Origin of the sequence: Kitasatospora sp. NPDC058162, from assembly GCF_042884005.1 — a bacterium.
GTDB lineage: Bacteria > Actinomycetota > Actinomycetes > Streptomycetales > Streptomycetaceae > Kitasatospora.
The window spans coordinates 229,213-286,883 of sequence record NZ_JBHVUS010000004.1 but is presented as its reverse complement, the minus strand read 5'-3'; the positions used below and the strand labels follow the sequence as shown (position 1 = coordinate 286,883).

Annotated in this window: 47 protein-coding genes and 2 tRNA genes; 30 read left to right on the top strand and 19 right to left on the bottom strand. The window is 71.8% G+C overall.

Annotated features, from left to right (window positions below; translation table 11 throughout):
• Window positions 1–95: 95 nt before the first annotated feature.
• A complete protein-coding gene (locus ACFVXG_RS10415) occupies window positions 96–743 on the bottom strand; it encodes an FMN-dependent NADH-azoreductase (protein WP_387926171.1) in 648 nt (215 codons plus the stop codon).
• 106 nt (window positions 744–849) lie between these two features.
• On the opposite strand from ACFVXG_RS10415, the gene ACFVXG_RS10410 reads away from it, so the two are divergent.
• Entirely contained in the window at window positions 850–1,260 is a 411-nt protein-coding gene (locus ACFVXG_RS10410) for a winged helix-turn-helix transcriptional regulator (protein ID WP_387926169.1), read from the top strand.
• 118 nt (window positions 1,261–1,378) lie between these two features.
• Here the strand turns inward: ACFVXG_RS10410 and ACFVXG_RS10405 are convergent, their stop codons facing one another.
• On the bottom strand, window positions 1,379–2,146 hold the full coding sequence (locus tag ACFVXG_RS10405; protein ID WP_387926167.1) for a polyprenol monophosphomannose synthase: 768 nt from the start codon (window positions 2,144–2,146) through the stop codon (window positions 1,379–1,381).
• 341 nt (window positions 2,147–2,487) lie between these two features.
• On the opposite strand from ACFVXG_RS10405, the gene manA reads away from it, so the two are divergent.
• Complete coding sequence (gene manA, locus ACFVXG_RS10400; RefSeq protein ID WP_387926165.1) at window positions 2,488–3,696, top strand: mannose-6-phosphate isomerase, class I; 1,209 nt, start codon at window positions 2,488–2,490, stop codon at window positions 3,694–3,696.
• Between the two features lie 154 nt (window positions 3,697–3,850).
• The gene (locus ACFVXG_RS10395; RefSeq protein WP_387926163.1) at window positions 3,851–5,059 is read left to right on the top strand and encodes a GNAT family N-acetyltransferase; all 1,209 of its coding nucleotides are present in this window, start codon (window positions 3,851–3,853) and stop codon (window positions 5,057–5,059) included.
• A gap of 55 nt (window positions 5,060–5,114) precedes the next feature.
• Here ACFVXG_RS10395 and dnaB read toward each other — a convergent pair whose 3' ends face one another.
• The gene (dnaB, locus tag ACFVXG_RS10390; protein WP_387926501.1) at window positions 5,115–6,614 is read right to left on the bottom strand and encodes a replicative DNA helicase; all 1,500 of its coding nucleotides are present in this window, start codon (window positions 6,612–6,614) and stop codon (window positions 5,115–5,117) included.
• Between the two features lie 579 nt (window positions 6,615–7,193).
• On the opposite strand from dnaB, the gene ACFVXG_RS10385 reads away from it, so the two are divergent.
• Complete coding sequence (locus ACFVXG_RS10385) at window positions 7,194–8,573, top strand: MATE family efflux transporter (RefSeq protein WP_387926161.1); 1,380 nt, start codon at window positions 7,194–7,196, stop codon at window positions 8,571–8,573.
• A gap of 70 nt (window positions 8,574–8,643) precedes the next feature.
• On the opposite strand, the gene rplI is transcribed toward ACFVXG_RS10385, so the two are convergent.
• The 4 genes from rplI to rpsF form a co-directional block, all read right to left on the bottom strand.
• Window positions 8,644–9,090 carry a 50S ribosomal protein L9 gene (gene rplI / locus ACFVXG_RS10380; protein WP_350506558.1) on the bottom strand — a complete coding sequence of 149 codons (447 nt, stop codon included), beginning with the start codon at window positions 9,088–9,090 and terminating at the stop codon, window positions 8,644–8,646.
• Between the two features lie 17 nt (window positions 9,091–9,107).
• On the bottom strand, window positions 9,108–9,344 hold the full coding sequence (gene rpsR, locus ACFVXG_RS10375) for a 30S ribosomal protein S18 (protein ID WP_030059640.1): 237 nt from the start codon (window positions 9,342–9,344) through the stop codon (window positions 9,108–9,110).
• Window positions 9,345–9,423: 79 nt separating this feature from the next.
• Window positions 9,424–10,032, bottom strand: coding sequence for a single-stranded DNA-binding protein (locus ACFVXG_RS10370; protein ID WP_387926159.1), 609 nt, complete (start codon window positions 10,030–10,032; stop codon window positions 9,424–9,426).
• A 96-nt stretch (window positions 10,033–10,128) separates the two neighbouring features.
• Window positions 10,129–10,419, bottom strand: coding sequence for a 30S ribosomal protein S6 (gene rpsF, locus ACFVXG_RS10365; RefSeq protein WP_350506556.1), 291 nt, complete (start codon window positions 10,417–10,419; stop codon window positions 10,129–10,131).
• 301 nt (window positions 10,420–10,720) lie between these two features.
• On the opposite strand from rpsF, the gene ACFVXG_RS10360 reads away from it, so the two are divergent.
• From ACFVXG_RS10360 to ACFVXG_RS10350, 3 genes are all read left to right on the top strand, one after another.
• Complete coding sequence (locus tag ACFVXG_RS10360) at window positions 10,721–11,020, top strand: hypothetical protein (protein ID WP_030059643.1); 300 nt, start codon at window positions 10,721–10,723, stop codon at window positions 11,018–11,020.
• A 169-nt stretch (window positions 11,021–11,189) separates the two neighbouring features.
• Window positions 11,190–12,308 carry a peptidoglycan bridge formation glycyltransferase FemA/FemB family protein gene (locus tag ACFVXG_RS10355; RefSeq protein WP_350506554.1) on the top strand — a complete coding sequence of 373 codons (1,119 nt, stop codon included), beginning with the start codon at window positions 11,190–11,192 and terminating at the stop codon, window positions 12,306–12,308.
• 13 nt (window positions 12,309–12,321) lie between these two features.
• Window positions 12,322–13,356 carry an alanine racemase gene (locus tag ACFVXG_RS10350; RefSeq protein WP_387926156.1) on the top strand — a complete coding sequence of 345 codons (1,035 nt, stop codon included), beginning with the start codon at window positions 12,322–12,324 and terminating at the stop codon, window positions 13,354–13,356.
• A gap of 43 nt (window positions 13,357–13,399) precedes the next feature.
• On the opposite strand, the gene ACFVXG_RS10345 is transcribed toward ACFVXG_RS10350, so the two are convergent.
• Together ACFVXG_RS10345 and ACFVXG_RS10340 are read right to left on the bottom strand one after the other, a co-directional pair.
• Window positions 13,400–14,983 carry a glycosyltransferase family 87 protein gene (locus ACFVXG_RS10345; protein WP_387926155.1) on the bottom strand — a complete coding sequence of 528 codons (1,584 nt, stop codon included), beginning with the start codon at window positions 14,981–14,983 and terminating at the stop codon, window positions 13,400–13,402.
• Between the two features lie 185 nt (window positions 14,984–15,168).
• A complete protein-coding gene (locus tag ACFVXG_RS10340; RefSeq protein ID WP_387926153.1) occupies window positions 15,169–17,832 on the bottom strand; it encodes a transglycosylase domain-containing protein in 2,664 nt (887 codons plus the stop codon).
• A gap of 353 nt (window positions 17,833–18,185) precedes the next feature.
• Between ACFVXG_RS10340 and ACFVXG_RS10335 the strand changes: the two genes are divergently transcribed.
• From ACFVXG_RS10335 to ACFVXG_RS10315, 5 genes are all read left to right on the top strand, one after another.
• Window positions 18,186–18,887: a PadR family transcriptional regulator gene (locus ACFVXG_RS10335; RefSeq protein WP_387926151.1), complete on the top strand. Its 702-nt coding sequence runs from the start codon at window positions 18,186–18,188 to the stop codon at window positions 18,885–18,887.
• Between the two features lie 127 nt (window positions 18,888–19,014).
• Window positions 19,015–20,097 carry an inositol-3-phosphate synthase gene (locus tag ACFVXG_RS10330; protein ID WP_360227589.1) on the top strand — a complete coding sequence of 361 codons (1,083 nt, stop codon included), beginning with the start codon at window positions 19,015–19,017 and terminating at the stop codon, window positions 20,095–20,097.
• 138 nt (window positions 20,098–20,235) lie between these two features.
• Entirely contained in the window at window positions 20,236–21,570 is a 1,335-nt protein-coding gene (locus ACFVXG_RS10325; protein ID WP_387926149.1) for an MFS transporter, read from the top strand.
• Between the two features lie 135 nt (window positions 21,571–21,705).
• Window positions 21,706–22,356, top strand: a complete 651-nt coding sequence (locus tag ACFVXG_RS10320) for a hypothetical protein (RefSeq protein WP_387926147.1) — start codon at window positions 21,706–21,708, stop codon at window positions 22,354–22,356.
• Between the two features lie 34 nt (window positions 22,357–22,390).
• Window positions 22,391–23,404, top strand: a complete 1,014-nt coding sequence (locus tag ACFVXG_RS10315; RefSeq protein ID WP_387926145.1) for a hypothetical protein — start codon at window positions 22,391–22,393, stop codon at window positions 23,402–23,404.
• A 76-nt stretch (window positions 23,405–23,480) separates the two neighbouring features.
• On the opposite strand, the gene ACFVXG_RS10310 is transcribed toward ACFVXG_RS10315, so the two are convergent.
• The gene (locus ACFVXG_RS10310) at window positions 23,481–24,887 is read right to left on the bottom strand and encodes a CCA tRNA nucleotidyltransferase (protein ID WP_387926499.1); all 1,407 of its coding nucleotides are present in this window, start codon (window positions 24,885–24,887) and stop codon (window positions 23,481–23,483) included.
• Window positions 24,888–25,267: 380 nt separating this feature from the next.
• Here ACFVXG_RS10310 and ACFVXG_RS10305 point away from each other — a divergent pair, with 380 nt between their 5' ends.
• From ACFVXG_RS10305 to trxA, 7 genes are all read left to right on the top strand, one after another.
• The gene (locus ACFVXG_RS10305) at window positions 25,268–27,742 is read left to right on the top strand and encodes a DUF6049 family protein (protein WP_387926143.1); all 2,475 of its coding nucleotides are present in this window, start codon (window positions 25,268–25,270) and stop codon (window positions 27,740–27,742) included.
• A gap of 58 nt (window positions 27,743–27,800) precedes the next feature.
• Window positions 27,801–30,266, top strand: a complete 2,466-nt coding sequence (murJ, locus tag ACFVXG_RS10300) for a murein biosynthesis integral membrane protein MurJ (protein ID WP_387926141.1) — start codon at window positions 27,801–27,803, stop codon at window positions 30,264–30,266.
• A gap of 306 nt (window positions 30,267–30,572) precedes the next feature.
• Window positions 30,573–32,591 carry a serine/threonine protein kinase gene (locus ACFVXG_RS10295; protein ID WP_387926139.1) on the top strand — a complete coding sequence of 673 codons (2,019 nt, stop codon included), beginning with the start codon at window positions 30,573–30,575 and terminating at the stop codon, window positions 32,589–32,591.
• Window positions 32,592–32,634: 43 nt separating this feature from the next.
• The gene (gene sigM / locus ACFVXG_RS10290) at window positions 32,635–33,420 is read left to right on the top strand and encodes an RNA polymerase sigma factor SigM (RefSeq protein WP_387926137.1); all 786 of its coding nucleotides are present in this window, start codon (window positions 32,635–32,637) and stop codon (window positions 33,418–33,420) included.
• Complete coding sequence (locus tag ACFVXG_RS10285; RefSeq protein WP_387926135.1) at window positions 33,417–34,343, top strand: anti-sigma factor family protein; 927 nt, start codon at window positions 33,417–33,419, stop codon at window positions 34,341–34,343. Before sigM ends, ACFVXG_RS10285 begins: the two co-directional genes overlap by 4 nt.
• 194 nt (window positions 34,344–34,537) lie before the next feature.
• Window positions 34,538–35,500: a thioredoxin-disulfide reductase gene (trxB, locus tag ACFVXG_RS10280; protein WP_387926133.1), complete on the top strand. Its 963-nt coding sequence runs from the start codon at window positions 34,538–34,540 to the stop codon at window positions 35,498–35,500.
• A 158-nt stretch (window positions 35,501–35,658) separates the two neighbouring features.
• The gene (gene trxA, locus ACFVXG_RS10275) at window positions 35,659–35,985 is read left to right on the top strand and encodes a thioredoxin (protein ID WP_387926131.1); all 327 of its coding nucleotides are present in this window, start codon (window positions 35,659–35,661) and stop codon (window positions 35,983–35,985) included.
• A 78-nt stretch (window positions 35,986–36,063) separates the two neighbouring features.
• On the opposite strand, the gene ACFVXG_RS10270 is transcribed toward trxA, so the two are convergent.
• The 9 genes from ACFVXG_RS10270 to rpmH all read right to left on the bottom strand — a co-directional run bounded on the left by ACFVXG_RS10270 (window position 36,064) and on the right by rpmH (window position 42,756).
• Window positions 36,064–36,681: a GNAT family N-acetyltransferase gene (locus ACFVXG_RS10270; RefSeq protein WP_387926129.1), complete on the bottom strand. Its 618-nt coding sequence runs from the start codon at window positions 36,679–36,681 to the stop codon at window positions 36,064–36,066.
• 133 nt (window positions 36,682–36,814) lie between these two features.
• The gene (locus ACFVXG_RS10265; protein WP_387926127.1) at window positions 36,815–37,885 is read right to left on the bottom strand and encodes a ParB/RepB/Spo0J family partition protein; all 1,071 of its coding nucleotides are present in this window, start codon (window positions 37,883–37,885) and stop codon (window positions 36,815–36,817) included.
• A complete protein-coding gene (locus ACFVXG_RS10260) occupies window positions 37,882–38,829 on the bottom strand; it encodes a ParA family protein (protein WP_350506640.1) in 948 nt (315 codons plus the stop codon). The genes ACFVXG_RS10265 and ACFVXG_RS10260 overlap by 4 nt, the downstream gene beginning before the upstream one ends.
• Before the next feature lie 289 nt (window positions 38,830–39,118).
• Window positions 39,119–39,946, bottom strand: coding sequence for a 16S rRNA (guanine(527)-N(7))-methyltransferase RsmG (gene rsmG / locus ACFVXG_RS10255; protein ID WP_387926125.1), 828 nt, complete (start codon window positions 39,944–39,946; stop codon window positions 39,119–39,121).
• Between the two features lie 159 nt (window positions 39,947–40,105).
• Window positions 40,106–40,636, bottom strand: a complete 531-nt coding sequence (locus ACFVXG_RS10250; protein ID WP_387926123.1) for a protein jag — start codon at window positions 40,634–40,636, stop codon at window positions 40,106–40,108.
• A 66-nt stretch (window positions 40,637–40,702) separates the two neighbouring features.
• Window positions 40,703–41,857, bottom strand: coding sequence for a membrane protein insertase YidC (gene yidC, locus ACFVXG_RS10245; RefSeq protein ID WP_387926121.1), 1,155 nt, complete (start codon window positions 41,855–41,857; stop codon window positions 40,703–40,705).
• Between the two features lie 3 nt (window positions 41,858–41,860).
• Window positions 41,861–42,175 carry a membrane protein insertion efficiency factor YidD gene (gene yidD / locus ACFVXG_RS10240; RefSeq protein WP_375891840.1) on the bottom strand — a complete coding sequence of 105 codons (315 nt, stop codon included), beginning with the start codon at window positions 42,173–42,175 and terminating at the stop codon, window positions 41,861–41,863.
• On the bottom strand, window positions 42,172–42,600 hold the full coding sequence (gene rnpA, locus ACFVXG_RS10235) for a ribonuclease P protein component (protein ID WP_387926119.1): 429 nt from the start codon (window positions 42,598–42,600) through the stop codon (window positions 42,172–42,174). The genes yidD and rnpA overlap by 4 nt, the downstream gene beginning before the upstream one ends.
• A gap of 18 nt (window positions 42,601–42,618) precedes the next feature.
• Window positions 42,619–42,756 carry a 50S ribosomal protein L34 gene (gene rpmH / locus ACFVXG_RS10230; RefSeq protein WP_030059672.1) on the bottom strand — a complete coding sequence of 46 codons (138 nt, stop codon included), beginning with the start codon at window positions 42,754–42,756 and terminating at the stop codon, window positions 42,619–42,621.
• Window positions 42,757–43,111: 355 nt separating this feature from the next.
• Here rpmH and dnaA point away from each other — a divergent pair, with 355 nt between their 5' ends.
• From dnaA to ACFVXG_RS10175, 11 genes are all read left to right on the top strand, one after another.
• Window positions 43,112–44,905, top strand: a complete 1,794-nt coding sequence (gene dnaA, locus ACFVXG_RS10225; protein ID WP_387926117.1) for a chromosomal replication initiator protein DnaA — start codon at window positions 43,112–43,114, stop codon at window positions 44,903–44,905.
• A gap of 953 nt (window positions 44,906–45,858) precedes the next feature.
• Window positions 45,859–46,989, top strand: coding sequence for a DNA polymerase III subunit beta (dnaN, locus tag ACFVXG_RS10220; RefSeq protein ID WP_350515684.1), 1,131 nt, complete (start codon window positions 45,859–45,861; stop codon window positions 46,987–46,989).
• Between the two features lie 200 nt (window positions 46,990–47,189).
• Window positions 47,190–48,065: a phosphogluconate dehydrogenase (NAD(+)-dependent, decarboxylating) gene (gene gnd / locus ACFVXG_RS10215; RefSeq protein ID WP_387926114.1), complete on the top strand. Its 876-nt coding sequence runs from the start codon at window positions 47,190–47,192 to the stop codon at window positions 48,063–48,065.
• Window positions 48,066–48,140: 75 nt separating this feature from the next.
• Window positions 48,141–49,274, top strand: a complete 1,134-nt coding sequence (gene recF, locus ACFVXG_RS10210; protein WP_387926112.1) for a DNA replication/repair protein RecF — start codon at window positions 48,141–48,143, stop codon at window positions 49,272–49,274.
• A 122-nt stretch (window positions 49,275–49,396) separates the two neighbouring features.
• A complete protein-coding gene (locus ACFVXG_RS10205) occupies window positions 49,397–49,936 on the top strand; it encodes a DUF721 domain-containing protein (RefSeq protein ID WP_387926110.1) in 540 nt (179 codons plus the stop codon).
• Window positions 49,937–50,195: 259 nt separating this feature from the next.
• Window positions 50,196–52,220 carry a DNA topoisomerase (ATP-hydrolyzing) subunit B gene (gyrB, locus tag ACFVXG_RS10200; protein WP_387926108.1) on the top strand — a complete coding sequence of 675 codons (2,025 nt, stop codon included), beginning with the start codon at window positions 50,196–50,198 and terminating at the stop codon, window positions 52,218–52,220.
• Window positions 52,221–52,357: 137 nt separating this feature from the next.
• A complete protein-coding gene (gene gyrA, locus ACFVXG_RS10195; protein ID WP_387926497.1) occupies window positions 52,358–54,895 on the top strand; it encodes a DNA gyrase subunit A in 2,538 nt (845 codons plus the stop codon).
• Between the two features lie 148 nt (window positions 54,896–55,043).
• On the top strand, window positions 55,044–55,751 hold the full coding sequence (locus ACFVXG_RS10190; protein WP_387926106.1) for a DUF3566 domain-containing protein: 708 nt from the start codon (window positions 55,044–55,046) through the stop codon (window positions 55,749–55,751).
• 258 nt (window positions 55,752–56,009) lie between these two features.
• The gene (locus ACFVXG_RS10185) at window positions 56,010–57,383 is read left to right on the top strand and encodes a class I SAM-dependent methyltransferase (RefSeq protein WP_387926104.1); all 1,374 of its coding nucleotides are present in this window, start codon (window positions 56,010–56,012) and stop codon (window positions 57,381–57,383) included.
• A 16-nt stretch (window positions 57,384–57,399) separates the two neighbouring features.
• Window positions 57,400–57,476, top strand: a tRNA-Ile gene (locus tag ACFVXG_RS10180).
• A gap of 101 nt (window positions 57,477–57,577) precedes the next feature.
• A tRNA-Ile gene (locus ACFVXG_RS10175) sits at window positions 57,578–57,654 on the top strand.
• The last annotated feature ends 17 nt before the right edge of the window (window positions 57,655–57,671 follow it).

Genomic DNA, 57,671 nt, shown 5'->3' with positions numbered 1-57,671 from the left:
GTCGGCGGTCGGACTTCCTGCGCCCTACAGCATGGGAGCACCGGCCGCCGATTGCGCGGAAGGCGCGCCCGGCGGGGCGCGCCTTCAGACGCACGTCACACCGCGGCCCGGGCGGCGAGCTCCTTGCCCCGGGCGGCGGCCAGCTCCAGGGCCTTGGCCTTGGACTCGGCGGCGACCGGGACGAACTCGGCCAGCGCCGGGACGGCGGCCGCGAGGGTGAACTCCGGGACGATGAAGTCGACCTCCAGCCCGAGTCCGCCGGCCAGCACCTTCTCCAGGTAGGTGGTGACGAACTCGAACGGCTCGCGCGGGGCGCCGGGCGCGTAGGAGCCGCCGCGGGAGGCGACCACGGTGACCGGGGTGCCCTTGGCGGAGGGGTTCTCGCCGGCCGTGCGGCCCATCAGGATCACGTGGTCCAGCCAGGCCTTGAGGGTGGACGGGATCGTGAAGTTGTACATCGGGGCGCCGATCACCACCGCGTCGGCGGTCTCCAGCTCCACCATCAGCTTCTCGCGCAGCGCGAAGGCGGCGGCCTGCTCGGCGGTGCGCGCCTCGGCCGGGACGAATCCGGCGGTGTGGCCCGTGGCGTCCAGGTGCGGGATCGGGTCGACGGCGAGGTCGTGGTGGATCACCGTGCCACCGGGGTGCTCGGCCTCCCAGGCGGCCCGGAAGGCGGCCGTGACCTCACGGGAGACGGAGCCCTCGGTGAAGGCCGAGGAGTCGATGTGCAGGAGCGTGGGCATGGCTGACCTCCAGAGTATTAGTAGCTGCCGTTTCCTCCGCAGCTGCAAGTACGGTAGCAGCTTACTTTTCTGCAGTCACTAGTGCCGAGTCGAGTACGCTGGATCCATGGCCGAGCACGAGGTAGTGACCGACGCAGTCCCGACCGAGGTCGACGCGTGCACCGCCCCTGCGGTCCGCGGCGGCTGCCGCAGCGTCGACCTGGCCCTCAACCGGGTGTTCACCCTGCTCGGCAAGCGCTGGACCGGCATGCTGCTGGGCGTGCTCAACAACGGCGGCCCGGCCTACTTCTCCGAGCTGCGCCGTGCCGTCCCGGGCATCAGCGAGCGGATGCTCTCCGACCGGCTGACCGAACTGACCGAGGCCGGGCTGGTCGTCCGCGAGGTCGACCCGGGCCCCCCGCTGCGGGTCAGCTACCGGCTCACCGAGGGCGGCGTCGCCCTGAAGCCGGCCCTCACCGAACTGGCCGTCTGGGCCGACCGCTACCTGCCGGAGAGCGCCCTCAAGGGCGGCTGCTGACCGGCCGCACCCCGGCCCGCCCCCGGGTACGGACCCGCCCCCGGGTACGACGAAGGGCCCGTCCGCCGTTCCCCGGCGGACGGGCCCTCCTCACGATCAGCGGCGGATCAGCTGCGGATCAGCGCTTGGCGGCGCCGCCGCGCGCCCGGGCCACCCGGTCGGCGAGGCCCCAGGAGGTCACCCGCCAGAGCGCCTCGACCACGATGCTGCGGCTCATCTTGGAGGCGCCGAGCTCGCGCTCGACGAAGGTGATCGGCACCTCGGCGACCTTGAAGCCGGCCTTCACCGTGCGCCAGGCCAGGTCGACCTGGAAGCAGTACCCGGCCGAGGCCACCTCGTCCATGCCCAGGCCCAGCAGGGTCTCCTTGCGGAAGGCCCGGTAGCCGCCGGTGACGTCCCGGATCGGCACGCCCAGCATCAGCCGCGAGTAGGTCGAGCCGCCGCGCGAGAGCAGCAGGCGCGACTTCGGCCAGTTCACCACCCGGCCGCCCGGCACCCAGCGCGAGCCGAGCACCAGGTCGGCGCCGCGCAGCGCGCTCAGCAGCCGGTCCAGTTCCTCGGGCTGGTGCGAGCCGTCCGCGTCCATCTCGACCAGGACGTCGTAGCCGTTGTCGATGCCCCAGCGGAAGCCCGCGAGGTAGGCGGCCCCCAGGCCCTCCTTGCCCTTGCGGTGCATGACGTGGACGTTCCCGTCCTCGGCGGCCAGCTTGTCGGCCAGCTCGCCGGTGCCGTCGGGGCTGTTGTCGTCGGCGACCAGCACGTGGGCCTCGGGCACCGCAGCACGGACCCGGCCGACGATCCGCTCGACGTTCTCCGCCTCGTTGTAGGTCGGGATGATCACCAGGACCCTGCCGAGATCAGCAAAACTCTGCTGGTTCACGGTCACGTACAAACCTCTCGGCCGATGGCGGGGAGTGTCAGAACACCGTCGCCCGCACTCTGGAACGCGGCCCCGCCGACAGCCCGCCGACGGGATGACCACGGTGGGGAATGCTGCGGGGGGCGGAGACTACTGCGTCCTGGCATCCTACTACCGCGCCCGGGAACCGCCGGTCGGACCACTGCACTCCCACCGGATGCCCACCGTTTCCCCGCGGGCGACCACCGTCGGCTAGGGTCGATGCCCTTGCCCGTGCCCGGACCGCCCGCACCGGCGGGCCCGCACCGGCGATCCGGACTCGGGACGTCCGGGGGCCGCCCCGTCAGCGAAGGAGTAGGACCGCGCGCATGGACAGGCTCGTCAACACCGTCCGCCCGTACGCCTGGGGGTCGCTCACGGCCCTGCCCGAGCTGCTGGGCCAGGAACCGACCGGCGAACCGCAGGCCGAGCTGTGGATGGGCGCCCACCCCGGCGACCCGTCCCGCGCCGACCGCGGCGACGGTCCGCGGCGACTCGACGAGCTGATCGCGGCCGACCCCGAGGGCGAGCTCGGCGCGGCGAGCGTGGCCCGGTTCGGCCCCGGCCTGCCGTTCCTGTTCAAGGTGCTCACCGCGGGCCTCCCGCTGTCCATCCAGGCCCACCCCACGCTGGACCAGGCCCGGGCCGGCTTCGCCGCCGAGAACGCCCTCGGCATCCCGCTGGACGCCCCCGGGCGGAGCTATCGCGACGACAATCACAAGCCCGAAATGGTGTGCGCGCTGGGCGAGTTCGAGGGCCTGTGCGGCTTCCGCCGGCCCGCCGAGGCGGCCGCGCTGATGACCGCCCTCAAGGTGCCCGGGCTGGACCCGCTGATCGCGCTGCTGACGGTCGAGGAGACCGCCGGCGCCGAGGCGGAGGCCGGGGCGCTGCGCGCCGCGCTGGCCGCCCTGCTCACCATGGACGACGCGACCGCCGAGCGGACCGTCCGGGAGACCGTCGCCGCGCTGGCCGGGACGGACCGGGACGGCGAGCACGCCCCGTACGCCCGGATCGCCGAGGACTTCCCGGACGACCGCGGCGTGATCGCGGGCATGCTGCTCAACCACTTCCGGCTGCGGGCCGGCGAGGCGCTCTACCTGGGCGCCGGGGTGCCGCACGCCTACCTGTCCGGCGTCTGCGTGGAGCTGCAGGCCAACTCGGACAACGTGCTGCGGGCCGGCCTCACCCCCAAGCACATCGACGTCCCGGAGCTGCTGAAGGTCGTGCTCTTCGAGCCCGGCGCCCCCGAGCTGGTGCACCCCGTCCGGGTCGACTCCACCCCCGGCGAGCAGCTCTACCCCGTCCCGATCGACGAGTTCCGGCTGTCCCGCTTCGCACTGGACGGCACGGAGCGGGAGATCGACGGCCGCACCCCGCAGATCCTGCTCTGCACCGAGGGTGCCGTGCGGCTCACCGCCGCCGACGGCGAGGTGCTGGACCTGGCCCGCGGCCAGTCCGCCTTCCTCCCGGCCACCGGCGCCCCGACCCGGCTCTCCGGCACGGCCGGCACGCTCTTCCGCGCCACCGTCACGGTCTGATCCGCGCCTGAGTCGCGCCTGTTCCGCCCCCGCACCGGCCCGGTGCGGTGCGGCGGGCCGGTCGGAAACTCGCTTGCCCCGACCGCCGGTCACCGCTGGACTGTCGCGGGCGCCACGAACCGTGGGGCCGCACCCAGGGGAGGGCACAACAGCGATGGAAATCCGTTCCACCACCGAGAAGGACCTCGACGTCTTCGTCGACACCGTCCACACCGCGTTCGGCCGCTTCCCGGAGACCCCGGCCGAGGACGGCAGCGGGGTCTGGTGGTCGGCGGTCGAGCCGGAGCGCGGCCTGCTCGCGGTGGCGCCCGACGGGCGTCCGGTCGGCACCGCCGCCGCGTACTCCTTCGAGCTCACCCTGCCCGGCGGGGCCGTCACCCCGGTCTCCGGGGTGAGCTGCGTCGGCGTCCTGCCCACCCACCGCCGCCAGGGCGTGCTGACCGCGATGATGCGGCGCCAGCTCGCCGACCTGCGGGCCCGCGGCGAGTTCCTCTCCGTACTGCTGGCCTCCGAGCCCGTGATCTACGGCCGGTTCGGCTACGGCCCGGCGACGTACACCGGGCGGCTGACGGTGCCGCGCCGCCGGGCCGCCCTCGCCGCCCCGCGGGCCGGCGGCGCGGACTCCGGGTCGGTCGAGGTGCTGCGGAGCGCCGACTGCCGGGACCTCCTGGAGGAGCTCTACGACCGGTACCGCCGCGCCCTGCCCGGCGCGCTGTCCCGGCCGCACCGCTGGTGGGCCCGGGCCGCGGGCCAGCCCCCGCTCACCCCCGCACCGCGCTACATCGCCCTCCACCGGGACGCCGACGGCGCCCCGGACGGCTACGCCAGCTACTCGCTGGACGGGAACACCCTGATGGTCGACGAGACCATCGCCGTGGACGACGCCGTCACCTCGGCCCTGGCGCGCTTCCTGCTCGGACACGACCTGATCAACGAGGTCGTGTTCAAGCACTTCACCGCCGAGCACCCGCTGCGCTGGCAGCTCGAGGACTTCAGCGCCGCCGAGGTGGGCAGGAGCACCGAGTGGCTCTGGGTCCGGCTGCTGGACGTCCCCCGGGCGCTGACCGCGCGCGGCTGGCTCACCGACGGCGAGCTGGTCCTCGACGTCGAGGACCCGTTCCTCGGCGAGCGCGCCCGCCACCTGCTGACCGTCCGGGACGGCAGGGCCGAGTGCGTCCCGACCGACCGGGAGCCCGACCTCTCGCTGGACGTCCGGGACCTCGGCGCCGTCTACCTCGGCGGCACCCCGGTGAGCACGCTGGTGCGGGCCGGGCACGTCCGGGCCCACCGCCCGGAGGCGGCCGCCCTGGCCGACGCCCTGTTCCGCGCCGAGCGCACCCCGCACTGCCTGAACTGGTTCTGAGCCTCCTCCCCCGCCCGGTCCCGGTCAGTGCCGGGGCTGGGCGGGGGCCCGGAGGTCAGTCCCGGGTCATGTCGACGAAGCGCGAGTAGTGGCCCTGGAAGGCCACCGTGATGGTCGCGGTCGGACCGTTACGGTGCTTGGCGACGATCAGGTCGGCCTCGCCCGCGCGCGGGGACTCCTTCTCGTAGGCGTCCTCGCGGTGCAGCAGGATGACCATGTCGGCGTCCTGCTCGATCGAGCCGGATTCACGCAGGTCGGAGACCATCGGCCGCTTGTCGGTGCGCTGCTCGGGACCACGGTTCAGCTGGGACAGCGCGATGACCGGGACTTCCAGCTCCTTGGCCAGCAGCTTGAGGTTTCGGGACATGTCCGAGACCTCCTGCTGGCGGTTCTCGGCCCGGCGGGAGCCGCCGGACTGCATCAGCTGGAGGTAGTCGATGACGATCAGCTTGATGTCGTTGCGCTGCTTGAGCCGGCGGCACTTGGCCCGGATCTCCATCATCGACAGGTTCGGCGAGTCGTCGATGAACAGCGGCGCCTCGCTGACGTCCGGCATCCGGCGGGCGACCCGCGTCCAGTCGTCGTCCGTCATGTTCCCGGAGCGCATGTGGTGCAGCGCGACCCGGGCCTCGGCGGAGAGCAGGCGCATGGCGATCTCGTTGCGGCCCATTTCGAGCGAGAAGATCACGCTCGGCAGCTTGTGGTGGATCGAGCAGGCCCGGGCGAAGTCCAGCGCCAGGGTGGACTTTCCCATCGCGGGGCGGGCCGCGATGACGATCATCTGGCCGGGGTGCAGCCCGTTGGTGAGCGCGTCGAAGTCGGCGAAGCCGGTCGGCACGCCGGACATCTGGCCGTTGCGGGAGCCGATCGCCTCGATCTCGTCGAGGGCGCCCTCCATGATGTCGGCGAGCGGTGCGTAGTCCTCGTTGGTGCGCTGCTCGGTGACGGCGTAGATCTCCGCCTGGGCGGCGTTGACGATCTCGTCCACGTCGCCCTCGGCGGCGTAGCCCATGCCGGCGATCCGGGTGCCGGCCTCGACCAGCCGGCGCAGCACCCCGCGCTCGGCGACGATCTGGGCGTAGTACTCGGCGTTGGCCGCGGTCGGGACGGAGTTGACCAGGGTGTGCAGGTAGGCGGCGCCGCCGACGCGCTGCAGCTCGCCGCGCTTGGTGAGCTCGCCGGCCACGGTGATCGGGTCGGCCGGCTCGCCGCGGGCGTACAGGTCGAGGATCGCGCCGTGCACCATCTCGTGCGCGGGCCGGTAGTAGTCGGCCGGCTTGAGCACCTCGACCACGTCGGCGATGGCGTCCTTGGACAGCAGCATGCCGCCCAGGACGGACTGCTCGGCGGCGAGGTCCTGCGGGGGGACGCGCTCGAAGCCGTCGACGCCGCCCTGGCCCTCGTCGTCCCGGCGGTCGTCCCGGCCGCCGCCCTTGCCGTTCTTGCCGCCCCTGAAGTCGCCGCCGCCCTTGCGGAAGCCCTCGCCCTTGCCGCCGCCCTGGCCACCGCCCTGACCGCCGCCGCCCTGGCCACCGCGGTTGCGGGTGACCGGCAGCCGGTCGCCGGGACCGTCCGGGAAGGGGGCGTCGTCGAAGGCGCCGGCCGGGAAGGGGTCCTCGGCGTTCTGCCAGTCCTCCTCCGGCGGCGGGGCGTCGTGGTCGTCGTACTGGGGGCCGGTCACGCGTGTTCCCCGATCAGCGAGTGGTGCGAAGTTGGAGCGGGCCTTGCCGGTGGCTGGGTGGAGCGGAGTCGCTCCTCTTTGTACGCCACGGCTCCGACAAATCGGACGCCGGGAGCGGTGGGAGTGTCGGGTGGAGGGCCCACGCTAAGGCGCCGGACGCCCTGGCGCCAAGGCGGTTATCCACAGGGGGTGTGGACGAGCGGCCCTCTGCTGTGGAGAACTGCCGCAAAGCTGTGGACACCCCTGTGGAAGCTCCTGTGGATAACCGGACGATCGCTCCACCGTCAACCTGTTGACCTGCGATTACCTCTTCCGGGGCCTGTGCATGAGAAATTCTTCACACACCGCCGAACGGCTGTGGGCGCGGACCGGGCGGAGCTCGCCGCCCATAGGTTCGAGTAATGACTGAATAGGCCATTGGCCTCTTACCTGTGGATGAGTACCCTGGAGCGCATGAGCACCGCCCCCGCCGAGCCCTCCAGACGCAGCCCCGACGAGCCCGACCCCGACCGCCCCGGCCGCAACCGACGCAGCCACGACCGCGAGATCCTCGCCCTGGCGGTGCCCGCCTTCGGCGCGCTGGTCGCCGAGCCGCTGTTCCTGATGGCCGACTCCGCGATCGTCGGCCACCTCGGCACCCCCCAGCTCGCCGGGGTGGGCGTCGCCTCCGCCGCCCTCACCACCGCGACCGGGGTGTTCGTCTTCCTCGCCTACGCCACCACCGCCGCGGTCGCCCGCCGGATCGGCGCCGGGGACCGCCGGGGCGCCGTCCAGCAGGGCGTCGACGGCCTCTGGCTCGCCCTCGGCCTGGCCGTCCCGGTGGTCCTGCTCACCCTGCTGCTGGCCCCCTGGGCCGCCGAGGTGCTGGGCGCCTCGCCCACCGCGGCGCCGTACGCCGTGACGTACCTGCGGATCAGCTCCCTGGGCATCCCGGCGATGCTGCTGGTGCTGGCCGCCACCGGGGTGCTGCGCGGCCTCCAGGACACCCGTACGCCACTGCTGGTGGCCGTCGCGGGCTTCACCGCCAACATCGGCCTGAACGCCGGCCTGGTGTACGGCGCCGGGCTCGGGGTGGCCGGCTCGGCCTGGGGCACCGTGCTGACCCAGACCGGGATGGCCGTGGTCTACCTGGTCGTGGTGGTCCGCGGCGCCCGCCGGGAGCGGGCCTCGCTGCGGCCGGACCCAGCGGGCATCCGGGCCGGGGCCAGGGCGGGCGGCCCGCTACTGGTGCGCACGGTCAGCCTGCGCGCGGTGCTGATGATCGCCACCGCGGTGGCCGCCCGGCTCGGCGACGACCAGGTGGCCGCGCACCAGATCGCCATGACGCTGTTCAGCTTCCTGGCCTTCGCACTGGACGCCATCGCGATCGCCGGCCAGGCCATCATCGGCCGCTACCTGGGCGCCTCGGACGTCCCGGGCGCCCGCGCGGCCACCCGGCGGATGGTCGAGTGGGGCCTGGGCTCCGGGGTGCTGCTGGGCCTGCTGGTGGTGCTCGCCCGCCCGCTGTACGTCCCCCTGTTCACCCCCGATCCGGTGGTCCAGGGGCAGCTGCACACGGCCCTGCTGCTGCTCGCGCTCTGCCAGCCGGTGGCCGGCCTGGTCTTCGTGCTGGACGGCGTGCTGATGGGCGCCGGGGACGGCCCGTACCTGGCCCGGGCGGCGCTCGCCACCCTGGCGGTGTTCGTCCCGGCGGCCCTGCTGGTGCCGGCCACCGGCACCGGGCTGGCCGGGCTGTGGTGGGCGATGAACCTGTTCATGCTGGTCCGGGCGGTCTTCCTGGTCGCCCGCGCCCGCGGCGGCCGCTGGCTGGTCACCGGGGCCGTGCGCGGCTGACGGAGCCCGGGAACGACCGAGGGCCGGACCCCCCGTGGGGAGTCCGGCCCTCAGGCCAGTGCTACGGAACTCAGGCAGCCACGACGGCGACGTCGAGGTTGGCCACGACGTCCGAGTGCAGCTTGACCGAGACCTTGTGGGTGCCCACGGTCTTGATCGGCGAGGCGATCGCGACGGCGCGCTTGTCCACAGCCGGGCCGCCGGCGGCCTTGATGGCCTCGACGACGTCGGCCTGGGTCACCGAGCCGAACAGACGGCCGGCGTCGCCCGAGCGAACGGCCAGCTTGACCTGGACGCCCTCGAGCTTGCCCTTGACGTCGTTGGCGGCGTCGAGGGTCTGGATCGCGTGGATCTTGCGGGCGCGACGGATCGCGTCGACGTCCTTCTGGCCACCCTTGGTCCAGCGGATGGCGAAGCCACGCGGGACCAGGAAGTTGCGGGCGTAGCCGTCCTTGACCTCGACGACCTCGCCGGCGGAGCCGAGACCCGGAACCTCGTGCGTGAGGATGATCTTCATTACTCGGTCACCCTCTCTTAGCGCGCGGTGCTGGTGTAGGGCAGCAGCGCCATCTCACGGCTGTTCTTCACGGCCGTGGCGACGTCACGCTGGTGCTGGGTGCAGTTGCCGGTGACACGGCGGGCACGGATCTTTCCGCGGTCGGAGATGTACTTCCGCAGCAGGTTCGTGTCCTTGTAGTCAACGTAGTTGACCTTGTCCTTGCAGAAGACGCAAACCTTCTTCTTCGGCTTGCGAGCAGGCGGCTTCGCCATGGTGTGCTCCATTTGGGGTTCACGGCCCGACCGGCGTCCGGGGACGCCTGCGGCCGGGCCGCACGAAATCTGTCAGCTCTTAGAACGGGGGCTCTTCCGAGTAGCCGCCGCCGGACGGGGCGCCGCCCCAGCCGCCGCCGCCCTGGTTTCCACCGGAGGACGGAGCGCTGGACGCCCACGGGTCGTCGGAGGGGCCGGACTGGCCGCCGCCGGAGTTTCCACCCCAGCTGCCGCCGCCCTGCTGGCCGCCACCGCCGCCGCCGTTCCAACCGCCCTGGCCGCCACCCTGCTGGCCGCCGAAGCCGCCACCGGGGGCGCCGGACCGGTTGGCCCGGGTGACCTTCGCGGTCGCCGAGCGCAGGCTCGGGCCCACCTCGTCGACCTCGACCTCGAAGACCGTCCGCTTCTCGCCTTCCTTGGTCTCGTAAGACCGCTGGCGCAGTCGGCCCTGCACGATGACGCGCATGCCGCGCTGCAGCGACTCGGCCACGTTCTCCGCCGGCTGCCGCCAGACGTTGCACGTGAGGAAGAGGCTCTCGCCGTCCTTCCACTCGTTCGTCTGACGGTCGAAGGTGCGGGGGGTGGACGCGATGCGGAACTTCGCGACCGCCGCACCCGACGGGGTGAAGCGCAGCTCGGGGTCGTCGACGAGATTGCCGACGAGGGTGATGACGGTCTCGCCTGCCATGGTGGTGATGACCTCTCGGGAAGATGTCCGTTCACCGCTGTTTCACGTGAAACAGCGGACGCGAGCTACCCGAGACCCGAAGGCCTCAGAGGTGGCTCAGTGGGTGTCCGGGCGCAGGACCTTGGTCCGCAGAACCGACTCGCTCAGGCCCATCTGGCGGTCGAGCTCCTTGACGACCTCAGGCGTGGCCTTGAGGTCGATGACCGAGTAGATGCCCTCGGACTGCTTGTTGATCTCGTAAGCCAGACGGCGACGACCCCAGGTGTCGACCTTCTCCACCTTGCCGCCGGCGTTGCGGACGACGGTGAGGAAGTTCTCGATCAGGGGGGAGACAGCGCGCTCCTCGACCGAGGGGTCGAGGATGACCATCAGCTCGTAGTGACGCATGAGTAACCCACCTCCTTTGGACTCAGCGGCCACGGTCTCTCCGTGGCAGGAGGGTTGTGCGTAGCGTCGGCACCGGCGCGGTGACGACTCCGGCCACCGTAGCGGCCGGGTCGGACAGTCGGGCCCCGCCGACCCGGAAGAGGGCGCAAGGGGGCACAACTACACCAGTGCAGACGGCACAGCCTACCTGCACCCGGACGGCCGAACAAAACGCATAGGGGTTGTGAGACGGACCCAACCGCCGCAATCTGGACGGAACGGGATTCCTGCCCGTTCGTCTCCACGCCAGGAGGTGGGACACATGGCCCAGTCCGTCCACCGCATGCCCGCCCTCACGCTGAACACCGACGGCCACCCGCACCCCCGCGAGAACACCCTGGTGGCCCTGACGGCCGTCCTGGGCGTGATCGCCTTCACCACCTCGTTCTTCTACAACCTGCACCTGCTGACCTCGTGGACCGGCCTGGCCGGGATCGTCACCGGCCTGTGGGGCATGTTCGTCTCGGTCACCACCGCCGAACGCTTCGTCCTGATGATCACGCTCGGCGCCTCCGCGATCGGCTTCTACCTCGGCATCGCCCGCGGCGGCCTCTGGGGCTGAGCACCCGGCCCCAGGAACCCCCGGCGCCCCCGTCGCGTATCTGCAAGGAGACAGGTACCCGACGGGGGCGCCGTCGTGCCCGCACCGGCGGGCGCCCGGGCCCCGGACGATAAGGTCAGCCCGAGAACCTGGGGCCGACCGCAGCCCGACCGACGAGGAGCACCGAGCAATGAGCCTGCGCCTGAGGACGATCACCCGCGAGGAGCACCTCGCCTTCATCAGGAGCCGCGCCTCGGCCAGCCACATGCAGGTGCCGTCCTGGGGCGACGTGAAGGCCGAGTGGCGCTCGGAGTCGATCGGCTGGTTCGACGACGCCAACCAGCTGGTCGGCGCGGGCCTGGTGCTCTACCGGCAGCTGCCGAAGGTCAAGCGCTACCTGGCCTACCTGCCCGAGGGCCCGGTGATCGACTGGTTCGACCGCGACCTGGACCGCTGGCTCTCCCCGATGCTCGCCCACCTCAAGTCCCAGGGCGCGTTCTCGGTGAAGATGGGCCCGCCGATCGTCATCCGCCGCTGGAACGCCCCCACCATCAAGGAGGCCATCGCCGCCAAGCAGGCCAAGCGCCTGCGCGACGTCGAGGCCGACTGGTACGAGGCGCGCGCCTTCGAGGTGGCCGACCGGCTGCGCAAGGCCGGCTGGCTGCAGGGCGAGGACGGCGGCGCCGGCTTCGGCGACGTCCAGCCGCGCTACGTCTTCCAGGTGCCGCTGGCCAACCGCTCGCTGGACGACATCCACAAGAACTTCAACCAGCTCTGGCGCCGCAACATCAAGAAGGCCGAGAAGAGCGGCGTCGAGGTCTACCAGGGCGGCTACGACGAGCTGCCGATCTTCCACCAGCTCTACCTGGTGACCGCCGAGCGCGACAAGTTCACCCCGCGCCCGCTGTCCTACTTCCAGCGCATGTGGCAGGCCCTCACCGCCGAGGACCAGAACCGGATGCGGCTCTACATCGCCTACCACGAGGGCGAGCCGCTGGCCGCGACCACGATGCTGGTGGTCGGCGAGCACGTCTGGTACTCCTACGGCGCCTCGGCCAACCACAAGCGCGAGGTCAAGCCGTCCAACGCCATCCAGTGGCGGATGATGCGCGACGCCTACGCCCTCGGCGGCGGCGTGTACGACCTGCGCGGCATCAGCGACACCCTGGACGAGAACGACCACCTGTTCGGCCTGATCCAGTTCAAGGTCGGCACCGGCGGCCAGGCGGCCGAGTACCTCGGCGAGTGGGACTTCCCGCTGAACAAGCTGCTGCACAAGGCCCTCGACCTCTACATGTCCCGCCGCTGAGGAGGCTGCCCCGATGACGCTGTCGCTCTACCTCGACACCGAACGCTGGCGGACCCACCAGCGCACCGTCCTGGCCGAGTTCCCCGGCCTGGTGCCCGTCGCCAAGGGGAACGGCTACGGCCTGGGCAACCACCGGCTGGCCGAGGAGGCGACGCTGCTCGGCACCGGTGTGCTGGCCGTCGGCACCGCGTACGAGGCGGCCGACGCCGCCGAGTGGTACGGCGGCGAGCTGCTGGTGCTCACCCCCTACCGGGTCGGCGAGGAGGTGCTCCCGCTGCCGCACGCCCGGGTGATCCGGACGGTGGCCAGCGTGGACGCGCTGCGCGCGCTGCACGGCGCCCGGGTGGTGCTGGAGTGCATGACCACCATGCGCCGGCACGGCGTCAGCGCGGCCGACCTGCACACCGTCGCCGCCGAGTTGGACGGCGTCTCCTTCGAGGGCCTCGCCCTGCACCTGCCGATGGACCGGCCGGACGGCTCCAGCCCGGTCGAGGAGGTCGTGTACTGGGTGGACACCGCGAAGGCGGCCGGCATCCCGGTGCACACCGTCTTCGTCAGCCACCTGGGCGCGGCCGGCATGGACCAGCTGTCCCAGCGCTACCCGGACACCGTCTTCCGGGCCCGGATCGGCACCCGGCTCTGGCTGGGCGACCACGGCGCGCTGGAGGTCCGGGCCACGGTGCTGGACGTCACCCCGCTGAAGAAGGGCGAGCGCTACGGCTACCGCCAGCACCCGGCGCCCTCCGACGGCCACATCCTGGTGGTCGCCGGCGGCACCGCGCACGGCATCGGCCTGGAGGCCCCCAAGTACGTGGCCAGCATGGGCGCGCGTGCCAAGGGCATCGCCCGGGCCGGTCTGGCGACCGTCAACAAGACCAAGTCGCCGTTCCACTGGGCAGGCAAGCAGCTCTGGTTCGCCGAGCCGCCGCACATGCAGGTCTCGCTGCTGTTCCTGGACGCGGAGACCGCACCCCCCGCGATCGGCGAGGAGCTGGGCCTCCAGGTCCGCCACACCACCACGCACTTCGACCGCGTGGTGGACCGCTAGTCCGGCACGCCGTAGGGCCCGTCCTCGGAGACGGGCCCTCGGGCTACAACCGCTTCTCGGCCGGCTCCGACAGCCGTGGCTCGTCCAGCCACTGCTCGAAGGAGCCGGCCGGCGCGTATCCGGCGTAGCTCTCCTCCTCGTGCAGCCGCCGGGCGGTGCCCAGCGAGAAGGCGTCCGGAGCGCCGTCGAGCACCCCGCCGGAGGGGTCGTCGGTGCCGTCCCAGCGGACCGGGTCGCGGTCCGGGTACAGGGCGTCCCGGACCACCAGCACGACCAGGTAGAGCGTGCCGAGCAGGTGCAGCACGATCGCGAAGTGGTACCAGGACTCGCCGATCCCGTGCTGCTTGGGCCCGGTGACGAAGCCCAGGTGGGACCAGATGCCCAGGGTGTAGAGCACCTCGCAGGCCTGCCAGATCAGCAGGTCGCGCCAGCGCGGCCGGGCCAGCGCCGCGAGCGGCAGCAGCCAGAGCGCGTACTGCGGCGAGTAGACCTTGTTGACCAGCACGAACAGCGCGACCACCAGGAAGGCCAGCTGCGCGAACCGCGGCCGGCGGGGCGCCGAGAGGCCGAGCCACGCTATGGCCGCGCAGCCCACCACCATCAGCACGCCGATGTAGAGGTCGAGGTCGGCCAGCCCCACGCCGCGGCTCTGCATCAGGATCAGCCAGAACGAGCCGTAGTCCTCGCCGCGGTGCTCGCTGAACACGTAGAACGTCGACCAGCCCTGCCAGTTGGCCAGCATGATCGGCAGGTTGACCAGCAGCCAGGCGCCCACCGCGCCGCCCAGCACCACCCGGAACTCGCGCCACTTCCCGGCCCGCCAGCAGAGCACCAGCAACGGGCCGAGCAGCAGCAGCGGGTAGAGCTTGGCGGCGGTGGCCAGGCCGATGAAGACGCCGGCCCAGCCCGGCCGGGAGCCGGACCACCAGGCCATCGCCACGGCGGCCAGGGCGACCGCGAGCAGGTCCCAGTTGACCGTGCCGTTGAGCAGCAGGACCGGCGAGAGCGCGAACAGCATCGCGTCCCAGGGACGACGGCGGTGGGTGCGCGAGAGCGCGACCGCGGCCACCACGGCGCAGGCCATCAGCAGTCCGGCGTTGATCGCCCAGAACCACTGCTCCTGGGCCTGCTCGGTGCCGCCGCCGGGCGTCAGCCAGGCCGCGACCTGCATGAACAGGCCGGTCAGCACCGGGTACTCCAGGTACTGGAGGTCCCCCGTGGTGCCGGGGATCCGGTCCACGTACGGGTGCAGCCCGGCGGCGAAGCCGCGGCCGGAGAACAGGTGCGGGATGTCGCTGTAGCAGGCGTGGATGTACTGCGGCGAGCCCGGCTGGAACCAGGCCTGGTCGTAGCAGGGCAGGTTGTGCGCCATGCCGAGCGCCGAGACCACGATCACCGCCAGCGCCAGCACCCGCACCGGGATCCACCAGGAGACGCCGAGCAGCGCCCGCCGGCCGGGCGGGCCGCCGAACACCTCGCTGCCGGCCGCCGCCACCCGGTCCTCGTCGGCCGGGACGACCACGGTGTTGGCCGGTGGCGCGGCGGTGGCGACGGCTGCGGGGGTGGGCCCTGCGGCGGCGCCGGGCCCGTCCGGGCCGCCGGTTTCGTCACGATCGCTCGACGTCATGCCGGACATCCTGCCGCACCGGATGCGGCGGGACGAGGAGGACCCCGCGGTGGTCCGGTGGTACGGACGGGGCGGGCGCGGCGAATCGTGACGAAACGGCGGTGGCGGCCCTCCGAGGAGGACCGCCACCGCCGTTTCAGCGTTTCACCGGCTCACCGTTTCACCGGCTCACCGGCCGGACCTGGCTACTGCCCGGCCGCTCCGCCGCCTTGGAGGCCGCCGGTGCTGCTCGGGGTCGGCTTGCCGCCGGTACCGCCGGTGCCACCGCCGTTGCCGCCGCCGGGGCCACCGGTCCCGCCGCCGGGGCCGCCGGGCGGCGGCGTCGACGGGCAACCGAAGATGAGGCCGCAACTGGTATCGGTCGGCTTCGGCTTGTGGGTCGGGCTCGGCGGCGGGGTCGGCGGGCAGTCGACGGTCGGCACGCAGCCCGTGCCCTGGGTGGGCTGCTGCGTCGGCGGCTGGTTGGGCTGCTGCGTCGGCGGCTGGGTCTCCGCCGTGGTCGGCGGGGCGGTGGTCGCGGTCTGGGTGGCCGTCGCGGTGGCCGTGGACGGCGCGCCGGAGGAGTCCACCTCGGTGCCGACCTGCTGCGGGGTCGGGAAGTCCATCTTCTTCTCGTTGGCCAGTGCGGCCTTCATGTACCGGGTGAAGATGTCGGTGGGGATGTCACCACCGTGGATGGACTCCTTGCCGCCGGTGCCGTTGAGCGACTCCCGGTCGTGCTTGGTCGGGTCCTCGCGCCACATCGCGACGCTGGTCACCAGCTGCGGGGTGTAGCCGACCCACCAGGCCGACTTGTTCTGGTCGGTGGTACCGGTCTTGCCGGCCACCGGGCGACCCAGGCTGTTGGTCTTCGTACCGGTACCGTTCTTGGCCACGTTCACCAGCACGTCGGTGACGTTGTCGGCCACGGCCGGCTCCAGCGCCACCTTGGGGTCCTTCTTGCCGAAGCCCGGGCGCTCCTTGCCGTCCACCTCGACCTTGGTGACCGAGTAGGGCTCGGCCTCCTTGCCGCTGGCGGCCAGGGTGCCGTAGCCGGTGGCCATCCGGATCGGGCTGATGGTGGAGGTGCCGAGCGGGAAGGTCGCGGTCTTCGGGTCGGCCAGGCTCTCCCGCTTGATGCCCATCTGCACGGCCATGTCGGCCACGGCGGGGCCGCCGACGTCCTGGTTGAGCTGGACGAAGGGCACGTTGTACGACCACTGCATGGCCTGCCGCAGTGAGACGTAGCCGCGCTTGCCGGCGTCCTCGTTCTTCTGCCGGTAGGGCTTGCCGTCGTCGCCGATCACCAGCGAGCCGTCCGGCTTGCGGATCTCGGACATGTCGTCGGCGAGGTAGCGGCTGTCGGCGTTGATCCGCTTCGGCTTGCCGTCGGCGTCCTTCGCGGTCTGCACGCCGGTCTGCATCGCGGTGGCCAGCACGAAGGGCTTGAAGGTCGAGCCGACCTGGACGCCGCCCGCGTTGGCGTTGTTGTCGAAGTGGTTGTTCTCCACGCCGTCGCCGCCGTAGATGGCGACCATCGCACCGTCACCGGGGCGGATGCTGGCGGCGCCGAACTGGACGAAGGTGTCGTTGTTGGGCCGCTTCTGCGGGTCGAGGTTCTCGGCCTTGACGTCGTCGACGGCCTTCTTCAGGGCGTCGACCTTGTCCTTCTCGAAGGTGGTGTAGATCTTCAGGCCACCCTTGTCGATCATCTGCTGGGTGATCGACTTGTCGGTGGACATCACGTACTGGTTGGCGGTGTCGACCAGGTAGCTGATCTCACCGTTCATGTTGGAGCTGGGCTTCAGTGCGATCGGCTCGGGGAAGGTGGTGCACTTCGCCCGCTCCTCCGGAGTGGCGTTGTGGGTGATCACCATCCGGTCGAGGATCCACTTCCACCGCTCCACCGCGCGGTCGTGGTTGGCCGGCTTGGAGGGGTCGTAGTAGTTCGCGCCCTTCAACAGCCCGGCCAGCATGGCGCTCTGGCAGAGGTTCAGGTCCTTGGCGTTGACCCCGTAGTACGCCTGGGCGGCGGCCTGGGCGCCGTTGGCGTTGCGGCCGAACCAGCTGGTGTTGAGGTACCCCTTGAGGATGTCCTCCTTGCGCATCTGCTGGTTGATCTTCAGCGTGATGAAGAATTCCTTCATCTTGCGGGTGAGGGTCTGTTCCTGGCTGAGGTAGGCGTTCTTGACGTACTGCTGGGTGATCGTCGAGGCGCCCTGGGTCTCGCCGCCCTTCGCCATGTTGTAGACGGCGCGCAGCATGCCCTTGGGGTCGATGCCGCTGTCGGTGCGGAAGGTCTCGTTCTCGGCCGAGATGACGGCGTTCTGCAGGGTGGGGTTGATGTCCTGGAGCTCGACGATCTGACGGTTGGTTTCGCCCTTGCGGGTCATCTCCGTGTTGTCGGCCCAGTAGTAGATGGTGTTCTGGTTGTTCACCAGGTCCTTGAGCTGCGGCACCTGGGTGGTCTGGTAGAGGTAGAACACCCCGCCCACGCCCATGGCGAAGAACACCAGGAAGACGCTGAACACCAGCTTCCAGGACGGCAGCCAGCGCCGGACGCCGGTCTTGCCGAAGCGCGGGTAGTCGATGAAGCGCTTCTTGCCGGGGCCCGCGGCGGCCGCGGCGGAAGCGGCGGCGGGACCGCGGCGGCCACCACCGCCCTTACCCTTCTTCTGGGCGGCCTTGCGCATCTCGGCGCGGCCCATCCGGGGTTGTTGGGCGGTCTCCCGGACACCGGGCGGGCGTCGGCGGCCGATCCCTTCCGAGCCCAGTTCGTCGGGGCCGGGGCCACCCCGACGGCCTCCGCCACCCGGCGGCTGCTGCCCGTCACCGCCCGGGTTGGGCGTCCTTCGCCGTCGCTCGCTCATGTTTCCAGCCACTCCTCGCCAGGCCTGGTCGGCCTGAAGGCAGGGTTCCTGTCCGATGCTCGGACCGCCCTAACCCCGGAGGTTGGTCCTCGTGCACACGCGACAGCGTACGCAGCGGGAAAACGCACCTAATCGGGCATCAGCCGCCAATACCCGCAAAACGGCGTCAGATCATTACACGCCCGTTGCCAACCCCACCCGCGCGTCGGCTTGTGATCACATTCACGCGTGCCCCCCTTGCCCGTTCCGGGGGTCGGGTTTACTGTTCTCGATATATCGAGCCGATACATCGAAGCGGTATACCGCCGATGCAGCGGCCGGAGCGAGGGTCGACAGGGAGGAGGACACCGGCAGTGGGCAGGCGCTCAGGAGTGCTGGAGTTCGCCGTTCTCGGTCTGCTCCATGACGCCCCGATGCACGGCTACGAGCTGCGCAAGCGGCTCAACATCCTGCTCGGAGCACTGCGGGCGCTCTCCTACGGAACGCTCTACCCGTGCCTGAAGAGCCTGGTCGCCCAGGGTTTCCTGGTCGAGGACAACCCGGACGTCGAGTACGTCCCGGCCACCGCGCTCAACGGCAAGCGGTCGAAGATCGTCTACCGGCTCTCCCCCGAGGGCAAGCAGCGCTTCGAGGAGCTGCTCGCCGACTCCGGTCCGGAGGCCTGGGAGGACGAGCGCTTCGGCGTCCACTTCGCCTTCTTCGGCCAGACCGACCGGGCGGTGCGGATGCGCGTCCTGGAGGGTCGCCGCAGCCGGCTGGAGGAGCGCCTGGAGCGGATGCGCGGCTCGTTGGCCCGCGCCCGCGAACGGTTCGACGACTACACCGTCGAACTCCAGCGGCACGGCCTGGAGTCGGTGGAGCGCGAAGTCCGGTGGCTCAACGAGCTGATCGAGACCGAGCGGGCCAACCGCACCGGCCGGACCGGGCCCGCCACCGGCGGGAACACCACCGCCGTACCCCACACGACTTCGGACGGCCGTGGCCAGGAGACCGGGTCCCCCGACCCGTCCGGGCCACCGTACGACCGCCCGGGGCGCTCCGCCCAGGAGCGCTGACACCGCGCCAGCCCAGTGCCGCGCGGTAGGAGTGGGCGCCTCGCGCCCGTACAAGCAGTCATTCGAAGAAGCAGGACGAGTGCCGTCGACCTCGACGGCGCTCATGAGATCACAGGGAGCAACCGGAATGGGTTCGGTTCGCGTAGCCATCGTGGGCGTGGGCAACTGCGCCGCGTCGCTGGTGCAGGGTGTCGAGTACTACAAGGACGCCGACCCGGCCGGCAAGGTCCCCGGGCTGATGCACGTCCAGTTCGGTGACTACCACGTCCGTGACGTGGAGTTCGTCGCCGCCTTCGACGTCGACGCCAAGAAGGTCGGCTTCGACCTGGCCGACGCCATCGGCAGCAGCGAGAACAACACCATCAAGATCTGCGACGTCCCGCCGACCGGCGTGACCGTCCAGCGCGGCCACACCCTCGACGGCCTGGGCAAGTACTACCGGGAGACCATCGAGGAGTCGGACGAGGCCCCGGTCGACGTCGTCCAGGTCCTCAAGGACCAGCAGGTCGACGTTCTGGTCTGCTACCTGCCCGTCGGTTCCGAGCAGGCGGCCAAGTTCTACGCCCAGTGCGCCATCGACGCCAAGGTCGCCTTCGTGAACGCCCTCCCGGTGTTCATCGCGGGCACCAAGGAGTGGGCGGACAAGTTCACCGAGGCCGGCGTGCCGATCGTCGGTGACGACATCAAGTCCCAGGTCGGCGCCACCATCACGCACCGCGTGATGGCCAAGCTGTTCGAGGACCGCGGTGTCATCCTCGAGCGCACCATGCAGCTGAACGTCGGCGGCAACATGGACTTCAAGAACATGCTCGAGCGCGAGCGCCTGGAGTCCAAGAAGATCTCCAAGACCCAGGCCGTCACCTCGCAGATCCGCGACCGCGAGCTGGGCGCCAAGAACGTCCACATCGGTCCCTCGGACTACGTGGCGTGGCTGGACGACCGCAAGTGGGCGTACGTCCGCCTCGAGGGTCGCGCGTTCGGCGACGTCCCGCTGAACCTGGAGTACAAGCTCGAGGTCTGGGACTCCCCGAACTCCGCCGGTGTCATCATCGACGCCGTCCGCGCCGCGAAGATCGCCAAGGACCGCGGCATCGGTGGCCCGATCCTGTCGGCCTCCTCGTACTTCATGAAGTCCCCGCCGGTCCAGTACTTCGACGACGAGGCCAAGGAGAACGTCGAGAAGTTCATCCGCGGCGAGGTCGAGCGCTGAGCTGACCGCTCATAACGCGTCATAACGCGCCTCATAACGCGTCCGAAGGGCTCACGATCATCTGATCGTGAGCCCTTCACGTTTCCGCAGCGAATGTTTCACGTGAAACGGTGACCGGTTCCATGGCACCCTGGGCGGGTGGCGATCACCGAGAACGGCAGCACCCACCAGTCCGCGCACCGCGCCACGCTCCTCGGTCTGCTCCGCGGCCGGGACTTCCGCCGGCTGCTGACCGCCCGGGTGCTCTCCCAGCTCTCGGACGGCGTCTTCCAGGTCTCGCTCGCCGCCTACGTGGTCTTCTCCCCCGAGAAGCAGTCCTCCCCCGCCGACATCGCCTCGGTGCTGGCCGTGATGCTGCTGCCGTTCTCGGTGATCGGCCCGTTCGCCGGGGTGCTGCTGGACCGCTGGCGCCGTCGCCAGGTGCTCTACTTCGGCAACCTGGCCCGCTTCGGACTGGGCCTGGGCACCGGCGCGCTGCTCCTGGCCGAGGCGCCGACCTGGCTGTTCTTCGCCTCGGCGCTGCTGGTCACCGCGCTCAACCGGTTCATCCTGGCCGGGCTGTCGGCCGCCCTGCCCCGGGTGGTCGAACAGGACCAGCTGGTCACCGCCAACGCCCTCTCCCCCACCCTCGGGACGGTCGCCGCCGCCATCGGCGGGGCCATCGGCTTCCTGCTGCACCAGGTGATGGCCCCCGGGCCGAAGGCGGACGCCGCGCTGGTCACCGTCGCCTCGCTGCTCTACCTGTCGGCCGCGCTGGCCGCCCGCCGGATGGACCGCGACCTGCTCGGCCCGGACCAGCACGCCGACCGCCCCGCCCTGCGCCAGTCGCTGGTGCGGGCCGCCGTCGGACTCGGCGCCGCCGTCCGCCACCTGGTGCGGGACTGCCGCCCGGCCGTGCACGCGCTGGCCGCCGTCACCGCGGCCCGGTTCTGCTACGGCGTGCTGATCGTGGTCGTGGTGATGCTCGCCCGCTACACCTTCAACGACCCGGCCGACAGCGCCGCCGGACTGGCCACCCTCGGCAAGGCGGTCGCGCTCTCGGCCGCCGGGTTCTTCATCGCCGCGGTGGTCAGCCCCTGGTGCACCCGCCGGCTCGGCCTGGCCGGCTGGATGACGGTCTGCCTGCTCGCCCCGGTGGTCTTCGTCCCCGCGCTGGGCCTGTCCTTCGCCCTGGTGCCCTGCCTGCTCGCCGCCCTGCTGCTCGGGGTGGTCACCCAGGGCACCAAGATCTGCGCCGACACCGTGGTGCAGGAGTCGGTCGAGGACGAGTTCCGGGGCCGGGTCTTCGCCATCTACGACGTGCTGTTCAACGTCGCCTTCGTGGCCGCCGCCCTGGTCACGGCGCTGGTGCTGCCGCTGTCCGGCCGGTCCGTCCCGATGGTGATCGGGGTGGCCGTGGTGTACGGGCTGACCGCGGTCCTCTACCTGCGGGCCGCCCGGCGGTCCGCTCCCCTCCCCGGTGGGGCGCACTGACACCGCGCGGTACCGGAATCGAAACCGTCTCGTCCCGAAATCCGCCGACGACCTCCGGACCGATTGCGTCCGACCCAGTCGCTAAGGTACGTAAACCTGTCGGAACGACAGCACTCGGTCTCGGGGGACGAACTGATGAGCACACCGACCGGCCCGTACGGCCCGCCGCCACCCGCGGCACCGGGCTTCGGTCCGCCCCCACCCGGGTACGCCCAGGCGCCGTACGCCCAGCCTCCGTACGGGCAGGCGCCGGTCCCGCAGCAGCCGTACGCCCCGGGCCCGTACGGGCAGCCGCCGCACCCCCAGCAGCCGCAGCCCCAGGCGCCGTACGCCCAGCCGCCCTACGGGCAGGCGCCGTACGGCCAGCAGCCGCCCGCCGGGCCGTACGGCTACCCGCAGCCCGGCGCGGCCCCCTCGGCGCCGCCCGCCAAGCGCGGCGCCCGCTCCAAGCTGCGGATCGTCGGTGCGGTCGGCGGCTGCGTCGCGCTCGCGGTCGGCTACTTCGTCAGCGGTCCGAGCGTCAGCAGCGCCAAACCCGGCGACTGTGTCCGGGTGAGCGGCTCCCGCAGCGTCGAGATCGTCAACTGCACTGATTCCAAAGCGAATTACAAGGTGCTGTCGAAGTTCACCGGCACCACCGACGTGACCCGCTGCCGGCAGACCCCGCAGACCACCAGCGCCGTCTCGGGCAAGAGCGGCCGCCGCTGGAACAAGACGCGGTACGTGCTCTGCCTCGGCCCCCTGACCCCCACCTCCACCGGCTACCCGCCGGTGAAGAAGTCCTGACCCTTCCACCGCCTTCCTCACTCCGGGGGATCCCTTGTCCGCTCCGCCTCCGCCCCAGATGCCCTACGGCCCGCCACCGGGCGACGGCAACCCGTACGCCGGCGGCGCGTACGGCGCGCCGCCCCCGCCGCCCCCGCCGGGGTACGGCTACCCGGGCCCCCCGCCGCCGGAGCAGCCGTACGGCGCCCAGCCCCCCGGCTACGGGTACGGCTACCCGCCGCCGGCCCCGATGGACGGGGAGAACTGCCGCTTCTGCGGCGGCTTCCCGGCCGTGCGCGCCACCGTCCGCGGCCACCAGGGCCTGCTGATCGCGTTCCGGATGCTGCGGATGCACGGCCCGTTCTGCCGCACCTGCGGAACGGCCACCGTGCGCGACATGTCCGCCCGCACGCTCGTCCAGGGCTGGTGGAGCTGGGTCTCGCCGATCCTGACCGTGATCACCCTGCTGATGAACCTCGGTGCCCACAACCGGATCAAGCGGCTGCCGCCGCCCATGCCGGGCACCCACGGCCCGCAGCTCGACCCGGGCGCCCCGCTGGGCAGCCGCCCGCACATCGCCATGCTGCTGGTGCCGGTCTCCCTGCTGGTCACCGGGGTCCTGCTGGCCACCGGCGTGATCGGCCCGAAGAAGGACTCCGGCGGCTCGGTCGCGCTGCCGACGCCGACCGACACGGTCACCTTCTCGCCGTCGCCGCGGCCGACGACCACCTACGGCTACACCCCGCCGCCGCTCCCGATGCCCAGCTTCACCGTGCCGAGCATCACCCTGCCGCCGCCCGCGACCAAGAACGACGTCGACAGCGCCGGCATCGGCGACTGCCTGCGCAACGAGAACTCCCCCGGCGCGACCGCGGACGAGCACCCGAAGATCACCGTGCTGCCCTGCACCGACCCCAAGGCCCAGTACAAGGTGGTCTACAAGTACTTCGCCACCTCGGACGAGAAGGCCTGCGACAAGCAGCCGAAGGCCGACAGCTCCTACACCCGCACCTACAGCAACCTGCCCGCGCTGAACTACGTGCTCTGCCTCAAGCACATCAACAGCTGAGCGGACGCGAACGCGGCGGTCACCTCCCCGGGCGGGGACGTGACCGCCGCGCGGCGGTTCCGGGGCGTCTCCCGGGTCAGCCCTGCTGCTCGGCCCACCAGGCCCGCAGCGCCGCGACCGCCTCGTCCGGCTCCATCGGCCCGTGCTCCAGCCGCAGTTCGAGCATGTGCTTGTACGCCTTGCCGACCTGGGGGCCCGGCTTGAGACCGAGCAGCTCCATGATCTGGTTGCCGTCCAGCGCCGGGCGGATGGCGTCCAGCTCCTCCTTGGCCTGCAGCTCGGTGATCCGCTCCTCCAGGCCGTCGTAGGTGCGCGACAGCGCGGCCGCCTTCTTCCGGTTGCGGGTGGTGCAGTCGGAGCGGGTCAGCTTGTGCAGGCGCTCCAGCAGCGGCCCGGCGTCGGTGACGTAGCGGCGCACCGCGGAGTCGGTCCACTCGCCGCCGCCGTAGCCGTGGAAGCGCAGGTGCAGCTCGACCAGGCGCGAGACGTCCTCGGTGAGCTCCTTGGAGTACTTGAGCTCGCGCATCCGCTTGCGGGTCATCTTGGCGCCGACCACCTCGTGGTGGTGGAAGGAGACCCGACCGTCCGACTCGAAGCGGCGGGTGCGCGGCTTGCCGATGTCGTGCAGCAGCGCGGCCAGCCGCAGGGTGAGGTCCGGGCCGTCCTGCTCCAGGGCGATGGCCTGCTCCAGGACGGTCAGCGAGTGCTCGTAGACGTCCTTGTGCCGGTGGTGCTCGTCGCTCTCCAGCTGCAGCGCGGGCAGCTCCGGCAGCACGTGCCCGGCCAGGCCGGTGTCGACCAGCAGCCGCAGGCCCTTCACCGGGTGCTTGGCCAGCAGCAGCTTGTTCAGCTCGGCCTGCACCCGCTCCGCCGAGACGATGGTGATCCGCTCGGCCATCGCGGTCATCGCGGCGAGCACCTCGGGCGCCGGGTCGAAGTCCAGCTGGGCGGCGAAGCGGGCGGCCCGCATCATCCGCAGCGGGTCGTCGGAGAAGGACTCCTCGGGGGTGGCGGGGGTGCGCAGCACCCGGGCCTCCAGGTCGTCCAGGCCGTGGTGCGGGTCGACGAAGCCGCGGCCGGGCAGGTCGACGGCCATCGCGTTGACCGTGAAGTCCCGGCGGACCAGGTCCTGCTCGATGGTGTCGCCGTAGGTCACCTCGGGCTTGCGGGAGGTGCGGTCGTACGCCTCGGAGCGGTAGGTGGTGATCTCGATCAGGAAGGAGCCCTCGGCGGTGTCCTTGCGGGCGCCGACGGTGCCGAAGGCGATGCCGACGTCCCAGACCGCGTCCGCCCAGCCCTTGACCAGCTTCAGCACCTGCTGCGGCCGGGCGTCGGTGGTGAAGTCCAGGTCGTTGCCGAGCCGGCCGAGCAGCGCGTCCCGCACCGAGCCGCCGACCAGGGCCAGCCGGTGACCGGCCGCCTGGAAGCGGGTGGCGATCTCGTCGGCGACCGGCGAGACCCGCAGCAGCTCTTGCAAGCCCATCGTCTGGGCCTCGCTCAGGCCTGGGACGACCTGGACGGCGGTGCTGGAACGGTCGGTGCGCGCGGTGGGCTCATTGGCAGTGGACACGGCTCACAAGGGTACGTGCCCCGGAAGGTCAACCGCCCGCGCGTTTTGGGCGTCTCACCCCACAGCCCGCAACACTGCACGCCAGGCTGGATCGTTACCATGCCGGTGGACGAAGCGCGGACACCGGAACCGGGGATGCGGTGTCGCGTGCCGCCGTGCCGACGGATCCCTCCGCGGCAGCAGGGTGGCGTGCAGCGTCGAGCGAGGAACGTCGAGCGGGGAACGTCGGGCGACCGCGCCGGACGGACAGCATCAGCAGCGAGCGATCGAACAGAACGGCGAGGGCGAAGCGAGTGAGTGAGCCGGCACGGCACTCGGGCCTGGGGGCGCACCGACAGCCTGGACGGGCCGCGGGCCCGACCGAACCCCCTGCCGGGGAACGGGGCACCGGCGGCCGTGCCCGCCGGTTCGCCGCCGCCTGCGGGGCGCTCCTGGCCCTGGTCGCGGCCGCCCCCGCCGCGGCGCTGCCGGCCGGCGGCAACATCCGCCCGGCCGCCGACGTCGCGGCCACCGCGGAGTACCCGGTGACGATGACCATCGAGACGGTCACCCCGCAGCTCGCCGTCCAGAACGGCACCGTGTCCATCACCGGTCACGTCACCAACTCCGGCAGGTCCGCCCTCAAGGGCGCCCACGCCGCCGTCCGCAAGCCGGTCTCCAGCAAGCCGCTGCAGCGGCGCAGCGAGCTCCAGAACGTGGCCACCCGGACCACCCCGCGGGGCGACGACGGGACGGAGCTGGACAGCCCGCAGTACGCCCTGCCGGAGCTGAGCCCCGGCCAGAGCCTGCCGTACACCCTGAGCGTCGCGGTGAGCGACCTCGGGCTGTCCGAGAGCGGCGTCTACGAGCTCGCGGTGGACGCCTGGGGCTCGACCGGCGACAACCCGCGCGACCGGGCGCTGGGCATCGCCCGCACCTTCCTGCCCTACTCCCAGGGCGGCTCCGAGGCCCAGCCGACGAAGGTCGCCACGCTCTGGCCGCTGGTGCACGCACCGGTGCTGGCCGCGCAGACCTTCGCCGACGGCGACCAGAACCTCTCGGTGCTGCGCGACGACAGCCTGGCCACCGACCTCGCGCCGGGCGGCCGGCTGTACGAGCTGGTCGACACCGGCGCCAAGCTGAACGGGCTGACCTGGGTGGTCGACCCGGACCTGCTGGACGCCGCGTTCGCGATGACCAAGCCGTACCGGGTGCAGAAGCCGGGCACCGAGCGCTCCGGCAAGTCCGCCAAGGACGAGAACACCGTCTCCCGCCCCGCCTCGGCCGCCGCCGAGGCCTGGCTGAACAAGCTGCGGGCGGCCGTCGCCAAGTCGGGCAGCCAGGTCGTCTCGCTGCCGTACGCCGACCCGGACCTCGCCTCGATCGCGCACAACGGCGCGGACCTGGGCAGCATGGGCACCGCCCTGAACAAGGCGGCCACCGCCGGCCGGCTGACCGTCGAGGGCCGGCTCGCCGTGGACACCCGCTCCGACGTGGCCTGGCCCTACCAGGGCTACCTCGACCAGCAGATCGCCGGCATCGCCCAGCAGGCGGGCAGCAGCCTGGTGCTGGTCAACGGCGCGAGCATGCCGGACCCCGACTCGGTCAACTACACCCCGACCGCGGTGCGCCCGATCGGCAACGGGCAGAGCGCCGTGGTCGCCGACGACACGGTGTCCGCGCCGTTCCAGAAGGACCTCGGCACCCCGAAGGACCAGACCGAGGCGACCCAGCGCTTCCTCGCCGAGACCTACGCGATCACCCACGAGCAGCCGCAGAACCAGCGCGGCCTGCTGGTCATGCCGCCGCGCGAGCTGACCGTCAACACCGCCAAGGCCCTGGCGGGCGCCCTGCAGACGGCCGGCGACAAGTGGCTGGCCCCGGTGAAGCTGGACGCGCTGGCCCAGTCCGCGCCGGACCCGAAGGCCAACACCGGTGTCCCGTCGCCCGCCGACTACCCGACCCAGGCCCGGGCCTCCGAGCTGCCGGCCACCGCCCTGAGCGGCACCGACGACATCCAGCAGAAGCTGGACACCCTGATGCGGGTGCTCACCCTGCCGCAGCGGGTGCGCGGCCCGTTCAGCGCCGCGATGGTCCGCTCGCTGTCCACCGAGTGGCGCGCCCAGACGCCGGCCGGCGAGGACTACCGCGAGGGCGTCGGCGGCTACCTGAACGAGCTCACGACCGCCGTCCAGGTGCCCAAGAAGAACGTGGTCACCCTGGCCGGGAACACCGGCCAGCTCCAGGTCAGCGTGCGCAACGACCTCACCCAGACGGTCACCAACCTGCAGCTGCGGCTCACCTCGGTCCAGCCGAACAGGCTGCGGGTCGGCCTGCCGGAGGAGCTCGTCCTCCCCGCCTCGCAGAGCGTCACCCTGCGCTTCAACGCCGAGGCCCGCAACAACGGCCCGGTCACCATGATCGCCCAGCTGTGGACCACCGGCCCCGACTCGAAGCCCTACGGGAAGGCCCAGACCTTCACCGTCGAGGTCACCTCGGTGACCAACGGGGTGCTGTACGTCTTCGCCGGCGCCGCCGTCCTGCTGGTGCTCGCCGCGCTGCGCTTCGTCCGCCAGCGCAAGCGGCGCGGCGGGCAGCCGCACGAGGACGGCGACCAGCCGGTCGGGGACGGCCCGGCCCAGGACGGCCCGGCGGGCGACGCCGCGGCCGAGCCCGCCGAGCCCGCCGACCCGGGCGCCGCCGCGGACGGGGGTCCCGCACAGACACCGCGCGCCAGCAGCCCGGATGGCCGGGATCGGACCGCCAGTGATGAGAAGGTTGGTCCTTGACACCGCCGACCCCCCGCGATGCCGGGCCGGTCTCCCCCCACAACAGCGAAGAGGTGACATGACCGGGCGCAGCGAGGAGCGGCCGCCGGGCCGCGGTGAGAGCCGGCCGGGCGCCGAGTCGCCGTCCGGCGACTGGTACGTGGCCGACACCTACGCCCAGGACCCGTACGCCGCACAGGCGTACGGGACCGCGCAGGACGGCCAGGACCCGTACGGCCTCCAGACCGGACGGCCCGCCGCACCGCCGCCGCCGGTCACCGCGTACGACGTGCCGCCGCAGCTGCCGCCGCAGGGCGGCGGCTACCCGACCCCGGTGCCGTCCTCGCCGTTCTCGCCCCCGGTGCCCCCCGTGCAGCCCGGCTGGGACACCCCGGTGCAGCCGGGCTGGCCGCAGCAGCAGGCCGCCCAGCCGGCTCCGGCCGCCCCGGCGCACCCCCAGTGGGGCGCCGCCGAGCAGCCCCAGCAGCAGTGGCAGCCGGGCCCGGCGCACTCCGCCTGGGACAGCGAGACCACCGAGTACGTCGGGGTGGACGCGCTGTTCGGCGGCCGCCCGGCCGAGGCCGCGGCCCAGCCGCCGGTCCCCCAGCCCGCGCCGGCCCAGCAAGCCGCACCCGTGCCCCCGGCCTCGGCGGTGCCGCCGGTCGCCCCCGCGCCGTACCCGCCGATGGGCGGCTACCCGGGGCAGCCGCAGCACGGTGGTCCGGACGGGCAGCGGCCCTTCGTGCCGCCGATCGAGTTCGACCCGCCGCTCTCCGAGGAGGAGGCCACCATGCAGGTGGCCGCCGTCGCGGTGCCCCCGGCGGTCGAACCGCTGGCGGACCTCGCCGAGGAGCACGCCGCCCGGCCCGAGGCCGAGCCCGCCCCGGCCTCCGGCGGCGGCGGCAAGGTCGCCAGCCTGCTGAACTCCAGCGCGATCATGGCGGCCGGCACCCTGGTCTCCCGCGGCACCGGCTTCCTGCGGACCATGGTCATCGCCGGCGCGATCGGCATCGCGGTCATGGGTGACTCGTACAACGCGGCGAACACCCTGCCGACCCTGCTGTACATCCTGATCGGCGGCGGCGCGCTGAACGCGGTCTTCGTACCGCAGCTGGTGCGCAGCATGAAGAACGACGAGGACGGCGGGACCGCCTACGCCAACCGGCTGCTCACCCTGGTGATGGTCGGGCTCGGCGGCGTGGTCTTCCTGGCCGTGCTCGGGGCGCCCCTGCTGGTCCAGCTGATCGCCCACCCGATGATGACCAACCCGGCCCGCGCGGACACCACGGTGGCGCTGGCCCGCTACTGCCTGCCGACCATCTTCTTCATGGGCGTGCACGTGGTGATGGGCCAGATCCTCAACGCCCGGGGCCGGTTCGGCGCGATGATGTGGACCCCGGTCCTCAACAACATCGTGGTGATCTTCACCTTCGGCGCCTACATCTGGGTCTACGGCGGCTACAACGGCACCCAGATCACCCCGGAGAACATCACCCCGGAGGGCGTCCGGCTGCTCGGCCTGGGCACCCTGCTGGGCCTGGTGGTCCAGTCGCTGGCGATGATCCCGTACCTGCGGGCCGCGGACTTCCGCTTCCGGCCGCGCTTCGACTGGCGCGGCCACGGCCTGGGCAAGGCGGCCCGGCTGGCCAAGTGGACCTTCTTCTTCGTGCTCGCCAACCAGGCCGGCTACCTGGTCATCACCCAGCTGGCGACCGCCGCCGGCAGCGCCGCCGAACAGGGCGGCCACGGCGGTGTCGGCCTCTCGGCCTTCTCCAACGCCCTGCTGATCTGGCAGCTCCCGCAGGCCGTCATCACCGTCTCGATCATGAGCGCGGTGCTCCCCCGGCTCTCCCGCGCGGCCGCCGACGAGGACGCCGGCGCCGTCCGCGACGACCTGTCGTACGGGCTGCGCACCACCGCGGTGGCGGTCGTCCCGGCGGCCTTCCTGTTCCTGGCGCTCGGCCCGGCGATCGGCCGCTCGATCTACGCGGTCGGCGGCGGCGCGACGGCCCTGGACAACGCGACCAACGTCGGCCTGATGCTCTCGGCCTTCGCGCTCGGGCTGATCCCGTACTCGGCCCAGTACGTGATGCTGCGCGGCTTCTACGCCTACGAGGACACCCGGACCCCGTTCTCCAACACCGTCTGGGTGGCGGTCTGCCAGGCCGGCTTCTCGCTGCTCTGCTGGGTCGCGCTGCCCGCGCAGTGGACGGTGACCGGCATGGCCCTCGGCTACGGCCTCGCGTACGCCGTCGGAGTGACGGTCGCGGTGCCGAAGCTGAAGAAGAAGATCGGCGGGCTGGACACCAAGCGGATCGGCAAGACCTACAGCCGGCTGGCCACCGCCTGCGTCCCGGCCGCGGTGGTCGGCCTCGGCGTCAGTCTGGCGGTCCAGCAGGTGCTCGCCGGCTGGGCGGGCAGCGTACTGTCGGTCCTCCTGGGCGGCGCCCTCCAGATGCTGGTGTTCGTGTTCATCGCGAAGCGCCTGCGGATCGAGGAGATGAACGCCATGCTGGGCATGGTCCGCGGCCGACTGGGCCGCTGACCGTCGAGGCAACCGGCCGGACGGGCGGACACCCTGACCTGGTGTCAACCGGGGCGAGCACCGCCCCGCCCGTCCGGCCCGCACTTCCGGGCCGCCACCAGCAACCCGGCACGTCCGGGCCGCCACGTGGCGGCCCGGTGTCGGATCTGCACCACATCTCTCCACCGGCATGCAACCGAGCGGACCCTTCAGCGGTCGTACCCGGTGGTGAAGAGTGGGCACAATTGTCCTGGAGCACAGGGCGGCCAATCCGCGGGCTCCAGCGACTCTCTCAGCCGGGGCGACACAAGGGGAGGCAGGACCACGGTGGCTGATGGCACCAAGGCGGTCGTCGACACGTCAGCAGCTGACGCGGCGGCGGACGAAGCCGCGCTGGCCGCGGCGATCGACGAGCTCGGCGGCGGGAAGACCGCCCCGGCGAGCTCCGCCGACGCCCCCTCCTCCGCGGACGCCCCCACGGACTCCGCCGAGGCCGACTCCCCGGCCCGCTCCAAGGCCGACGACGAGGACGGTCCGGACGACGCCGACACCGACGCCGAGCCGGCCCCGGAGTCCTCGGAGGCCCAGGAGGCCTCGGTGAGCGAGGAGACCTCGGAGATCACCGCCCCGCTCTCGGTCCACGAGATCGCCGCCGAACTGGCGGCCGGCGCCGCACGGAAGAAACCCGCTCCCGCACCGCAGCCCGCCTCCGACAAGCGCCGCCCCACCGACCCCCAGCCCACGGTCGACCCGCGCGACACCGCCACCCTCCCGCGCACCCTCCCCGCGCCGATGCGGCACAGCGGCGACAAGATCGGCCACCGCTACCTGCTCGAGGAGTGCATCTCCCAGACCGAGACCTTCAGCAGCTGGCGCGCCGTCGACGAGAAGCTGCGCCGGGCCGTCGGCGTCCACCTGATGGCCTCCGGCCACCAGCGCGCCCGCAAGGTGCTGGCCGCCGCCAAGTCCGCGGCCCTGCTCGGCGACCCGCGCTTCGTCCAGGTGCTGGACGCCGTCCAGGAGAACGAGCTGGTCTACATCGTGCGGGAGTGGCTGCCGCACGCCTCCGACCTCGCCAGGCTGCTCGCGAACGGCCCGATGGAGCCGCACGAGGCGTACCAGATGGTCCGCCAGGTCGCCGACGCCGTCGCCGCCGCGCACCGCCGCGGCAAGGCGCACCTGCGGCTGACCCCGCGCTGCGTGCTGCGCACCGACAGCGGCCAGTACCGGATCAACGGCATCGCCGTGGACGCCGCCCTGCGCGGGCTGCCCCCGGAGGACTCCACCGAGGACGCCCAGCGCACCGACACCCGGGCGATCGGCGCCCTGCTGTTCGCCGCGCTCACCCACCGGTGGCCGTACCCCGAGGACCGCTACGACCTCAAGGGCCTGCCCAAGGGCCTGCAGAACGCCGCGCCGGACCAGGTCCGCGCGGGCGTCCACAAGGGGCTGTCCGAACTCGCCGCGCGCGCCCTGTTCGACCACCCGCCGCACCACGCCGAGCCGATCACCACCCCGGAGGAGCTGGTCCGGGCGATCGCCCAGCTGCCCCGGATCCGGCAGCCCGAGCCCGAGCTGCCGGCCTTCCCGGCCCCGCCCCGGCACAACACCCACGCCCTGCCGACCGCGCCCAACCCCACCCGGGTGGCCGACCCGGCGGTCGCCCCGCTGCCGCCCTCCTCCCGGCCGACCGCCGCCCGGCGCACCAAGCGCCGGCTGCGCCGGGTGGTCAAGGCCACCGCCTGGACCGTCGCCCTGGGCGCGATCGGCGTCGCCTCCTGGCAGTTCGTCGGCAGCCTGCGCAACAGCGGACAGGCCGTCGCCACCCCGCAGACCTCGGTCAGCAGCACCGCTCCGAGCAGCGCGCGCCCGACGACCCACACCCCGGTGCCGATCCAGATCAAGGAAGCCTTCTCCTACAACCCGCGGGGCGACTCGCCGGAGTCCCTCTGGCTGCTCCCGAAGGTCTTCGACGGGGACCCGAACACCTCCTGGGTGACCAAGACCTACAACGACCCCTTCGGCCCCAAGCCCCCGTTCAAGGACGGCACCGGCCTGCTCATCGACCTCGGCTCGGTGCAGTCGGTCAGCTCGGTGAACGTCCAGTTCACCGGCACCCACACGGCCGAGCTCCGGGTGCCGAACGCCCAGGCCGCCGCGAATCCGCAGGACGCCCAGCCCGAGTCCTTCAACGTCATGGACAAGAAGACCGGCCCCACCGCCGACTTCACCCTGAGCAGCCCGACGAACACGCGTTACGTCTTGATCTGGATGACCAGCCTGCCGAAGGATACGAGCGGCGGCGGTTACCGCGGTCAGGTCAACGAGGTGAAGGTCTTCGGCTGACCGCAGGCCCGGGCAGACCGGACGACGGCGACAAGGGGTGACAGTGGCGGACGACGACGCGACGCTGCTCGCCCGGCACGTCGCCGGCGACCGGGAGGCCTTCGGCCTGCTGGTGAACCGCCACCGGGACCGCCTCTGGGCGGTCGCCCTGCGTACCCTGGGCGACCGCGAGGAGGCCGCGGACGCCCTCCAGGACGCCCTGGTCTCCGCCTTCCGGGCCGCCCCCGGCTTCCAGGGCCGCTCGGCCGTCACCACCTGGCTGCACCGGATCGTGGTCAACGCCTGCCTGGACCGCGCCCGGCGCAGCGCCACCCGGCGCACCACCCCGCTGGACGAGGACCCCCAGCGGCTGGACGGCCTGGTCGGCACCGCCGAGCCGGCCGACTCCCCGGTGGTCCGGGCCGAGGTGCACCGGGAGCTGACCGCGGCACTCGCCGAACTGCCCCCCGAGCAGCGGGCCGCCCTGGTCCTGGTCGACATGCAGGGCTACCCGGTCGCCGAGGCCGCCGAGCTGCTGGGCGTCCCGGTGGGCACCGTGAAGAGCCGCTGCGCCCGCGGCCGGGCCCGGCTGCTCCCGCTGGTCCGGCACCTGCGCGAGACCGACGACGGAGCCCGCGACGGAACGCACGACGGAGCGCACGACGGGCGGAACGTTTCACGTGAAACACCGGCCCGCCGGGCGTCGGGGCGCGCCGCTCCCGGCCCGTCCGGTGGGGCCCCGCCCCCGCAGGGCGACACCCGGGGGAACCCGACGGGCCCCCGCACCGTCACAGGGACAGGCCCGAGCACCGGCCGCACGATGCTGGAAGGAGACGCGAGCACACGATGACCGCCCCCCTCTCCTCCCCCGCACCCGCCGACGACCACCCCTCCGTCGAGGAGCTGGCCGACCTCGCCGAGGGCCTGGTCGAGCCCGCCGAGGCCGCCCGGACGCTGCGGCGGCACCTGGACGGCTGCGCCGAGTGCCGCGAGACCGCCGAGGCGCTGGCCGAGGTGCGGACGCTGCTCGGCGCCGTCGAGCCCGAGCCGATGCCCGCCGACGTCATGGCCCGGCTGGACGCCGCCCTCGCCGAGGCGGCCCGCACCGCCCCGCGCTCGGCCGCCGAGGCCGCACGGCGCCCGCAGGAGACCCCCGCCACCGCCCACCGGGCGGACCCCCCGGCCCCGCCCGTACGGGCCGCCGCGGCCCCCTCCGCGCCCCCGGCCCGCCCCGCCTCGGCCTCCGGCCCCGGGCGCCCCCGACCGCGCCGCCGCCGGTTCGCCCTGCTGCTCGGCGCGGCCGCCGCGCTGGCCGCCGTCGGCCTCGGCGGAGCCCTGCTGCTGAACCGCGCCGACGCCCCGACCACCACCGCCTCCGCCGCCTCGACGGGCGTCCCCGGCGACCTGAGCGCCCGCACCCCGCACCTGGCGGGCCCCGGCACCGACTACCGCGAGGACCAGCTCGCCGCCCAGGTCCGGCAACTGCTGGACCGGTCCGCCGCCCAGCCCGGACTGCGCGCCACCGGGCCCGCCAAATCCGGCGCCGCGCCCGCCGACGGCGCCGGGCCGGAGCTCGCCGGCCCGGCCTCGCCCGGCGCCTGCACGGCCCCCGACCCGGGCACCCCGCTGGCCACCGACCGGGGCAGCTACCAGGGCTCCCCGGTGGACGTCCTGGTCTACCCGGCCCCCGGCCGGCCCGGCTTCGTGGACGTCTACCTGCGCTCCCCCGACTGCGGCCCGGTCCTCCTGCACCGGACCGTCCCCGGACGCTGAGCGGCCCTTCCCAGCCGCCGGACGGCCGTTCCCATGCGATCGACGACCAGGGCGGCACGCCGCTTCCGGAGTTCGGGCGCCTGGTACTGATCCGCCTGGGAATGCGAGAGACTGGTCAGTCGTTGTCCCGGGCGGCGGAGCAGGACCGCCCTCCCCGCAGCTAACGCGGGTCGCGATGCGAACCAGGAGAAGCAGTGAGCGACGTCCGTAACGTGATCATCATCGGTTCCGGCCCGGCAGGCTACACGGCCGCGCTCTACACGGCCCGTGCCTCCCTCAAGCCGCTGGTCTTCGAGGGGGCCGTCACCGCCGGTGGTGCGCTCATGAACACCACCGAGGTCGAGAACTTCCCGGGCTTCCGGGACGGCATCATGGGCCCCGAGCTGATGGACAACATGCGGGCGCAGGCGGAGCGCTTCGGCGCCGAGCTGATCCCGGACGACATCGTCGCGGTCGACCTCAGCGGTGAGATCAAGACCGTCACCGACTCCGAGGGCAACGTGCACAAGGCCCGCGCCGTGATCGTCACCACCGGCTCCCAGCACCGCAAGCTCAACCTGCCGAACGAGGACAAGCTCTCCGGCCGGGGCGTCTCCTGGTGCGCGACCTGCGACGGCTTCTTCTTCCGCGACCAGGACATCGCGGTGGTCGGCGGCGGCGACACGGCCCTGGAGGAGGCGACCTTCCTCTCCCGCTTCGCCAAGAGCGTCACGATCATCCACCGCCGCGACTCGCTGCGCGCCTCCAAGGCGATGCAGGAGCGCGCCTTCGCCGACCCGAAGATCCGCTTCGAGTGGGACAGCGCCGTCGAGGCCATCCACGGCGACCCGAAGCTGACCGGGGTCACCCTGCGCGACACCACCACCGGCGAGACCCGCGAGCTGGCCGTCACCGGCCTGTTCATCGCGATCGGCCACGACCCGCGCACCGACCTCTTCAAGGGCCAGCTGGACCTCGACGCCGAGGGCTACCTCAAGGTCGACGCCCCGTCGACCCGGACCAACATCGAGGGCGTGTTCGGCGCCGGCGACGTCGTGGACCACACCTACCGCCAGGCCATCACCGCCTCCGGCACCGGCTGCTCCGCCGCGCTGGACGCCGAGCGCTACCTGGCCGCGCTGGACGACGTGGAGAACAAGGCCGCCGTCGCGGTCTGACCCCTCTCCCCCGCCGGCCCCTCCCCCGGCCCGCCCCGACCGAACCCGCGGGGGTGTTCCACGTGAAACACCCCCGCCCCGGCCAGGCAGAAACAGAACGGGCCCGCCCGTTGTTCTTCCTGGCAGCAGCCCTCTCCGTCCGAACCCGAGGAGTCCCCGTGGCCGGCGCCACCACCACCGTCACCGACACGACGTTCAAGTCCGATGTCCTGGAGAGCGACAAGCCCGTACTGGTCGACTTCTGGGCCACCTGGTGCGGCCCGTGCCGCCAGGTCGCCCCGGTCCTGGAGGACATCGCGGCCGAGCACGGCGACAAGCTCACCATCGCCAAGCTCGACGTGGACGCCAACCAGGTGACCGCTGCCGAGTACAACGTGATCTCGATCCCGACGCTGATCCTCTTCAAGGACGGCCAGCCGGTGAAGCAGATCACCGGCGCCCGTCCGAAGGCCGCGCTGCTGCGCGAGCTGGACGGCCTGTTCTAGGTCCCCCGGTCACCGACCGAACGGCGGCGGGGCTCCCCAGGAGGGGAGCCCCGCCGCCGTCGTCTGTCCGGATGCCGCTCAGAACGGCCGCAGGGCCGGCTCCTTCCGCCCGCCGCCCAGCAGCCGCTCCAACGCCCCCTCCACGTCGCCGCGCCAGGAGAGCGTGGTCCGCGCCTCCAGCCGCAGCCTCGGGTAGCGCGGATGCGGCCGTACGGTCTTGAAGCCGACCGCGAGCAGGTGGTCGGCCGGCAGCACGCAGCTGGTCGGCACCCGGCCCGCCGAGCCGAAGGCCTCGATCGCCCGCACCCCGCGCCCCACCAGGTCCTTGGCGACGGTCTGCACCAGCACCCGGCCCAGCCCCTGGCGCTGGTAACCCGGCAGCACCCGGCTGACCATCAGCTGAACGGCGTCCGGCGAGACCGGGCTGGTCGGGAAGGACTGCGAGCGGGGGACGTACGCGGGCGGCGCGTAGAGCACGAAGCCGGCCGGCTGGTCGTCCACGTAGACGATCCGACCGCAGGACCCCCACTCCAGCAGCACCGCGGAGATCCAGCCCTCCTTCTCCAGCTCCGGCTTCCCCGACTCCACCGCCTCCTTCGCGCTGACCGGGTCCAGCTCCCAGAACACGCAGGAGCGGCAGCCGGTCGGCAGGTCCGCGAGGTTGTCCAGCGTCAGCGGAGCGATCCGGCGTCCCATGGCCCGCACCTCCTCCTCCCTTTCACGGTCGAGCATGCCCCCACGAACGCCGATGGGTGCATGTTTCACGTGAAACAGCGCTCACGTGGCACATGCACCCATCGGGTCGTCGCCCCCGGTCCGGGTGACCGGCTCAGCCCTGCGACAGCCGCAGACCGTCCTCGCCCGGAGCCATGCTGTCCAGGATCCGGTTCAGGTCCTCGACCGAACCGAACTCCAGCACCACCTTGCCCTTGCCCAGCTTCCCGCCGCGCTGCGACACCTCGACCTTGACCCGGGTGTCGAAGCGGTCCGACAGCCGGCTCGCCAGGTCGTTGAACGCCGGGGAGATGAGCTTGCCGGCCTTGGGCGCCTGGCGCTTCGCCTCCTGCGGCTCCTCCGAGCGCATCAGGACGACGAGCTCCTCGACGTTGCGCACCGTGAGGCCCTCCGCGATGATCCGCGCGGCCAGCTTCTCCTGGGTCTCGGGATCCGTCAGCGGCAGCAGCGCCCGTGCGTGCCCGGCCGTCAGCGTGCCGGCCGCCAGTCGGCGCTGGACGGGGGCCGGGAGCTTCATCAGCCGCAGGGTGTTGGAGACGTGCGGCCGCGAGCGGCCGATCCGGTCGGCCAGCTCCTCGTGGGTGCAGGAGAAGTCCCGCATCAGCTGGTCGTAGGCGGCCGCCTCCTCCAGCGGGTTGAGCTCGGCCCGGTGGAGGTTCTCCAGGAGGGCGTCCAGCAGCAGCTTGTCGTCCTCGGTGGCCCGGACGATCGCCGGGATCCGCTCCAGCCCCGCCTCACGGGAGGCCCGCCAGCGGCGCTCGCCCATGATCAGCTCATAGCGCTCGGCCGCGACCTGGCGCACCACGATCGGCTGGAGCAGCCCGACCTCCTTGATGGAGGCCACCAGCTCGGCCAGCTTGTCCTCGTCGAACACCTCCCGCGGCTGGCGCGGGTTGGGGGTGATCGCGTCCAGCGGCAGCTCGGCGAAGGAGGCCCCGGGGACCGGCGCCGGCTGCTCGGCCTGCCGTCCGACCGCCGCCCGGGCCGCCACCGTGGCGCGGCCGCCCGGCAGCACCGGAACCGAGGCGGGCGACGTCGTGCCGGTCGCCACCACCGAGGTCGGCGCGGACGTGGCGGCAGCGGGCTGCGCCGCCCCGCCGTCGGCCGGTGCTGCGGGGCCGATCAGCGCCCCGAGCCCTCGTCCCAGACCCCTGCGACCACTCACTGATGACCCTCCGTCGTACCGTGCTGTGCCATCGGGGCGCCGTGCCCCGTACCGCTGCCGTCCCGCTGCTGACCCACCAACGAGCCGCCCTGGCCCACCGCGCGCAGCGCGAGCTCGCGGGCGGCCTCCAGGTACGAGAGCGCCCCGGTCGAGCCCGGGTCGTAGGTCAGCACCGTCTGCCCGTAGCTGGGCGCCTCCGAGATGCGGACCGAGCGCGGGATCGCCGTGCTCAGCACCTCGGCCTGGAAGTGGGTCCGGACCTCCTCGGCGACCTGGGCGGCCAGCCTGGTCCGGGCGTCGTACATGGTGAGCAGGATGGTCGAGACGTGCAGCGTGGGGTTGAGGTGCGCGCGCACCAGCTCGACGTTGCGCAGCAGCTGGCCGAGGCCCTCCAGCGCGTAGTACTCGCACTGGATCGGGATCAGCACCTCCTGACCGGCCACCAGGGCGTTGACCGTCAGCAGGCCCAATGAGGGCGGACAGTCGATCAGGATGTAGTCCAGCGGCTGCTCGTACGCGGCGATGGCGCGCTGCAGCCGGCTCTCCCGGGCCACCAGCGAGACCAGCTCGATCTCGGCGCCGGCCAGGTCGATCGTGGCGGGGACGCAGAAGAGCCCCTCGACGTCCACGACCGGCTGGACCACGTCGGCCAGGGGCTTGCCCTCGACCAGGACGTCATAGATGGACGGCACCTCGGCGTGGTGGTCGATGCCGAGGGCGGTCGAGGCGTTGCCCTGGGGATCGAGGTCGACCACCAGGACGCGCAGCCCGTGCATGGCCAGCGAGGCGGCCATGTTCACGGTCGTGGTGGTCTTACCCACCCCGCCCTTCTGGTTGGCGACCACGATCACCCGGGTGGCGGCGGGCCGGGGCAGCCCCTCCCCCGCTCGGCCGATCGCCTGAACCGCAGCCTGGGCAGCCCGCGCGATGGGCGTGTCATCGATCTGGTCGATGGTCTCCGAGTCCTGCATGGGGCTCAGTGTTTCACGTGAAACCGGAGCGGCAACAGTCGCAGCCCGGAAGAGACCGAGCCCGCGGCGGGGCCGCCAGTCGAAGCTGTCGGAGAGGAGGGAGCGACGTTTCACGTGAAACACCATGCCCGCTATGCCGGAAATCTGACGTTGCGACACTCCGGTGTTCCGATCTCGGCCTGCCCGTCACCTGAACGACGACGGGCGGACGGTTCCCCCCTCTCGAGGGGAGCCGTCCGCCCGTCGTTCCGTACCGAGGACCTCAGCGGGTGCCGCGGCGGCGCCCGGCCCGGGCGCGATCGCCGGTCTTGACGCCGGCATTGCGGCCGGCCCGGGCCGCCTTGGCCCGCTTGGTCGCGGCCTTCACCCCGCCGGGGCTCTCCCCCGCCTTGACCTGGACCACCCGGGTCGAGGTCTCCAGGGTGCCCTCGCCGACCGAGATCACGCTCCACTCGACGGCGCCCAGCTTGGCCAGCCCGGCGCGCGAGTCGGCCAGCTCCTGCTCGGCGCTGTCGCCCTTGAGCGCCAGCATCTGCCCGTGCGGACGCAGCAGCGGCATCCCCCAGCCGGCCAGTCGGTCCAGCGGTGCCACGGCCCGGGCGGTCACCACGTCCACCGCGAGCTTGCCGATCATCTCCTCGGCGCGGCCGCGGAGCACCGTGACGTTCTCCAGCCCCAACTCCCGGACGACCTCCTCCAGGAAGGTGGTCCGGCGCAGCAGCGGCTCCAGCAGGGTCACCGAGACGTCCGGACGGGCCAGCGCCACCGGGATGCCCGGCAGGCCGGCGCCGGAGCCGACGTCGCACAGGGTGGAGCCGGTCGGCAGCAGCTCGGCCAGCACCGCGCAGTTGAGGACGTGGCGGTCCCACAGCCGGGGCACCTCACGGGGCCCGATCAGCCCGCGCTTGACCCCCGCCGTGGCCAGCAGCTCGGTGTAGCGGACGGCGGCGTCGAAGCGGTCGCCGAAGACCTCTCTGGCGGCCGCCGGCGCCTCGGCCAGCACGTCCAGCTCGGGCACCTCGGCCCGTTCCTCCGCGTCAGGGTTCACGTCCGCCCCCGGACGGCCGGTGGCCGCGCTCTCCGTGTCCATCTCGACCTCTCCGATCTCCGGATCCACCGACCCGCTCAACGCACTGTTTCACGTGAAACATCCCAGGAGGAACAACGACCCCGCCCGCACGAGGCGGACGGGGTCGCGTTCGGCCATACTCGCCGGTCGCCGCGGCGGCCGGTCATCGTCCCGACGGCCTCAGGCCGGCAGCACGACCACGCACCGCTCGGGCTCCTCGCCCTCCGACTCGCTGCGCAGACCGGCGGCCGCGACCGCGTCGTGGACGACCTTGCGCTCGAAGGGCGTCATCGGCCGCAGCTTGACCTGCTCGCCGCTGCTCTTCGCCTGCTCCGCGGCCTCGGCCCCGAGAACGGCCAGCTCCTCGCGCTTGCGGGCCCGGAAGCCGGCGATGTCCAGCATGAGACGGCTGCGCTCGCCGGTCTCCCGGTGGACGGCCAACCGGGTCAGCTCCTGCAGGGCCTCCAGCACCTCGCCGTCCTGGCCGACCAGACGCTGCAGCGCGCGGTCGTTGCCGTCGCTGACGATGGACACCAGGGCGCGGTCGCCCTCGACGTCCATGTCGATGTCACCGTCGAGGTCCGCGATGTCGAGCAGACCCTCCAGGTAGTCCGCCGCGATGTCACCCTCCTGCTCCAGGCGGGTGACGATGCTCTCGTCGGTGCTGGCGACGTCCTCGGCCTCGACGGCGGAGGTGGTGCCTTCCGTCACTGATGGACTCCTTCGGAGATGGGGCCCGGCTGGCGGGCGGGGAACGAAGCTCTTCGCAGAAGTCGGTCAGGACTTCTTCTTCGGCCGCTGGCCGCCACGCTTGGGCTGCTGCCGGGTGCCCTGCTTGGTGCCGCCGGGCTTGGCCGCAGTGGGCTTGGCGGCCGTCGCCTTGGCACCGGAGTCCGCCGGGACGGCGTCCTCGGCGGGCTGCTCGACCTGGGTGTCCTCGCTCGGCTCGGTCGCCTGGGCGGCACCGCCCTGCTGGCGCTGGGCCTTGGTCTGGCGGCGGGGCTGCTGGCGGCTCGCCCGGACCGACTCCTCGACCACGGCGGCGGCGGAGGCCGCCTCGGCGATGGCCGTCTTGGACGGGGGCAGCATGCCCCAGAGCGCGCCCTTGATCTCCGTACCGTCCGAACGCAGTCGGCCGGCCTTCTTCAGCCGCGCCTGGCGCTCCTCGAAGGCCTTGCTGCCCGGGGTCGGGTTGTTGCGGATGACGACCAGCTGCTGGCCCATCGACCAGACGTTGGTGGTCAGCCAGTAGACCAGGACACCGACCGGGAAGTTGATGCCCATCACGGCGAACATGACCGGGAAGACGTACATCAGCATCTTCTGCTGCTGCATGAACGGCGTCTTGACCGTGAGGTCGACGTTCTTGGTCATCAGCTGGCGCTGGGTGACGAACTGCGACAGCGACATCATCACGATCATCACCGCGGTGACGATCTTGACGCTGGTCTCCGGGCTGCCGAGGAAGGTCGCGGACAGCGGGGCGCCGAAGATGTGCGCCTTGCCGGCGCTCACCAGCAGGCTGCCGTGGATCACGCCGATGTCGTGGCCCTTGGCGACGTTGGAGAGCACGCCGTAGAGGGCGGTGAAGAACGGCGCCTGAACGATGATGGGAAGGCAGCTGGAGAACGGGTTGGTACCCGCATCCTTGTACAGCTTCATCATCTCTTCGGACTGGCGCTGCCGGTCGTTCTTGTAGCGCTCCTGGATGGCCTTCATCTTCGGCTGGATCGCCTGCATGGCCCGGGTCGCCTTGATCTGCTTCACGAAGAGCGGGATCAGGCAGATCCGGATGACGACCACCATCGAGGCGATGGCCAGACCCCAGGCCCAGCCACCGTCCGGGTCGAAGACGTTGCTGTACAGCGAGTGGAACTGGACGATGATCCAGGACACCGCTGTGTAGAGGGGACTCAGAAAACCGAAGGTCACCGGTCAGACTCCTTGGGCATCGGGCTTCGCCACCGGCTCCGGCTCGGCGGTCCCGCTCTTGGGGCTCAGCAGATCACGCAGCCGGCGGTGCCACACCGGGTGCTTGCGGGGAGGGACGTGGTCCACCCCGCCAGGTGACCAGGGATTGCAACGGAGGATGCGCCACACGGTCAGCCCGCCGCCCTTGACCGCCCCGTGCACCTTCACGGCCTCGAAGCCGTAGTGCGAGCAGGAGGGGTAGTAACGGCAGACCGGACCGAGCAGTGGGCTGATCGTCCACTGGTAGACCCTGATCAGACCCATCAGCAGGTACTTCATCGCCCTGCTCCCGTCGGCGCCGTGGCGGTGGGCTCGGCCCTCAACAGCCGCTTGAGCGCCGCGTCCAGGTCGCGTTCCAGCTCCTGGTACGAGGCGGTCGCGGCCTGGGGCAGCGCGCGCACCACTATCAGGCTACCGGCGGGCAGCCTGGACAGACGATCACGAACGAGATGGCGCAACCGGCGCTTCACCAGGTTGCGGACGACCGCCGGGCCAACGGCCTTGCTCACGACGAAACCCGCACGCGCCGAAGGAGTCCCCTCGGCGACGTGCGGGCGGGAGTCGCTGGTCCGGTCGGTCTGCCCCTGCGGGTCGCCTTCTCTGCTGAGATGGACGACCAGAAGGGGCCGGCCGGCCCGGCGACCGCGTTTCACCGCGGTCGCGAAGTCCTGGCGCCGCCGCAGCCGATTCTCGGAGGGCAGCACAACAGACTCTGGTGCGGATCAGGCGGACAGGCTGGCGCGGCCCTTGCCACGGCGGGCAGCCAGGATGGCGCGGCCGGCGCGGGTACGCATACGCAGCCGGAAGCCGTGGGTCTTGGCGCGACGACGGTTGTTCGGCTGGAAGGTGCGCTTGCTCACTCGGGGGCTCCTGAGGTGAATCGTAGGATGACGGGGTGTCGCTTGGCCGTCACCGTGCGTCCGCGTGATCTCCCTGGAATTCGGAAATCCGGCCCATCGCCCCAGTTCGGCTGGGGTCTGAGGCAATCCACGGCGCCCGTGCTGCGCGCCTTATGGAGCGGGTGGACCCGCGGACATGCGGCAGCGGCCATCGACAACTCGACCTGGTTACGGTACGCGGGACGGGGCACGAGGGTCAAACCAGCCGTCCGGAGGAGCCGTTTACCCACAGCCTGTGGACAACGACTTGATCCGTCCCTGTTCGCTGACTACCGTTGCAGGACTTGTCTGGTTTGTTCTTCGAAAGCGTGCACCAGTGGCTGATGGCAACAGCGACCTCGTCCCGGTCTGGGCGAGGGTCGTCGAGCGGCTGGTCAACGACCCCGATGTCGGGGAGATGGACAAGCAGTGGGTGCAGCGCACCCAGCCCATGTGGATGATGCACGACACCGCCCTGCTGGCGACCCCGAACGAGCGGGCCAAGCAGGTGCTGGAGGGTCGGCTGCTGCCCCAGCTGACCGACGCGCTCAGCCGCGAGCTCAGCCGTCCCGTCCGGATCGCCGTGATGGTCGACGCCAACGCCGTGCCCACCGCCCCCGCGCCGGGCCCCCAGGCCCCCGCCGAGCCGTACCCGGGCCCGGTCGAGGAGGACTCCGGCTACGGCGACCAGGGCTACCAGCAGCCGTACGAGCAGGACTACGAGCGCCCCCGCTACGACACCGGCGGCTACGAGCAGCGCCCGGCCCCCTACGGCGGCCAGCCGGCCCAGCCCTGGCCCGGCTACCAGGAGCCGCAGGCGCCGTACCACGAGCCCGAGGAGCCCTCGCCCCGCCAGGTGCCGCGGCACCTCCCCAGCCCGCCCTCGACCACCCAGGGCGACCTCTTCGGCGGTGCCTACGGCCCCGGCCCCGGCGAGCAGCCCCGCACCGGCGCCGGCCGCCGCGGGCACGGCGCCCGGCCCGCCGGCGGCCGCCCGGCCGAGAAGTCGGCGGAGCCGCCGACCGAGCGCCCCGCCGTCCCCGGGGTGCCCGCCCCGCCCGGCGCTCCCCCGGCCGGCGGCTCCCGCAAGGACGAGCCGGCCGCCCGGCTGAACCCCAAGTACCTGTTCGACACCTTCGTCATCGGCGCCAGCAACCGCTTCGCCCACGCGGCGGCGGTGGCCGTCGCCGAGGCTCCGGCCAAGGCGTACAACCCGCTCTTCATCTACGGCGAGTCCGGGCTGGGCAAGACCCACCTGCTGCACGCCATCGGGCACTACTCGCGCAGCCTCTTCCCGGGCACCCGGGTGCGCTACGTGTCCTCGGAGGAGTTCACCAACGAGTTCATCAACTCGATCCGGGACGGCAAGGCGGACACCTTCCGCCGCCGCTACCGGGACATGGACATCCTGCTGGTGGACGACATCCAGTTCCTGGCGAGCAAGGAGTCCACCCAGGAGGAGTTCTTCCACACCTTCAACACCCTCCACAACGCGAACAAGCAGATCGTGCTGTCCTCGGACCGGCCGCCCAAACTGCTGACCACGCTGGAGGACCGGCTGCGCAACCGCTTCGAGTGGGGTCTGATCACCGACGTCACCCCGCCGGAGCTGGAGACCCGGATCGCGATCCTGCGCAAGAAGGCGATCCAGGAACAACTCAACGCTCCCGCCGACGTGTTGGAGTTCATCGCGTCCCGGATCACCCGCAACATCCGGGAGTTGGAGGGCGCCCTGATCCGGGTGACCGCCTTCGCCAACCTCAACCGGGCCCCGGTGGACCTGGAGTTGGCCGGGATCGTCCTCAAGGACCTGATCCCGGGCGGGGACGAGGACGCCGGCCCGGAGATCACCGCGCAGGTCATCATGCAGCAGACCGCCGCCTACTTCGGGCTCGGCGTGGACGACCTCTGCGGTTCCTCGCGCAGCCGGGTGCTGGTGACGGCCCGGCAGATCGCCATGTACCTGTGCCGGGAGCTCACCGACCTCTCGCTGCCGAAGATCGGCGCCCAGTTCGGCGGCCGCGACCACACCACGGTGATGCACGCGGACCGGAAGATCCGCTCGCTGATGGCCGAGCGGCGCTCCATCTACAACCAGGTCACCGAGCTGACCAACCGCATCAAGAGCTAGCCGTCCGCCGCGAGTTGGGGCGAGCGGCCACACGGCCCCGGAAGGGCGTCAGGAGCGATCCTGGCGCCCTTCCGCCGTTTCCACAGGTGTGCGCCGGCCCGCGGTTGGGCATGGATCCGGGCGACGGACGTTCCACCAGTCCACAGCCCGCGCCGAACAACTGACCGGTGATTCGAAAACCACCGGCGCGCAGGGCAGTTGTCCACAGGACGGGCCCCTTTCGCACAGTCCACAGGCTGGGGAGTCCGGAGTTATCCAGAATTCGTCCACAGGCCCGTCACCGCTACGCTCTTCCGCGCAGGTCAGGTGCCTGTGGACTTGTGCACAACGGTTATCCACAGGGTGTGGACAATTGACGGGCCACCAGTGGGCCGTCCGGGTTATCCACCGGTTGTCCCCAGGGCCGGGGCCGTTATCCCCAGGTTGTCCACAGCGGGGTCCACAGTTCGACAACCTTGGGCCGCCGTTCATACCCTGGTGTGAAAGGCGTCACGTAAAGTTGACCGGCGCCCGTGGATAACCGGGCCCGGATCTGGGGACAGCCCTGGGGATAACCTGTGGATACCCTGCGTGCCCTGTGGGTAACGCTCGGCTGTCCACAGCGGGCCCTGTCCGTCCACAGCCGCCGTCCACACCGACTGTGGACAAAATTCGGGCGCTGACCTGCGGAAACAGGGTTATCCACGGTTTCCACAGGCCCTACTACTACCGCTACACAGATAGACCGTGAACCTGCTTTGAAAGTGGGGGGTCCCGAAATCTGTGGACAACCGCGCCCCGACATCTGTTCGGGTTTGCTTCCGCCCGTCTGCCCCGTCTGTCGGCGGAGTACGTCAGACTGTCCTCTGCGACTGGAAGCGGAGTGGTAGAGCTCGGCGGACAGGCGCACCGACGATCAAGATCAGACGAACCAGAGTGCGAGCGGGAGCGCTCGATCCAGGAGGCGGTTACCGGTGAAGTTCCGGGTGGAGCGTGACGTCCTCGCGGAGGCGGTGGCCTGGGCTGCCCGCAGCCTCCCGGCACGGCCGCCGGTGCCGGTGCTGGCCGGCCTGCTGCTGACCGCGCAGGAGGGCAGCCTGGCGCTGTCCGGCTTCGACTACGAGGTCTCGGCCCGGGTCGAGCTCGAGGCGGACGTCGAGGAGGCCGGCACCGTCCTGGTCTCCGGTCGCCTGCTCAACGACATCTCGCGCAACCTTCCCAACAGGCCTGTGGAGATCTCCACCGACGGCCAGCGGGTCAGCGTGGTCTGCGGCAGCTCCCGCTTCACCCTCCCCACCCTGCCCGTGGACGAGTACCCGGCGCTGCCCCAGATGCCGACCGCCACCGGCACCGTCGCCGGTGACGTCTTCGCCTCCGCGGTCAGCCAGGCGGCCGTCGCGGCCGGCCGGGACGACACCCTGCCGGTGCTCACCGGTGTCCGGGTCGAGATCGAGGGCGACCGGATCACCCTGGCCGCCACCGACCGCTACCGCTTCGCCGTCCGCGACCTGCTGTGGAAGCCCGAGCAGTCGGACATCTCCGCGGTCGCCCTGGTGCCCGCCAAGACGCTCCAGGACATCGCCAAGTCCCTGGGCAGCGGCGACACCGTCTCCATCGCGCTCTCCTCGGGCGGTGCGGGCGAGGGCCTGATCGGCTTCGAGGGCGCCGGCCGCCGCACCACCACCCGGCTGCTGGAGGGCGAGTTCCCCAAGTTCCGCAGCCTCTTCCCGACCGAGTTCAGCGCGGTCGCCGCGATCCAGACCCAGCCCTTCCTGGAGGCGCTCAAGCGCGTCTCGCTGGTCGCCGAGCGCAACACCCCGGTCCGGCTGAACTTCGAGCAGGGCGTGCTGACCCTGGAGGCCGGCTCGGGCGACGACGCCCAGGCCACCGAGCGGATCGAGGCCGACCTCGAGGGCGACGACATCTCGATCGCCTTCAACCCGGGCTACCTGGAGGAGGGCCTCAAGGCCATCGACTCCCCCTTCGCCCAGCTGAGCTTCACCACCCCGACCAAGCCCGCGCTGCTCAGCGGCAAGGTCTCGGTGGACGCCGAGGAGGACAAGGCGTACCAGTACCTGATCATGCCGGTCCGCCTCTCCGGCTGACCCTCCGTCCGGCCCGATCGCCGTTCCGACCGGTCACCCGATCGGTTACCCACAGGCTGTGCACACCCGCTGTGCACAGCCTGTGGACGTCTCCCCCGGTCGGCCCGACCCCGCCGAGTCCGGAACCGCCGGAAGCGTAGGCTCGGGGAGTGCGGCAACGGCGCCGCCGCCAGGCACGTCCCCACAGTAAGGATTTGGTCATGGAGCTCGGCCTCATCGGTCTCGGCAAGATGGGCGGCAACATGCGCGAGCGGATCCGCCGCGCCGGCCACACCGTCATCGGATACGACCGCAACCCGGAGATCTCCGACGTCGAGACCCTGCAGGAGCTCGTCTCCAAGCTCCAGGGCCCGCGCGTGGTCTGGGTGATGGTTCCGGCCGGTGCCGCGACCCAGGCGACCGTCGACGAGCTCGCCGAGCTGCTCTCCCCCGGCGATGTCGTGGTGGACGGCGGCAACTCCCGCTGGACCGACGACGTCAAGCACGCCGAGGCGCTGGCCGCCAAGGGCATCGGCTTCGTCGACTGCGGCGTCTCCGGCGGCGTCTGGGGCCTGGAGAACGGCTACGCGCTGATGTACGGCGGCGACGCCGAGCACGTCGCCCGCGTCCTGCCGGTCTTCGACGCGCTCAAGCCCGAGGGCGACTTCGGCTCGGTGCACGCGGGCGCGGTCGGCGCCGGCCACTTCGCCAAGATGGTCCACAACGGCATCGAGTACGCGATGATGCAGGCCTTCGCCGAGGGCTGGGAGCTGCTGGAGGCCGCCCCCGAGGTCACCGACGTGCGCGAGGTCTTCCGCAGCTGGCAGGAGGGCACCGTCATCCGCTCCTGGCTGCTGGACCTCGCCGTCCGGGCCCTGGACGAGGACGAGCACCTGGCCAAGCTGCGCGGCTGGGCCGCCGACTCCGGCGAGGGCCGCTGGACCGTCGAGGCCGCGATCGACCACGCCGTGCCGCTGCCGGCGATCACCGCCTCGCTGTTCGCCCGCTTCGCCTCCCGCCAGGACGACTCGCCGCAGATGAAGATGATCGCCGCGCTGCGCAACCAGTTCGGCGGCCACGCGGTCGAGTCCAAGTAACCGAGAACCGGCCGGGGCCCCGGGGGCCGTTCCCCGGGTAGCCCCAGACACAGAAGGCGGGCGCAGTCCACAGCCATGCACGTCGCGCACCTGTCGCTCGCCGACTTCCGGTCGTACGCCCGGGCCGAGGTTCCCCTCGACCCGGGCGTGACGGCCTTCGTCGGGCCCAACGGCCAGGGCAAGACCAACCTGGTCGAGGCGATCGGCTACGTCGCCACCCTGGGCAGCCACCGGGTGGCCACCGACGCCCCGCTGATCAGGCTGGGCGCCGAGCGGGCGGTCATCCGTACCTCGGTGGTGGACCGCGGCCGCTCCTCCCTGGTCGAGCTGGAGCTCACGGCGGGCAAGGCCAACCGGGCCCGGATCAACCGCTCGGACAACGTCCGCCCGCGCGACGTGCTGGGCCTGCTGCGCACCGTGCTGTTCGCCCCCGAGGACCTCAGCCTGGTCAAGGGCGACCCGGGCGAGCGCCGGCGCTTCCTGGACGAGCTGCTGACCGCCCGGGCCCCCCGGCTGGCCGGGGTCCGGCAGGACTACGAGCGGGTGCTCAAGCAGCGCAACGCCCTGCTGAAGACCGCCGCGATGGCCCGGCGGGCCGGCGGCGGCAAGGGCGCCGACCTGTCCACCCTGGAGGTCTGGGACGGCCATCTGGCCCGCGCCGGGGCCGAGTTGACGGCCTTCCGGATCCAGCTGGTGGCCGCCCTGCAGCCGCTGGTGACGGGGGCGTACGGCCGGGTGGCCCCGGGCGGCGGGGAGACCGTGCTGGAGTACCGCAGCTCCTTCGAGGGCGAGCTGCCGAGCAGCCGGGAGCAGGCCGAGGAGCAGTTGCTGGCGGCGCTGCAGGCGGTCCGCAAGCAGGAGGTCGAGCGGGGGATCACCCTGGTCGGCCCGCACCGCGACGAGCTGGTGCTCAAGCTGGGCCCGCTGCCCGCCAAGGGCTACGCCAGCCACGGTGAGTCCTGGTCGTTCGCGCTGGCGCTGCGGCTGGCCTCGTACGAGCTGCTGCGCGCCGACGGCGGCGAGCCGGTGCTGATCCTGGACGACGTGTTCGCCGAGCTGGACGCCGCCCGCCGGGACCGGCTGGCCGAGCTGGTGGCCGACGGCGAGCAGGTGCTGGTGACGGCGGCGGTGGCCGAGGACGTGCCGAAGGCGCTGGCCGGCGCCCGGTTCGCGGTCTCCGACGGCGCCGTGCGCCGGATCGACGCCTGATACCCCGCCCACCCCGTTCCCGCCGCCACCCGCACCGCGGCAGGTGCCGACGTCGGGCGTGCGCGCGCTCCCGTAGGCTGGACGGCTCGGGGTTGTCCACAGGCTGGGGAAAGGAGATCGCCGTGAGCGATTCGGCGGAGACCTCCCCCGGCCCCGGCGCCGCCGCGCCCACCGGTGCCGACCTGGCCCGGTCCGCCCTGCGGGCGGCCCGCGCCCAGGCCCGTCAGCGCGGTGAGCAGGTCCAGCAGAAGCGCGAGGCGAAGCGGCACGGGCTGCGCAGCGGCGCCCGCTCGGACGGCCGCGACCCGGTCCCGCTGGGCGCGGCGTTGAACCGGCTGCTGACCGAGCGCGGCTGGGAGTCCTCGGCCGCGGTCGGCGGGGTGATGGGCCGTTGGCCGCAGATCGTCGGCCCGGACATCGCCGCGCACTGCCACCCCTCCTCCTACGACGATGCCGACGCGGTGCTCACCGTGCAGTGCGACTCCACCGCGTGGGCCACCCAACTCCGCTGGCTGGCACGGCAGTTGGTGGCCCGTCTGAACCACGAGCTGGGGCACGGCACGGTCCGGACCATCAAGGTGCTCGGCCCGGCCGCACCGGCCCGCGGCTACGGCCGGCTGCGCGCGCCCGGGAGCAAGGGTCCGGGCGACACCTGGGGCTGAGCCCGGCCGGCGGCGGTCGGTCCCGACCGGGATCGGACCACGATCTTCCGGAACCCCTGACGGCCCTTCCAGGCGCCCCGGGCCCCCGGGGCGAGTATCGGGACACGTCCCGAGGGGATTCAGGGCGGCATATCTGCCTTCAAGGGCTGCCAAACGCCCATCTCTGTCAGTCGTACCGGTAGACTGAGAGCCAAACACTGTTGCTAGTGGCAACCGAGTCGAAACGCCGTGGTCGCACGCCCGCCCGCACGGGGCTGGAATGCGGCCCGCGCTGTGCCAGAGAGGGCGCTTCGTGGCCGATTCCGGCAACCCCAGCCAGACCCCAGACCAGACCGACCAGTCTTCCTACACCGGTAGCAACATCCAGGTGCTGGAAGGCCTCGACGCCGTCCGCAAGCGCCCCGGCATGTACATCGGCTCCACCGGTGAGCGCGGCCTGCACCACCTGGTGCAGGAGGTCGTGGACAACTCCGTCGACGAGGCGATGGCCGGGTACGCCGACACCATCGACGTCACGATCATGCCCGACGGCGCCATCCGCTGCGTCGACAACGGCCGCGGCATCCCGGTGGACATCGTCCCCGGCCAGGACAAGCCCGCCGTCGAGGTCGTGCTCACCGTCCTGCACGCGGGCGGCAAGTTCGGCGGCGGCGGCTACGCCGTCTCCGGCGGTCTGCACGGCGTCGGCGTCTCGGTGGTGAACGCGCTGTCCACCCGGCTCTCGGTGGAGATCCACAAGGACGGCCACATCTGGACCCAGGACTACAAGATGGGCGCGCCGACCGCCGCCCTGGTCAAGGGCGCCGAGACCGACCGCACCGGCACCACGGTGACCTTCTGGGCCGACGCCGACATCTTCGAGACCACCGTCTACTCCTTCGAGACGCTCTCCCGGCGCTTCCAGGAGATGGCCTTCCTCAACAAGGGCCTGTCGATCTCGCTGACCGACGAGCGCCCCGAGCACGTGGACGAGGACGGCAAGCCGCTCACCGTCACGTACAAGTACGACGGCGGCATCGCCGACTTCGTCGCCCACCTCAACTCCCGCAAGGGCGAGGTCGTCCACCCCTCGGTGATCGACTTCGAGGCGGAGGACAAGGACAAGGCGATCTCGGTGGAGATCGCGATGCAGTGGAACTCCTCCTACACCGAGGGGGTCTACAGCTTCGCCAACACCATCCACACCCACGGCGGCGGTACCCACGAGGAGGGCTTCCGCGCCGCGCTGACCGGCCTGGTCAACCGCTACGCGCGGGACAAGAAGCTGCTCCGCGAGAAGGACGACAACCTCTCCGGCGAGGACATCCGCGAGGGCCTGACCGCGATCATCTCGGTCAAGCTCGGCGAGCCGCAGTTCGAGGGCCAGACCAAGGACAAGCTCGGCAACACCGAGGCGAAGACCTTCGTCCAGAAGGTCGTCCACGAGCAGCTGAACGACTGGCTGGACCGCAACCCCAACGAGGCTTCGGACATCATCCGCAAGTCCATCCAGGCCGCCACCGCGCGCGTCGCCGCCCGCAAGGCCCGCGACCTCACCCGCCGCAAGGGCCTGCTGGAGTCCGCCTCGCTGCCGGGCAAGCTCTCGGACTGCCAGTCCAAGGACCCGTCCGAGTGCGAGATCTTCATCGTCGAGGGTGACTCCGCCGGCGGCTCGGCCAAGCAGGGCCGCGACCCGCGCACCCAGGCCATCCTGCCGATCCGCGGCAAGATCCTGAACGTCGAGAAGGCCCGGATCGACAAGGTGCTGCAGAACACCGAGGTCCAGGCGCTGATCTCGGCCTTCGGCTGCGGCATCCAGGAGGACTACGACGAGTCCAAGCTGCGGTACCACAAGATCGTCCTGATGGCGGACGCCGACGTCGACGGGCAGCACATCCGCACCCTGCTGCTGACCCTGCTGTTCCGCTTCATGCGGCCGCTGGTCGAGTCCGGGTACGTCTACCTCGCCATGCCGCCGCTGTACAAGATCAAGTGGGGCAAGGACGACTTCGAGTACGCCTACTCCGACCGCGAGCGCGACGCGGTGATCGCGGCCGGCGTCGAGGCCGGCCGCCGGCTGCCCAAGGACGACGCGATCCAGCGCTTCAAGGGTCTCGGTGAGATGAACGCCGAGGAGCTCCGGGTCACCACCATGGACGTCGAGCACCGGCTGCTGCTCCAGGTCACCCTGGAGGACGCCGCCCGCGCCGACGAGCTGTTCTCCGTGCTGATGGGCGAGGACGTCGAGGCCCGCCGCTCCTTCATCCAGCGCAACGCCAAGGACGTCCGCTTCCTGGACGTGTGACGCCTGCGAACCAGGCCCCGCACGTACCAGTCCGCGTGAAAGGAAACTGACTACCAGTGGTCGACGACAACCGTCCCGAAGGCGATCAGCCCGAGACTCCCGAGACCCCCGCCGCCGAGGCCACCACCCAGGTGACCATGCGGATCGAGCCGGTCGAGCTCGAGACCGAGATGCAGCGCTCGTACCTCGACTACGCGATGAGCGTGATCGTCAGCCGGGCGCTCCCCGAGGTCCGTGACGGCCTCAAGCCGGTGCACCGCCGCGTGCTCTACGCGATGTACGACGGCGGGTACCGGCCCGAGAAGGGCTACTACAAGTGCGCCCGCGTCGTCGGCGACGTGATGGGCAACTACCACCCGCACGGTGACACCTCGATCTACGACACCGTGGTCCGCCTGGCCCAGCCGTGGTCGATGCGGATGCCGCTGGTGGACGGCAACGGCAACTTCGGCTCCCCAGGCAACGACCCGGCCGCGGCCATGCGCTACACCGAGTGCAAGATGATGCCGCTGGCCATGGAGATGATGCGCGACATCGACGAGGAGACCGTCGACTTCGCGCCCAACTACGACGGCCGCTCGCAGGAGCCGACCGTCCTGCCCGCGCGCATCCCCAACCTGCTGGTCAACGGTGCCACCGGCATCGCGGTCGGCATGGCCACCAACATCCCGCCGCACAACCTGCGCGAGGTCGCCTCCGGCGCGCTCTGGTACCTGGAGAACCCCGAGGCCTCCGCCGAGGAGCTGCTGGAGGCCCTGATCGAGCGGATCAAGGGCCCCGACTTCCCCACCGGCGCGCTGATCGTCGGCCGCCGCGGGATCGACGACTACTACCGCACCGGCCGCGGCTCGGTCACCATGCGCGCCGTGGTCGAGGTCGAGGAGATCCAGGGCCGCCAGTGCCTGGTGATCACCGAGCTGCCGTACCAGGTCAACCCGGACAACCTCGCGCTGAAGATCGCCGACCTGGTCAAGGACGGCAAGATCGCCGGCATCGCCGACGTCCGCGACGAGTCCTCGTCCCGCACCGGCCAGCGCCTGGTGGTCGTGCTCAAGCGCGACGCGGTCGCCAAGGTCGTGCTCAACAACCTGTACAAGCACACCGAGCTGCAGACCAACTTCGGCGCCAACATGCTGGCCCTGGTCGACGGCGTGCCGCGCACGCTGTCGCTCGACGCCTTCATCCGGCACTGGGTCAACCACCAGGTCGAGGTCATCGTCCGGCGCACCACCTTCCGGCTGCGCAAGGCCGAGGAGCGCGCCCACATCCTGCGCGCGCTGCTCAAGGCCCTGGACCTGATCGACGAGGTCATCGCGCTGATCCGGGCCTCGGCCAGCGCCGACGCCGCCCGCACCGGCCTGATGGGCCTGCTGGACATCGACGAGCTCCAGGCGAACGCGATCCTGGAGATGCAGCTGCGCCGACTGGCCGCCCTGGAGCGCCAGCGGATCATGGACGAGCACGACGAGCTGCAGCGCAAGATCGACGAGTACAACGCGATCCTGGCCTCGCCGATCCGCCAGCGGGAGATCATCTCCGAGGAGCTCACCGCGATCGTCGACAAGTACGGCGACGAGCGCCGCTCGACCCTGATCCCCTCGGACGGCGACCTCTCCATCGAGGACCTCATCGCCGAGGAGGACATCGTCGTCACGATCACCCGTGGCGGCTACGTCAAGCGGACCCGCTCCGACCTCTACCGCTCGCAGAAGCGCGGCGGCAAGGGCGTGCGCGGTGCCCAGCTCAAGCAGGACGACATCGTCGACCACTTCTTCGTGACGACGACCCACAACTGGATCCTGTTCTTCACCAACAAGGGCCGGGTCTACCGCGCCAAGGGCTACGAGCTGCCGGACGCCGGCCGCGACGCCCGCGGCCAGCACGTGGCCAACCTGCTGGCCTTCCAGCCGGAGGAGCACATCGCCCAGGTGATGGCCGTCCGCACCTACGAGGACAAGCCGTACCTGGTTCTGGCCACCCGGGCCGGCCTGGTGAAGAAGTCCCCGCTCAAGGACTACGACTCCCCGCGCTCCGGCGGCCTGATCGCGATCAACCTGCGCCAGGACGAGGAGGGCCGGGACGACGAGCTGATCGGCGCCGAGCTGGTCTCCTCCGAGGACGACCTGCTGCTGGTCTCCAAGAAGGCCCAGTCGATCCGCTTCACCGCGACCGACGACGCGCTGCGGCCCACCGGGCGCGCCACCTCGGGCGTCAAGGGCATGGCCTTCCGCGAGGACGACGAACTGCTCTCGATGAACGTCGTCCGTCCGGGCACGTACGTCTTCACCGCCACGGACGGCGGGTACGCCAAGCGGACCGGTGTCGACGAGTACCGTGTCCAGGGACGCGGCGGCTACGGCACCAAGGCGGCGAAGATCGTCGAGGGCCGGGGCTCGCTGGTCGGCGCGCTGGTGGTCGACGACACCGACGAGATCATGGCGATCACCCTCTCCGGTGGGGTGATCCGCACGAGGGTTTCCGAGGTTCGTGAAACCGGACGTGACACCATGGGCGTCCAACTGATCAACCTCGGAAAGCGCGACGCGGTGGTGGGCATGGCCCGCAACGCGGAGGCCGAGGACGAGGAGACGGCGGAGGACGAGGTCGCTGGCACCGAGTCCACCGAGACGGCCGAAGGTGCGGGGACGGCGGTCGGCGGAGACGCCGAGGTCTGAACCGAACCGCAGACCGGTGTCGCCGCGTCCACAGAGTGGGGCGCGGCGGCATCGGACGCCGACCAGTACCGGGCAATCCCGCCGGGGGCTGGATGACGAGTGACGGATCAGGGCGGCGCCGCCCTGGTGGGAAGTGCGGGAGGACCAGGTGAGTGGAGCCACGGGTGCTGCGGGAGGACCCTCCGGCGGCCGTCCGGGCGCGCAGGGCGGGGGGTCGTACGGCGGCGTGCCGGGGCAGCCGCCGACCGAGCACTCGGCCGCGTCCACCTCGCTGATGCCGCCGGTCGGCGGAGCGGGCCAGGCCGGCGGACAGAGCGGCTTCTCGCAGCCGACCACGTACACCAAGGGGCAGCCGACCCCGGCCCGGGGCACCCGGACCGGCGGCAACACCCCGGCCGGCGGCACCCCGGTGCCCGGCGCGCCGCGCCGGCCCGCCGCCGCCGCCGGGCCCGCGACCGTCGGGGGCGGCCTCGGCCGGACCCGCAAGGCCCGGCTGCGGGTGACCAAGGTCGACCCGTGGTCGGTGATGAAGGTCAGCTTCCTGCTGTCGCTGGCTGTCGGCATCATCATCATCGTGGCCTCGGCCGTGCTGTGGATGACGCTGGACTCGCTCGGCGTCTTCGACTCGCTGACCAAGACCCTCAAGGACGTCACCGGCGGCGGTGCGGACAACGCCAGCAGCCAGCTGAACCTGATGGACTACATCGGCTTCGGCAAGGTCATGATGTTCACCACGCTGATCGCCGTGGTCGACGTCGTGCTGCTGACCGCGCTGTCCACGCTCTCGGCCTTCATCTACAACGCGGCGGCCGGCTTCACCGGCGGCGTCGAGCTGACCCTGGCCGAAGAGGACTGATCCGGCCGGATCCTGACCCCTGGTCAATTCACCGTCCGCGGACGGAATGCACGGGCCCCGCAGGCTGTTCCAGCCTGCGGGGCCCGTCGGCATTTCGGGTGACAGCCGGCACCCCGCGGCGTGCCGCCCGGAAACGGGCCGGCCGCGGTGGGATTAGCTGGACGCCGCCCGTTCCCACCCCTGGGAGTGCCACAGGCCGCCCCGGTCGGTCGACCGGGTCAGGTGAGGTTCCGCAGGACGGCTGGACGGAGGCGCGCGATGGCGAAGCTCGCAGGTCAACTGGTGGAAGCCCTGGACGGGCTGGTGGGCGTCCCGGTCCCGCTGCGGGTCCAGGCCTGGGACGGCAGCGTCGCCGGGCCGCCCGGAGCGCCCACTCTGGTCCTGCGCAACCGCCGGGCGCTGCGCCGGCTGCTCTGGCAGCCGGGCGAGCTGGGCCTGGCCCGGGCCTACGTCGCGGGGGACTTGGACCTCGCCCCCGGCACCGACCTCTACGAGACGCTCTCCGCGGTCGCCCGCTTCGCCGAGCTCCCGGAGATCCGCACCCTGTCCCTCGGGCCGCGCGACGTCCTCGACGCCCGGGGCCGCCGGGCGGTCGCCGCCCTCCTCCGGGTCGGGGCGGTCGGCCCGGAGCCCACCCCGCCCCCGGAGGAGGTCCGCCGGGCCGGGGGGCGGCTGCACAGCCGCGGCCGGGACCGCGCGGCCATCAGCCACCACTACGACGTCGGGAACGACTTCTACGGCCTCGTGCTGGGCCCCTCCATGGTCTACTCGTGCGCCTACTGGACGCCCGGGGCGAAGAGCCTGGAGGCCGCCCAGGAGGCCAAGCTCGACCTGATCTGCCGCAAGCTCGACCTGCACCCCGGGATGCGGCTGCTGGATGTCGGCTGCGGCTGGGGCTCGCTGCTGCTGCACGCGGCCGAGCACTACGGGGTCACCGCGGTCGGCGTGTCGATCTCCAGGGAGCAGGTCGCGCTGGCCCGCGCGCGGGTCGAGGAGGCCGGCCTGGCCGACCGGGTGGAGGTCCGGCTCCAGGACTACCGGGAGATCACCGACGGCCCCTTCGACGCGGTCTCCAGCGTCGGCATGGCCGAACACGTCGGCGCCGAGCAGTACCGGGTCTACGCCGAGGGCCTGTACCGGCTGCTGGCACCCGGCGGCCGGCTGCTCAACCACCAGATCGCCCGGCGCCCCGACCACCCCGGCGAACCGCACCGCACCAGCCCCTTCATCGACCGCTACGTCTTCCCCGACGGCGAGCTCTCCCCGGTCGGTTCCACCGTGGCCCGGCTGGAGGAGGCGGGCTTCGAGGTCCGGGACGTCGAGGCGCTGCGCGAGCACTACGGGCTGACCCTGCGCGAGTGGGTGGCCAACCTGGAGGCGCACTGGACGGAGGCGGTCCGGCTGGTCGGCCTCGGCCGCGCCCGGGTCTGGCGGCTGTACATGGCCGCCTCCGCGCTGGCCTTCGAGCAGAACCGGATCGGGGTGAACCAGATCCTCGCCGTCCGCGGCACCGAGCAGGGCGGGTCGGGCCTGCCGCCGACCCGCGAGGAGTGGCTGGTGCGCCCGGCCGCCGAGGTCACCGCCGCGACCCCGGTCGGAACGGATTTGGGAGATCGGCGGTCGGTCCGCTAATCTTTCAGTGCGGCAAGGGCCTATAGCTCAGACGGTTAGAGCGCTTCCCTGATAAGGAAGAGGCCACAGGTTCAAGTCCTGTTAGGCCCACCACCGCGAAGGGCCCGGAGTGATCCACTCCGGGCCCTTCGGCGTTCCCGGGACGGGATGGAGTCGCAGGTCGCGCGGCATCCGGTACTATCTCTGTGCAGCGAGGGCCTATAGCTCAGACGGTTAGAGCGCTTCCCTGATAAGGAAGAGGCCACAGGTTCAAGTCCTGTTAGGCCCACCACCGCGAAGGGCCCGGAG

Coding starts and splice junctions, on each gene's coding strand:
- ACFVXG_RS10415 (WP_387926171.1), bottom strand. CDS start 743: ATGCCCACGCTCCTGCACATCGACTCCTCGGCCTTCACCGAGGGCTCC.
- ACFVXG_RS10410 (WP_387926169.1), top strand. CDS start 850: ATGGCCGAGCACGAGGTAGTGACCGACGCAGTCCCGACCGAGGTCGAC.
- manA (WP_387926165.1), top strand. CDS start 2,488: ATGGACAGGCTCGTCAACACCGTCCGCCCGTACGCCTGGGGGTCGCTC.
- ACFVXG_RS10395 (WP_387926163.1), top strand. CDS start 3,851: ATGGAAATCCGTTCCACCACCGAGAAGGACCTCGACGTCTTCGTCGAC.
- ACFVXG_RS10385 (WP_387926161.1), top strand. CDS start 7,194: ATGAGCACCGCCCCCGCCGAGCCCTCCAGACGCAGCCCCGACGAGCCC.
- rplI (WP_350506558.1), bottom strand. CDS start 9,090: ATGAAGATCATCCTCACGCACGAGGTTCCGGGTCTCGGCTCCGCCGGC.
- rpsR (WP_030059640.1), bottom strand. CDS start 9,344: ATGGCGAAGCCGCCTGCTCGCAAGCCGAAGAAGAAGGTTTGCGTCTTC.
- ACFVXG_RS10370 (WP_387926159.1), bottom strand. CDS start 10,032: ATGGCAGGCGAGACCGTCATCACCCTCGTCGGCAATCTCGTCGACGAC.
- rpsF (WP_350506556.1), bottom strand. CDS start 10,419: ATGCGTCACTACGAGCTGATGGTCATCCTCGACCCCTCGGTCGAGGAG.
- ACFVXG_RS10360 (WP_030059643.1), top strand. CDS start 10,721: ATGGCCCAGTCCGTCCACCGCATGCCCGCCCTCACGCTGAACACCGAC.
- ACFVXG_RS10355 (WP_350506554.1), top strand. CDS start 11,190: ATGAGCCTGCGCCTGAGGACGATCACCCGCGAGGAGCACCTCGCCTTC.
- ACFVXG_RS10350 (WP_387926156.1), top strand. CDS start 12,322: ATGACGCTGTCGCTCTACCTCGACACCGAACGCTGGCGGACCCACCAG.
- ACFVXG_RS10345 (WP_387926155.1), bottom strand. CDS start 14,983: ATGACGTCGAGCGATCGTGACGAAACCGGCGGCCCGGACGGGCCCGGC.
- ACFVXG_RS10340 (WP_387926153.1), bottom strand. CDS start 17,832: ATGAGCGAGCGACGGCGAAGGACGCCCAACCCGGGCGGTGACGGGCAG.
- ACFVXG_RS10330 (WP_360227589.1), top strand. CDS start 19,015: ATGGGTTCGGTTCGCGTAGCCATCGTGGGCGTGGGCAACTGCGCCGCG.
- ACFVXG_RS10320 (WP_387926147.1), top strand. CDS start 21,706: ATGAGCACACCGACCGGCCCGTACGGCCCGCCGCCACCCGCGGCACCG.
- ACFVXG_RS10310 (WP_387926499.1), bottom strand. CDS start 24,887: ATGGGCTTGCAAGAGCTGCTGCGGGTCTCGCCGGTCGCCGACGAGATC.
- murJ (WP_387926141.1), top strand. CDS start 27,801: ATGACCGGGCGCAGCGAGGAGCGGCCGCCGGGCCGCGGTGAGAGCCGG.
- ACFVXG_RS10285 (WP_387926135.1), top strand. CDS start 33,417: ATGACCGCCCCCCTCTCCTCCCCCGCACCCGCCGACGACCACCCCTCC.
- ACFVXG_RS10270 (WP_387926129.1), bottom strand. CDS start 36,681: ATGGGACGCCGGATCGCTCCGCTGACGCTGGACAACCTCGCGGACCTG.
- rsmG (WP_387926125.1), bottom strand. CDS start 39,946: ATGGACACGGAGAGCGCGGCCACCGGCCGTCCGGGGGCGGACGTGAAC.
- yidD (WP_375891840.1), bottom strand. CDS start 42,175: ATGAAGTACCTGCTGATGGGTCTGATCAGGGTCTACCAGTGGACGATC.
- gnd (WP_387926114.1), top strand. CDS start 47,190: ATGGAGCTCGGCCTCATCGGTCTCGGCAAGATGGGCGGCAACATGCGC.
- recF (WP_387926112.1), top strand. CDS start 48,141: ATGCACGTCGCGCACCTGTCGCTCGCCGACTTCCGGTCGTACGCCCGG.
- gyrB (WP_387926108.1), top strand. CDS start 50,196: ATGCGGCCCGCGCTGTGCCAGAGAGGGCGCTTCGTGGCCGATTCCGGC.
- gyrA (WP_387926497.1), top strand. CDS start 52,358: ATGCGGATCGAGCCGGTCGAGCTCGAGACCGAGATGCAGCGCTCGTAC.
- ACFVXG_RS10185 (WP_387926104.1), top strand. CDS start 56,010: ATGGCGAAGCTCGCAGGTCAACTGGTGGAAGCCCTGGACGGGCTGGTG.